Annotated in this window: 52 protein-coding genes and 1 pseudogene; 2 read left to right on the forward strand and 51 right to left on the reverse strand. The window is 31.8% G+C overall.

Features of this window, described 5'->3' with window-relative positions; genetic code table 11:
- From tnpA to T513_RS0104635, 15 genes are all read right to left on the reverse strand, one after another.
- Positions 1 to 322, reverse strand: a 322-nt coding sequence (gene tnpA, locus T513_RS0104560) for an IS200/IS605 family transposase (protein ID WP_031589146.1), incomplete at its 3' end; no start/stop codon positions are given.
- A 63-nt stretch (positions 323 to 385) separates the two neighbouring features.
- Entirely contained in the window at positions 386 to 811 is a 426-nt protein-coding gene (locus T513_RS0104565; RefSeq protein ID WP_031589147.1) for an Ig-like domain-containing protein, read from the reverse strand.
- A 253-nt stretch (positions 812 to 1,064) separates the two neighbouring features.
- A complete protein-coding gene (locus T513_RS0104570) occupies positions 1,065 to 2,786 on the reverse strand; it encodes a Cna B-type domain-containing protein (RefSeq protein ID WP_051654391.1) in 1,722 nt (573 codons plus the stop codon).
- Positions 2,787 to 2,972: 186 nt separating this feature from the next.
- Positions 2,973 to 3,344 (reverse strand): DUF1284 domain-containing protein, encoded by a 372-nt coding sequence (locus T513_RS0104575; RefSeq protein ID WP_031589149.1) that lies wholly within the window; start codon positions 3,342 to 3,344, stop codon positions 2,973 to 2,975.
- A gap of 50 nt (positions 3,345 to 3,394) precedes the next feature.
- On the reverse strand, positions 3,395 to 3,952 hold the full coding sequence (locus tag T513_RS0104580) for a flavin reductase family protein (RefSeq protein ID WP_031589150.1): 558 nt from the start codon (positions 3,950 to 3,952) through the stop codon (positions 3,395 to 3,397).
- 1 nt (position 3,953) lies between these two features.
- Entirely contained in the window at positions 3,954 to 5,117 is a 1,164-nt protein-coding gene (locus T513_RS0104585) for an iron-containing alcohol dehydrogenase (RefSeq protein ID WP_031589151.1), read from the reverse strand.
- A gap of 12 nt (positions 5,118 to 5,129) precedes the next feature.
- Positions 5,130 to 5,507 (reverse strand): MerR family transcriptional regulator, encoded by a 378-nt coding sequence (locus T513_RS0104590; protein ID WP_029071119.1) that lies wholly within the window; start codon positions 5,505 to 5,507, stop codon positions 5,130 to 5,132.
- A gap of 289 nt (positions 5,508 to 5,796) precedes the next feature.
- The gene (locus tag T513_RS11945; RefSeq protein WP_029071118.1) at positions 5,797 to 7,239 is read right to left on the reverse strand and encodes an ATP-binding protein; all 1,443 of its coding nucleotides are present in this window, start codon (positions 7,237 to 7,239) and stop codon (positions 5,797 to 5,799) included.
- Positions 7,240 to 7,365: 126 nt separating this feature from the next.
- Positions 7,366 to 8,043 (reverse strand): DUF2971 domain-containing protein, encoded by a 678-nt coding sequence (locus tag T513_RS0104605; RefSeq protein WP_031589153.1) that lies wholly within the window; start codon positions 8,041 to 8,043, stop codon positions 7,366 to 7,368.
- 77 nt (positions 8,044 to 8,120) lie between these two features.
- Positions 8,121 to 8,753 carry an ABC transporter permease gene (locus T513_RS0104610; RefSeq protein WP_031589154.1) on the reverse strand — a complete coding sequence of 211 codons (633 nt, stop codon included), beginning with the start codon at positions 8,751 to 8,753 and terminating at the stop codon, positions 8,121 to 8,123.
- Complete coding sequence (locus T513_RS0104615) at positions 8,746 to 9,474, reverse strand: ABC transporter ATP-binding protein (protein WP_031589155.1); 729 nt, start codon at positions 9,472 to 9,474, stop codon at positions 8,746 to 8,748. Before T513_RS0104615 ends, T513_RS0104610 begins: the two co-directional genes overlap by 8 nt.
- 2 nt (positions 9,475 to 9,476) lie before the next feature.
- Positions 9,477 to 10,097 (reverse strand): ABC transporter permease, encoded by a 621-nt coding sequence (locus T513_RS0104620; protein WP_031589156.1) that lies wholly within the window; start codon positions 10,095 to 10,097, stop codon positions 9,477 to 9,479.
- Between the two features lie 11 nt (positions 10,098 to 10,108).
- Entirely contained in the window at positions 10,109 to 10,984 is an 876-nt protein-coding gene (locus tag T513_RS0104625; protein WP_031589157.1) for a glycine betaine ABC transporter substrate-binding protein, read from the reverse strand.
- On the reverse strand, positions 10,971 to 11,939 hold the full coding sequence (locus T513_RS0104630; RefSeq protein WP_031589158.1) for a zinc-binding dehydrogenase: 969 nt from the start codon (positions 11,937 to 11,939) through the stop codon (positions 10,971 to 10,973). Before T513_RS0104630 ends, T513_RS0104625 begins: the two co-directional genes overlap by 14 nt.
- Before the next feature lie 13 nt (positions 11,940 to 11,952).
- Entirely contained in the window at positions 11,953 to 12,366 is a 414-nt protein-coding gene (locus tag T513_RS0104635; RefSeq protein WP_051654392.1) for a pyridoxamine 5'-phosphate oxidase family protein, read from the reverse strand.
- A 93-nt stretch (positions 12,367 to 12,459) separates the two neighbouring features.
- Between T513_RS0104635 and T513_RS0104640 the strand changes: the two genes are divergently transcribed.
- Positions 12,460 to 13,350 (forward strand): LysR family transcriptional regulator, encoded by an 891-nt coding sequence (locus tag T513_RS0104640; RefSeq protein WP_051654393.1) that lies wholly within the window; start codon positions 12,460 to 12,462, stop codon positions 13,348 to 13,350.
- A gap of 201 nt (positions 13,351 to 13,551) precedes the next feature.
- Here the strand turns inward: T513_RS0104640 and rfbC are convergent, their stop codons facing one another.
- The 36 genes from rfbC to T513_RS0104820 all read right to left on the reverse strand — a co-directional run bounded on the left by rfbC (position 13,552) and on the right by T513_RS0104820 (position 50,298).
- Positions 13,552 to 14,160 carry a dTDP-4-dehydrorhamnose 3,5-epimerase gene (rfbC, locus tag T513_RS0104645; protein WP_029072528.1) on the reverse strand — a complete coding sequence of 203 codons (609 nt, stop codon included), beginning with the start codon at positions 14,158 to 14,160 and terminating at the stop codon, positions 13,552 to 13,554.
- A gap of 1 nt (position 14,161) precedes the next feature.
- Complete coding sequence (gene rfbD / locus T513_RS0104650; RefSeq protein WP_031589161.1) at positions 14,162 to 15,085, reverse strand: dTDP-4-dehydrorhamnose reductase; 924 nt, start codon at positions 15,083 to 15,085, stop codon at positions 14,162 to 14,164.
- Entirely contained in the window at positions 15,085 to 16,116 is a 1,032-nt protein-coding gene (rfbB, locus tag T513_RS0104655) for a dTDP-glucose 4,6-dehydratase (RefSeq protein ID WP_031589162.1), read from the reverse strand. Before rfbB ends, rfbD begins: the two co-directional genes overlap by 1 nt.
- 12 nt (positions 16,117 to 16,128) lie before the next feature.
- Positions 16,129 to 17,007: a glucose-1-phosphate thymidylyltransferase RfbA gene (gene rfbA, locus T513_RS0104660; RefSeq protein WP_031589163.1), complete on the reverse strand. Its 879-nt coding sequence runs from the start codon at positions 17,005 to 17,007 to the stop codon at positions 16,129 to 16,131.
- 111 nt (positions 17,008 to 17,118) lie between these two features.
- The gene (locus tag T513_RS0104665) at positions 17,119 to 17,484 is read right to left on the reverse strand and encodes a DUF2513 domain-containing protein (RefSeq protein ID WP_031589164.1); all 366 of its coding nucleotides are present in this window, start codon (positions 17,482 to 17,484) and stop codon (positions 17,119 to 17,121) included.
- 309 nt (positions 17,485 to 17,793) lie between these two features.
- The gene (locus T513_RS11705) at positions 17,794 to 18,786 is read right to left on the reverse strand and encodes a glycosyltransferase family 2 protein (protein WP_051654394.1); all 993 of its coding nucleotides are present in this window, start codon (positions 18,784 to 18,786) and stop codon (positions 17,794 to 17,796) included.
- Positions 18,787 to 18,807: 21 nt separating this feature from the next.
- Positions 18,808 to 19,752 (reverse strand): glycosyltransferase family 2 protein, encoded by a 945-nt coding sequence (locus tag T513_RS0104675; protein ID WP_051654395.1) that lies wholly within the window; start codon positions 19,750 to 19,752, stop codon positions 18,808 to 18,810.
- 15 nt (positions 19,753 to 19,767) lie between these two features.
- On the reverse strand, positions 19,768 to 20,808 hold the full coding sequence (locus T513_RS0104680) for an NAD-dependent epimerase/dehydratase family protein (RefSeq protein WP_201783591.1): 1,041 nt from the start codon (positions 20,806 to 20,808) through the stop codon (positions 19,768 to 19,770).
- A gap of 10 nt (positions 20,809 to 20,818) precedes the next feature.
- Positions 20,819 to 21,544, reverse strand: a complete 726-nt coding sequence (locus T513_RS0104685; RefSeq protein WP_029072522.1) for an IspD/TarI family cytidylyltransferase — start codon at positions 21,542 to 21,544, stop codon at positions 20,819 to 20,821.
- A gap of 12 nt (positions 21,545 to 21,556) precedes the next feature.
- Entirely contained in the window at positions 21,557 to 21,934 is a 378-nt protein-coding gene (locus T513_RS0104690) for a hypothetical protein (RefSeq protein ID WP_031589169.1), read from the reverse strand.
- Between the two features lie 138 nt (positions 21,935 to 22,072).
- Positions 22,073 to 22,489, reverse strand: a complete 417-nt coding sequence (locus tag T513_RS11420) for a glycosyltransferase (protein WP_031589170.1) — start codon at positions 22,487 to 22,489, stop codon at positions 22,073 to 22,075.
- Between the two features lie 2 nt (positions 22,490 to 22,491).
- Positions 22,492 to 23,337, reverse strand: a complete 846-nt coding sequence (locus T513_RS0104700; RefSeq protein WP_031589171.1) for a LicD family protein — start codon at positions 23,335 to 23,337, stop codon at positions 22,492 to 22,494.
- 23 nt (positions 23,338 to 23,360) lie between these two features.
- A complete protein-coding gene (locus T513_RS0104705; protein WP_031589172.1) occupies positions 23,361 to 24,821 on the reverse strand; it encodes an oligosaccharide flippase family protein in 1,461 nt (486 codons plus the stop codon).
- Entirely contained in the window at positions 24,814 to 25,989 is a 1,176-nt protein-coding gene (locus T513_RS0104710) for a glycosyltransferase family protein (protein WP_051654396.1), read from the reverse strand. The genes T513_RS0104705 and T513_RS0104710 overlap by 8 nt, the downstream gene beginning before the upstream one ends.
- A gap of 25 nt (positions 25,990 to 26,014) precedes the next feature.
- Entirely contained in the window at positions 26,015 to 26,878 is an 864-nt protein-coding gene (locus T513_RS0104715) for a glycine betaine ABC transporter substrate-binding protein (RefSeq protein WP_031589174.1), read from the reverse strand.
- Between the two features lie 110 nt (positions 26,879 to 26,988).
- Positions 26,989 to 28,551 (reverse strand): DUF2142 domain-containing protein, encoded by a 1,563-nt coding sequence (locus T513_RS0104720; RefSeq protein WP_031589175.1) that lies wholly within the window; start codon positions 28,549 to 28,551, stop codon positions 26,989 to 26,991.
- Between the two features lie 4 nt (positions 28,552 to 28,555).
- Complete coding sequence (locus tag T513_RS0104725) at positions 28,556 to 29,275, reverse strand: hypothetical protein (protein ID WP_029072515.1); 720 nt, start codon at positions 29,273 to 29,275, stop codon at positions 28,556 to 28,558.
- A gap of 12 nt (positions 29,276 to 29,287) precedes the next feature.
- Positions 29,288 to 30,400 carry a glycosyltransferase family 4 protein gene (locus tag T513_RS0104730; RefSeq protein ID WP_031589176.1) on the reverse strand — a complete coding sequence of 371 codons (1,113 nt, stop codon included), beginning with the start codon at positions 30,398 to 30,400 and terminating at the stop codon, positions 29,288 to 29,290.
- 48 nt (positions 30,401 to 30,448) lie between these two features.
- A complete protein-coding gene (locus T513_RS0104735; protein ID WP_031589177.1) occupies positions 30,449 to 30,805 on the reverse strand; it encodes a DUF2304 domain-containing protein in 357 nt (118 codons plus the stop codon).
- A gap of 1 nt (position 30,806) precedes the next feature.
- Positions 30,807 to 31,514, reverse strand: coding sequence for a glycosyltransferase family 2 protein (locus tag T513_RS0104740; RefSeq protein ID WP_031589178.1), 708 nt, complete (start codon positions 31,512 to 31,514; stop codon positions 30,807 to 30,809).
- Positions 31,515 to 31,626: 112 nt separating this feature from the next.
- Positions 31,627 to 33,588 carry a DUF6077 domain-containing protein gene (locus T513_RS0104745; protein WP_155266068.1) on the reverse strand — a complete coding sequence of 654 codons (1,962 nt, stop codon included), beginning with the start codon at positions 33,586 to 33,588 and terminating at the stop codon, positions 31,627 to 31,629.
- Positions 33,589 to 33,843: 255 nt separating this feature from the next.
- Positions 33,844 to 35,148: an ArnT family glycosyltransferase gene (locus T513_RS0104750; protein ID WP_031589181.1), complete on the reverse strand. Its 1,305-nt coding sequence runs from the start codon at positions 35,146 to 35,148 to the stop codon at positions 33,844 to 33,846.
- 107 nt (positions 35,149 to 35,255) lie between these two features.
- On the reverse strand, positions 35,256 to 36,602 hold the full coding sequence (locus tag T513_RS11710; RefSeq protein ID WP_031589182.1) for an Ig-like domain-containing protein: 1,347 nt from the start codon (positions 36,600 to 36,602) through the stop codon (positions 35,256 to 35,258).
- Between the two features lie 32 nt (positions 36,603 to 36,634).
- Positions 36,635 to 37,678 (reverse strand): asparagine synthase-related protein, encoded by a 1,044-nt coding sequence (locus tag T513_RS0104760; RefSeq protein WP_029070976.1) that lies wholly within the window; start codon positions 37,676 to 37,678, stop codon positions 36,635 to 36,637.
- Entirely contained in the window at positions 37,678 to 38,112 is a 435-nt protein-coding gene (locus T513_RS0104765; RefSeq protein WP_029070977.1) for an FAD synthase family protein, read from the reverse strand. The genes T513_RS0104760 and T513_RS0104765 overlap by 1 nt, the downstream gene beginning before the upstream one ends.
- Positions 38,113 to 38,114: 2 nt before the next feature.
- Complete coding sequence (locus T513_RS0104770) at positions 38,115 to 39,068, reverse strand: LicD family protein (RefSeq protein ID WP_051551162.1); 954 nt, start codon at positions 39,066 to 39,068, stop codon at positions 38,115 to 38,117.
- A gap of 9 nt (positions 39,069 to 39,077) precedes the next feature.
- A complete protein-coding gene (locus T513_RS0104775) occupies positions 39,078 to 40,523 on the reverse strand; it encodes a flippase (protein WP_031589188.1) in 1,446 nt (481 codons plus the stop codon).
- A gap of 8 nt (positions 40,524 to 40,531) precedes the next feature.
- Positions 40,532 to 41,299: a transporter substrate-binding domain-containing protein gene (locus T513_RS0104780; protein ID WP_031589189.1), complete on the reverse strand. Its 768-nt coding sequence runs from the start codon at positions 41,297 to 41,299 to the stop codon at positions 40,532 to 40,534.
- Positions 41,300 to 41,309: 10 nt separating this feature from the next.
- A complete protein-coding gene (locus T513_RS0104785; protein WP_031589190.1) occupies positions 41,310 to 43,010 on the reverse strand; it encodes a hypothetical protein in 1,701 nt (566 codons plus the stop codon).
- On the reverse strand, positions 43,007 to 44,083 hold the full coding sequence (locus T513_RS0104790) for a glycosyltransferase (protein ID WP_029070981.1): 1,077 nt from the start codon (positions 44,081 to 44,083) through the stop codon (positions 43,007 to 43,009). Before T513_RS0104790 ends, T513_RS0104785 begins: the two co-directional genes overlap by 4 nt.
- Positions 44,084 to 44,093: 10 nt before the next feature.
- Complete coding sequence (locus T513_RS0104795; protein ID WP_031589192.1) at positions 44,094 to 45,164, reverse strand: glycosyltransferase; 1,071 nt, start codon at positions 45,162 to 45,164, stop codon at positions 44,094 to 44,096.
- Positions 45,164 to 45,988 (reverse strand): LicD family protein, encoded by an 825-nt coding sequence (locus tag T513_RS0104800; RefSeq protein ID WP_206538539.1) that lies wholly within the window; start codon positions 45,986 to 45,988, stop codon positions 45,164 to 45,166. The genes T513_RS0104795 and T513_RS0104800 overlap by 1 nt, the downstream gene beginning before the upstream one ends.
- Positions 45,972 to 46,922 (reverse strand): glycosyltransferase family 2 protein, encoded by a 951-nt coding sequence (locus T513_RS0104805; protein WP_031589193.1) that lies wholly within the window; start codon positions 46,920 to 46,922, stop codon positions 45,972 to 45,974. Before T513_RS0104805 ends, T513_RS0104800 begins: the two co-directional genes overlap by 17 nt.
- 94 nt (positions 46,923 to 47,016) lie before the next feature.
- Entirely contained in the window at positions 47,017 to 48,120 is a 1,104-nt protein-coding gene (glf, locus tag T513_RS0104810; RefSeq protein WP_031589194.1) for a UDP-galactopyranose mutase, read from the reverse strand.
- Positions 48,121 to 48,132: 12 nt separating this feature from the next.
- Positions 48,133 to 48,903 carry a DUF4422 domain-containing protein gene (locus tag T513_RS0104815; protein WP_031589195.1) on the reverse strand — a complete coding sequence of 257 codons (771 nt, stop codon included), beginning with the start codon at positions 48,901 to 48,903 and terminating at the stop codon, positions 48,133 to 48,135.
- 12 nt (positions 48,904 to 48,915) lie between these two features.
- Positions 48,916 to 50,298: an exopolysaccharide biosynthesis polyprenyl glycosylphosphotransferase gene (locus tag T513_RS0104820; RefSeq protein ID WP_029070987.1), complete on the reverse strand. Its 1,383-nt coding sequence runs from the start codon at positions 50,296 to 50,298 to the stop codon at positions 48,916 to 48,918.
- A 216-nt stretch (positions 50,299 to 50,514) separates the two neighbouring features.
- Here T513_RS0104820 and T513_RS12160 point away from each other — a divergent pair.
- Positions 50,515 to 50,748: pseudogene (locus T513_RS12160) on the forward strand (hypothetical protein); the annotation flags it as partial.

Here is a 50,748-nt window from a genome sequence, read left to right on the forward strand (position 1 = left end):
TTCTTGTCCATAAACCAGGCATTTTTGATAGTTCCACAAACTCTTCTCTAAGAATTTTACTTGTATATCCTTTTATTTGTCGCATAATGCCTGAAGGACTTAATGTTGGAGGACAATTCAAGAACATATAAGAATAGTCCTTATCACATTCGATTGCAATAATTTCAATTTCTAACTCCTTACATTTTATTTTGACCAGTTCTTTAAAGCGTCTTTCTACATTTGATATCAGAAAAATTTTACGCCTGTATCTTGGACAAAAGACAAAATGGTAGTTTATCAAAGATACCGTTGTGTTCGTATGTCTATACTTATTTTCCATACATATACTATATCATAATATGTATACGCTTCCGGTATATGCATACACTTTTTTTATTTTATTCTATCCATCTCGCACCAAAAGGAGTGGGCTTTTCGCACAGTCTTTTATAAAAGTCACTCTTACAGTTCCCCCACCACTTTCATTAGGATTCACATGAGCATTGGCAATCACTGCTGTGCCATCAGCCGCATAGATCTTAAAATCAGTGTGTGCAGAATCATCTGGGAACTCCATTTGATCAGGTAGTGTGATATCAAAATAATCTCCTTCTTGAAGATCTGTACCGGAAGAACTTGCATCCCAATCGATATCAAGATAAAAATCATCAGAATGATAAATTTTATTAGCTTCTACCTTATCCCTATTTAAAAAGCTAAACTTCGTTACGTTCGTATCAACCTGTTTAGGCGCTGCATAAACAGGTGCAATCAATCCTAGGGTCACTAAAAAACTCAAGATCATACTTACCAAATATTTCACTCTCATTACTAAATCCCCTTTTCTAAGATACATGATTATTTTTCACAAAATGAAAAACGCCGAATTATTCAACTCTTTTTTAATCATGTTACTAATAATATAAAGACTTAGAATATCTATATCAAGGTGAATTATTAAGAATTTCTTAATTTTTAATCCATAAGACCCGTTGTTTACGGAGATATGACAATTACAAAATATAATTTTTTATAGAATGAAAAAAAGCCATTAGAATGACCTTCTAATGACTTTTTTCATATTAGTTTTTAGTCTTACGATAAATAAATAATAGCACCCCAGCAGATACAATAAATAACATTTCAATAAATAAAATCTCAGTATGATCTCCAGTTTCTGCTACTGATTGACTCACTTTACCATGTTTAGCTTTTTTATTTGTTTCATTAGCAGTTGTGCCTTCTCCAGTATTGTTACCTGTTTCAGCTTTAGGACCATTTTCATTACCATTTTCAAAATTCTCAGTGTTAGTAATGACATAGCCTTCTTCTTGATCACCAGATATTTCTGTCGTATATCCTTCTACTGGTTCTTCTTCTACAGTATACTCAATCTTCTTTCCATTTTTATATTCTGGAATATCATCAAAAGTATAAGTCCACTTGTTTTCTTCATTAAGTGTAACAGACTTTACTTTTTCTCCATCAGCGAGAAGATTTACTGTAACACTATCTTTCTTTTCACCATTCCATTTCTTAGTGACTTTAACTGAAGTCTTAATCGCTTCATTGGTGATTGTCTTGATAACTGCAGAACCATCATTTAGGTTAACAGTAAGAACTTTATCATTCTTGATATAACCAGTTGGTGCTTTTGTTTCTTCGATAGTATACTCACCACTTACTAATTTTTGAGAGATTGCTTCGCCATCTTCATCAGTAGTAAGCTCATATGTTTTTCCTGTCTTTACATTTTTAATGACAAATGTAGCATCCTTTAATCTTGTTTCTCCATTATTTGCATCTACTTTGATAATCTTGATCTTATTAGTAAGATCTCCATCACCATTACCACCAGCATCAGAAGAACGATATCCTGCTTTATGAACCCAGATATCCTTTTCTGATTTTAATGTCGCTTTATTTTGCAACAAAGTAGAAGGTGTATATGTAGATTTATAAGTTAAATAATAAGATGTACCTTCCATTTTTCCTAGATGTAAAGTAAATGATGAACAATCCTCAGAGAAAGAGAGCTTATTTTCAGTAGTTACTGTCTTTCTAGAAACAATTCCACCTTTTGCATTAAACTCTACTTCATATAATTTGAAGCTATCTTTAATATATGCTTCTCCTGAATCACCAAGGGTATCTGTTAATGTAGCATCATCTAATGTACGTTTACAATGATTAATACGCATTGACCAATTTGCCCTTGTAGGATCCATATCTTTAGAACCCCATTTACATAATACTTCATTCTTTAATTCAGTAGGACCAGTAATCTTTATTGTCTTAGAAGAAACCTTCCCATTAACAGTAATTTCAAAAGTATTTTCTTCGCCTACCTTAATTTCTTTAGTATCAAAATGAGCAGCTAAATAAATATTACCTTTTACATTATATCTATCATTCACATAATCAGTAAAAGTCACTCTGACTTTTCCACCACCACTTGTGTATGGAGTCACATGTGCATTACCAATAATTGTCTTGCCATCATTCGCATAGAGATGAAAATCAGTATGTGATGAATCAGTTGGAAAGATCATTTGATCAGGTAATGTGATATCAAAATAATCGCCTTCATGAAGATTAGCACCATGAGCACTTGCATCCCAATCCATACTTAAATAAAAGATGTTAGTTTCATAAACCGCACTCGCTTCTTTCTTTGTCCAATTAAGAATACGAAACTGAGTGATATCTGTCTTTACTTCTTTTGAAGAAGCAGAGATAGGTGTAATGAATCCTAAAGCTACAAGAAAGCTTAGCATCATACTTAAAAAATATTTTTTCTTCATTATAATTTCCCATTTCCTTTCTAAACACAACTGTAAGGTAAATATCAATTTATTTACGATACAATTTAAAAACGTTTACTAGAAACTATAATGCCTATAAATATATTTATCAACCTTATTGCTTTTGAAGTTCCAAATATTTTACTTACATGTGACATATATGACTATTATTTGACAATTTTATGATTATCGTAACTCATTATATGTTTTACAACATAACTCATACCAGCCACAGTCCCCACATATCTTTTCAAACATTGGGGTCTCAAAAATAGTCTCTCTGACCTTCTTTGCGACCTCATTCCATCTCACATGTTCACCATAATGTAAATCACAGCACGATAAGACGCTCTCATCTAATCGTTTAACTTTCTCATAACTAACACATTGTCCTTTCTTATGAGGGCAATGTGTACAGATTTCATCACAGCCTTCTTGGATATTAATTTTATCTAATTTACTTACTACTTCATTCATATGCAATACAAACTTACAATCATATCCATGACCGGTATACATCTGCATGCACATCAAATGATGTGGTCTTATTTTTAACATCTAAATTTCCCCCTTGAACTCATTATAGCATACAAAAAGAGAACGCTTTTTTAACGTTCTCTTAGAGTTAAACCATCCTTAAAGGCATGACCTACTTCTTCTCCTACTCCATAGTATTTATTGTCAAAAGGATTGAAGCTGATTGGTTTTAGTTTTCTTATATCCAATTGTCCATCAGTTAATACACTTTCATCTGCGGATACATTGATGATTTCTCCAATAAGAATACCATCCTCAAAGCTTTTTACTTTACATTCTAAAGCTAATGGGAGTTCATCAATCAATGGAGCATCCACAAATTCACTCTTTGTAGCATGGAAGTTAGCCTGCTTGAATTTATCTGGATTCTTTCTTCCTGATACAACCCCTACAAAATCACAAGCTACGACCTGATCTTCTGTAGCCATACTTACTGAAAAAGCATTCTTTACTTTTAAATTATCAGTGGTCTTATGATCAGAAAGACTGATAGAAATCTCTTTAAAATCAGTCGTAATTCCCCAAGCCGCATTCATCGCATTAGGAACACCGTTCTCATCATAGGTTCCAATAATAAGAACTGGCTGAGGATACATGAGAGGCTTAGCACCAAAGTTTTTTCTGCTCATATTATAGAGACGCTCTAAAGATATCGCTGATATCTTTCTCTTGAAGTGGAACCCATGCTTCATCTAATCCTTCATTGATAGCTACATGATGAGCCATTTCATCAATTCTGCTTTCATCAATACCAACTTCTCTAAGGTGCATTGGAATATTGATTGATTCAAAGAACTTGTAAGTTTCTTCAATGGCCTTATTAGCAATATCCATCTTGTCTAATGATGGATCAATATTAAAGACATTTACACCATATTTCACAAAACGATCTACTGTTTTTTCACTTAAGACATGTTTCATCCATCTTGGTGTAATAATAGCTAAACCTTCACCATGAGTAATATCATAATAAGCAGATAAAGCATGTTCCATACCATGTAGTGGCCATCCAGATTGACTGTTTCCAAGTGAATAGATACCATTACATCCATATGTACAAGTAAGCATCATTTCTGCTCTTGCATTGTAGTCTTCTGGATTATCTAGACATTTCTTTGCATTGATCATAAGACTCTTCAATCCAGCTTCCATGAAACCATCATTAAGTAAAGTTGAATCTTCACAGAAATACTGTTCCATAATATGGTTCATAGCATCAGCACAGCCAGCAGCTGTCTGTTTCTTAGATACAGTAAATGTATAAGTAGGATCTAAGAATGAGACTGCAGGGAAAAGCAATGGATCCACATAGCCAATCTTATCATTTGTCTCTGTTCTTGAAATAACACCACCTGCATCATATTCACTTCCTGTAGCAGCTAAAGTAATAATATCTACAATAGGAAGCGCATCTTTGGCTTTTACTTGATAAGAAATAAGATCCCATGGATCACCATCATACTTAGCACCAGCCGCAATAGCTTTTGAACAGTCAAGGACACTTCCTCCACCTACTGCCAAGATGACATCCACATCATTTTCTTTACACATCTTTACTCCATCAAGTACACTTGGATCATACTTTGGATTTGGCTCTATTCCAGATAATTCATAAATATCAAAGTCTTTTAATAGTTCTTTTACTTTATCATAAAGACCAATCTTTTTAATACTTCCTCCTCCATAAGTCAATAGAATCTTTTTACCAAATTGATTCATGACTTCAGGTAATTCCTTAATGACATCTTTACCAAAAATAAGTCTTGTAGGTGTGTGATAATCAAAATTTTGCATTTTCTATTCCTCCTATTCTTCCCATGAAAGAACGCCAGTTTTTACGGCTTCTTCATAACGTGAAATCTTAAAATTAAGCTTGTTTAATGTTTCTACATATTGATCAATCTTATTTTGTACTTCAACTCGTGCTTCAATAAGAAGATCTCTTCTCGCTTCGAGAGTATTATCACCTTCCTGATAAAGTTTCACATACTCAATAAGCATCTCAACTGGAACACCAGCACTTCTCATACAAATTGCATTCTCTACCCAGCTGATATCTTCTTCTGAATAATCACGAATACCACCCTTAGTTCTTTTTACTTTAGGAATAACTCCTACTCGTTCATAGTATCTAAGAGTATCTGCACTAATATCAAATTGTTTACATACTTCCTTTATTGTCATGGCATTCCTCCTTATACAATAACTATACTCCTTAGAGTTAACTCCAAGTCAACAGATGAATTTATTTTTAAAAAAATACCAAATATCCAACAGATATTTGGTGTGAAATTCTTATATGCTATAATGTTCTTCATTTTAATTGAAGTACTTCAAAATCAACTTCAATATCACTTCAAAGTCAACTTCAATATCACTTCAAACAAACTTCAATTACTTCAAAGTCAACTTCAATGTCACTTCAAACAATCTTCGATTACTTCAAATAAAAAGAAGACCGTGATTGATCTTCTTAACTTAACATTATTAATTCTTGGTTAGCTTTATAGTAATTAGCTCTTGCGACTTTACTCTTTTCTAAGTAACCATTACTTACAAGGTTCTCTAAAACCTGTTTTCTTAAATATGATGAATCAGCCATTCCTAAATAATCCGCAATTTCAGATACTTTTCGTGCATGATAATAACAGAAAGATAATACTTTTTCATCATGTTCTGTTCCATTTTTGATTGGTGGAATAATTAAATCTGGATATTTATTATCAGTAACTCCTTCAATATAAGTTAAATCGGGAAGTACTAACGTAAAATGATCAGATGATGAATAAATATACGGCTTATGTGATTCGTTAGCATTTTCATATTCTTCTGTGATTTTATCAAAGCCAGTACCTGCAGATTCCATGACGTTACAAGCAACAAGGATACTAGATATTAACTCATTTCTTCTTTTTGAAATAATACCAGTTAAATCATATGTCTTCCCTATTTTCTCTCCTCTATAAAAAGAACCAGGAGAAGAAATTTCAAGTCGATCTTTAAACATATCCAATTGTATCTGTGTTCCATCAAGATAATAATCTCTATGCGCAATCGCATTGATTATACCTTCAAATAAAGCTCTTTCAGGATAAGCTTCAATATTAATTCTGCGATCACCTTTTTTTATTATTGAATAGTTCATTCTCTGTTTAACAAAATCCATAAGAGAATTGATGATATCTATAATATTTCCGGAATACTTTTTTAGAGTTACAATGCGTTCACTTCCCTTATTTGTACCTGCGAAAGCCAAACATTGTGAAGCAGTTTTTCTATCACTGTAATCATCCATAAACAATAAAGCTCCATTAAGTAAATAACCATTTTCATCCATAAACCCCATAGATTTCAAAGCTTTCTCTGATAATTCTTTACCTTTATTATGAGATTTATAAAATTCTTGTAACTTTGTAAATTTACTAGAATCATATTTTACATCTGATACTAAAAGATCATATTGTGTATTCTTACTTTGGATACTCATTTGAATAATCTCTTCATAAGTAGCTCCATTAGTATAACCATCTCTCCTCATAAAAATAGAGGGGATGGATTTATATCGCAAGATGACAGGTTTTACATTTGATTCTAATACATTTATTTTAATCACAAAACGTTCCTTATCTCTAACTGTATAAGGTATGAATTGTATTTGAAGTTGTGGTCTTGGGGTCAAATGCTCATTAACCATATTATTGAAATAATTACGTTCATTATCTGCATCTTTTTTATCAAAACCAATTAGTTTATTAGTTTTATCTTCAACACCAATATAAAATTGACCACCTTGGGCATTCGCAAAACCCGCAATACTTTTTAGCCATCCAACAACATCATCTCTATTTAACTTACCCTTACACTCAAATGTATTATCTTCAAGTCTTACTTCACCAATTACTTCTTCTAGAAACATAAAAATCCACCCTCTTTCTTCTAAATTAAGTTTACTTCAATATCACTTCAAAGTCAACTTCAATGTCACTTCAAACAAACTTCAATTACTTCAAATAAAAAGAAGACCGTGGTTGATCTTCTTATATTAAATAATTTTATATCTTCTTAATTCATCTTCAAAACTAAATTCATTATCTTGCTCAAAGGCATATTTAGAACTCTCTTTAATTTTAAATTTGCCAACTTTAATCTTTCTTGAATGATTTTGATTATAATCATAGATTACTTTTAATACTTGTTTATAGTTATCTTCTTTGAATGTCTCACATCCAAAGAAGATGCTTTGAACTTTTATTTTATAGAAAACCAGATTGTCTATTATTTCCCATTGATTAGAGTCATGTTCTTCTAAATCAAATACTGCTCTTATTTCATTTTCATACTGCCACTTTTTATCTTTATGATAAAGTCTTTCATAATCAGAAGAAATCTTGTCATAGCCAATCTTGTTTTCATAATTGACTTTTCTTAATAGATTAGATGATTCAAAAGTAGAATCATAATCTTCTGGTAATACAAAATGAATCATGCATCCTCTATGTCCATCCGCATAATGTCCCCACATAAGTTTTGAGTTTCTACTGAAGGAAAAACAGGCAATACGATATCTTCCTTTCCCATGTTCATCTATTCTTTCCCATTCAAATGGATCATTTAGTAGTTCACAAGGACAAGCATATACACCATGATCAAGGATGCATTTGAAGTTATTGATATTTTTCAAATTTGTATACTTATAAATTGATGATCTTTTACTAGCCATAGTGCTCCTTTCTAATTTCAATATAATATTAATATGAATTAATAAAGAGAGTCAAATTAAAAAAGCTAAATCTCAATTTAGCTTTTTAATCCAAAATTCTTCTTGAGATTATTTTCAATAATCTCAAAGATACGACCAATACTTATTGATAAAATAATAACCAAGATAGTTCCACCTACAACTTTTGCCTGGTTCATTTGTCTTAATCCTTCAAATAGTAGTCTGCCAAGACCACCAGCTCCAATTCCTGCCGCAATGGTACCGATACTTATTGTGGAGATAGTGGCTAAACGTATTCCACCAAAGATAATAGGTAAAGCCAAAGGGAACTGCACTTTATAGAGTATCTGAAAATCTGTCATGCCCATTCCTTTTGCGGCTTCAATAATATGAGAATCAACTTGATCTAATCCAGCGATATTGGTACGTACAAGAATATACTGATTATATATCACAAGTACAATAACCGCTGTTTCTAATCCTAGACCAGTAAAAGGAATAAGCATCGCAAACAATGCTAAACTTGGAATAGAATACAGTCCACTAAATATTCCATTAACGATAATCTGAACTCGTTTGTATTTTCTTATTAATAATGTAATAAGCAATGAAATAATAATAGAAATGAATACTGTAATAACAGTAAGCTGAAGATGTTCTACTAATCCCACCATGAACTTATCATAATGTTCTATCCAATATTTAATCATAAGCTACTCCTAATAGTTTTTTTACAAAAGGAGTAGCAGGATGTGCTTTTATATGATCTGGTGTATCAAATTGCTCAACTCTTCCTTTATCCATAATTATCACTTTATCTCCAAGCTTAAATGCTTCATTGAGATCATGAGTTACAAATATAAATATTTTATTTCCATTTTTATGGATTCTTATCAATTCATCTTGAAGATGTTCTCTTGTAATAGCATCAATTGCGCCAAAAGGTTCATCAAGCAATACAATATGAGGATCAGCAGCCAAGGCTCTTACAAGACCAACTCTTTGTTGCTGGCCACCAGAAAGTTCTCTTGGGTATCTGTTTTTATATTCTTTAGGAAGATCTATCATTTCTAAAAGCTCATCTACTCGCTTATTGATTCTATCCTTTTCCCACTTTAACAATTCAGGAATTGTCGCAATATTTTCAGCAATGGTCATATGAGGAAAGAGTCCTACTTGTTGAATAACATAACCAATGGTACGACGAAGTGCGACACCATCTACATCATTGATGTTCTTATGATCAATAATTATTTCTCCTGAATCAATATCATGCAGCTTATTAATTGCCTTAATAAGCGTTGTCTTGCCACATCCTGATGTACCTAGAACAGTAATAAGTTCTCCATCATTGATTGTTAAATTAATATGGTCCAATGCCGGATAAGAGCTATTTTCATATTTTTTATAAACATCTTTTATTTCAATCATGTCTATACCTCATACTTTCTTAGAAATCTTCTTATCCCCGTCAGCATTAACATGGCCATAAGGGATATTGCAGAAACACTTAATCCACCAATCCAAAGATAATCAAATCTCATTAATCCTACTCCTGACATGATCAGTTCACCTAGACCTCCTGCCCCAATGTAGGCAGCTAAGGTAGTGCTGGCAATGACTTCAGTTGTCGTAATCTGTATCCCATTAAAGATTACTGGTAAAGCCAAAGGAAAAACAATCTTTCTAAATAACGTACGCTTATCATATCCCATACCTAAAGCCGCCTCCACAACATATTCTGGAACATTATTGATCCCTTTGATTGTATTAAGAAGCACCGGTGGTATTCCTAATAATACCAGTGCAACAAGAGTTGGCATTAGCCCCGTTCCAAGGTAGGGAACCAAGAAAATAAGCACAGCCAATGAAGGAATAATTCGTAAATTGGAAGCAAGAAAAAGCAATATTTTTTCAGTTTTATTAAATCTTGTCGCAACAATGCCAAGTACGATTCCAATAATAATAGATACGATAATCGCAAGAAGACTAATTTGAAGATGCTCAATCACTAAACGAATATATTCACCTCCATACTGCGTAAAATATTCCATAGTACCATCTCCTATTTTAATGATTCATAATATTCTTTTGCGACATCCTGATAATCCTGTTTATCAATATCAACTTTTTTATTGAGAGTCTGTAGATCCTTTGTCGTTAATTTCTTATTGATAGGATCTAATATAGACGCAATCTTAGGATATTTTTTTAAGATATCACTTCTTACAATCGGTGCAACATTATAATCTGGCCAGAAATGCTTATCATCTTCTAGTAGTACATATTTAGAACTTGTAAGCTGTCCTTCTGATGTATATGCTGGAATGACATCACCTTTATCTTCATCAAGAAGAGAATACTTTAATGCATTGTCATAAACCTTGATTGATTTAAATTTAAATTCTCCATACACCTTAGTTAATCCAGGAATTCCATCTGCTCTTTTATCAAATTCTCCTTGAGAAATAACTCTTAGTTTTGATGCATGTTTCTGTAAATCACTAATTGTCTTAATACCATATTTCTTACTTACCTTACTTGAAACCGCAAGCCCATTGCTGTCTTGTGCAGGTGACTTGGTAAGCCATTCTAATTTATATTTTTTCTTATATTCTTCTTTTACAATCTTGTAAATTTCATCCCCAGATACTGTTTCGGTATACCCCAATATTGAAATATATGCGGTTCCTGTATATCCAGGATAGAGATCAATCTTATTATTGACAATGGATGTGTGTACAGCACTTGATGAAATATCAAATTGACGATTCACCTTAAATCCAGCATCTTCCAATGCTAAAGAATAGATTTCTGCCAATACTTCATTTTCTGTAAAGTTCTTACTGCCAACTCTGATGACTGGCTTATTAGATGAAGAACATCCTACCAGTAACGTTATTGATAAAACTGTAAGCATTAATGTCTTAATTATTTTCATATTCATTTCCTCCCATGACCACAACTTTTCCAAAACTATTTGATGATTCCAAATACCTATGTGCTTCTACAATCGTATCAAGTGTAAAGATCTTTTCTGGCTTCACATTGATATGATTGTTTTCAATATAAGCAAATAGATCATTCATCTCTTTCTCATTACGATCAGCACTTAATGCGGTCGTAAGATATACTGATCCGGGCATATCTACCAATGGTTCAAAATCAAATGACCATTGATTTCCAAGCAATCCAGTTACACAGATAATTCCTGATTTATTTATATGCTTGAATGTATTCTTGAGTGCAGCTGGTCCGACAAGATCAAGAATCTTATCATATTTCTTGCTTGTCTGAAGTTCATTTTGATAATCGATGATAACCTCATCAAATCCTGATTCAAGCAATAATTCCATCTTCTCAATATTTCTGGTTGTTCCAGTTACATGAATGTGCGGATACTTCCCTTTAAGCAACTTGAGAAATGCAAAACCTACACCGCTTGTTGCGGCTCTCACAAGTACACTATCTACTTCATTGATTTTCAAATTCATCAAAGAAAGATAAGCCGTATAGTACGTTTCAGGTACAGCAGCAATCTCTTCCCAGGAAAGATTGCTTTCAATAGGATAAATCTGTTCATTAGGAAGAAGACAGTATTCAGCATAGCTGCCATCAAATGCTCTTCCCATTTCGCCCATAAGTGATACAACTTTTTGTCCCTTCACAAGTGTAGGGGATGTAGATTCCTCTACAACGCCTACACATTCAATACCTAATATTCTTGGAAACTTTACACTTGGTGATTCTCCTTTTCTTGTAAAGATTTCCGAATGATTGATGCCACGTCCTATTACTTTAATAAGTGACCACCCCTCTTTTACATCAGGACGGGCTACTTCCTGAATCAACAACTTCTCAGGTCCCCCTGCTTCATAGATGACTGCTGCTTTCATATCTATCCTCCTGTTATAAATCAAAACTTACATTATTTTGATCATTGAGATTGCTAATACTGACATGAACATCATCTAAAGTAAATGGCATCACAAGTTCTCGTATATGATCATACTTCTGCGATAATATTTCACTATGATCAAATAATTTATCCCTTAAATACACTTCATTCACAAATCTCACTTTGCCGCTTATTCGAATCCATTCTAGATCTTTTCTTGATGCGACAGTTATTTCACAATAGGGATTAACACTTAATTCCTTATAAGTTTCACTTCCCCTGATAACATCAAAATAAAGCTTTCCATTTTCTTCAAACTTAAATTCAAAAGCCTTTACTTTTGGTTTTCCATCTAGTCCAATAACACCCAAGTACTGCATAGGATATTTCTTTAACATCTGAACTGTTCTTTTTAATTTATCCATATTCTTTCTCTCTTTCATTTACATGATATTTCAATTTTCCTTCATTGAGAAATGAATATATGTTATCTTTAATAACAGAAAGGAATAAATAAAATGAATACAAATCAACTGGAATGTTTTATCACTCTATCTTCTACATTAAACTATGCAAGATGTGCGGAAGAATTACATCTTACTCAACCTGCTGTTTCTAAGCAGATTAAATCTCTTGAAAAAGAACTTGGCTGTGAGTTGTTCTATAGAACTACGCGTTCTGTAGAACTTAGTGAAATAGGTAATCAATTTCTTCCTGAAGCAAAAAGTATGCTTGATACTTATTACCATTCTAAAGAATGGATCAATAATTATAAGATCAATGAATATCATTCATTCAAGATTGGATATACTGATCCCCAATCTATAAAGATGATTACTCAAGCTCTTTCAGATATGTATATTGGAGATGCTACTCTTTCTCCTAAGCTTGTCTATAATCAGACTAATACAAATTTACAGGCCTTAAGCAATCATTTTTTAGATGTTGTAGTATGCATGAAAGATGCATTATTCAAAGATTCTCATATTAGTTTTGAACCTATTCATCATGATGGATTTGTTTTTATCATTTCAAAAGAGCATGATGCTTATCATACTTTTAAAGATTTAAAGGCAGTACATACATCTGATTTATTTCCTATTGAACAAGTTATCGCTCTTCCACCATATCTACTGAAATCTTATTTTTCTAGAGGAAGGACTTTATTGCCCGTTAACAATAAGTTAAATAATATCATCTGTGAAAATGTCAATGAGGCATATGGACTTGTCAAAGCGGGATATGGCTTTGCCCTTGTTCCTGAATCTCAAGTCGTTGAAGACGAAGGAATCTTAACTCTTCCTTGGCTGGAAACACCAAGAAATGATTTTGGTATTTACTATTTTAATGGGGCAGATTTATCTCTTACTAAAGAGTTCATTAAAGCTGTAAAAGATTATTATAAATAATATTTACCTATATTAACACAATAACAAAATTTGTAAGTAATTCCTACTAAACTGCTCATATAAAAAGTGGAAAGCAAAGGTATCATACCGGCTCTATAATAAAAGTGGGGGTAAATGATTTTTGAAATCATTTATCCCCACTCTTGAAATTGAGCCCATAAAAATAGAGATACGTTAAAACGCATCTCTATTTTATACTACTTAAAACTTAAATGTCTCTTTCAATGGTAACCAAAGCTTATCTTTGTCAGAGAAGTTAAGTGGTGTACCGTCTTCTAAAGTATAACCTTCAGGATCAGCTGTTCCCTTATATTCTCCTTTAAGATGAGGCCATTCAATACCGATTTCAGGATCATTCCATGCAAGTCCACCTTCATCACCTGGATGATAGAAATCAGTAACCTTATAACAGAATTTAGCTTCATCAGATAATACTAAGAATCCATGTGCAAATCCTTCTGAGATATAGAACTGTTTATGATTATCTTCAGTTAATTCTACACCATACCATTTACCATATGTCTTAGAATCTGCTCTTAAGTCTACTGCTACATCATAAACAGCACCCTTGATGACTCTTACTAGTTTACCTTGTGGGAACTGTTTCTGGAAATGTAACCCTCTTAGTACACCTTTTGTACTTGATGATTCATTATCCTGTACAAAGACCATATCTAATCCTGCTTCATGCATATCTCTCTGATTATATGTTTCAGTGAAATATCCTCTGTTATCTCCATGTACTGCTGGTGTGATAATATGTAAACCTTCAATGCCACCAACATTCTTTTCTACTTGAATCTGTCCCATCTTATAGTTCCTCCATGTTTAGTTCTTTAAGGTATCTTGATAAAGCATTCTGCCATGTTGGCAATGGAGTAAATCCATTCTTTACTAGTTTAGATTTATCTAATCTAGAATTGAATGGTCTTGCTGCTTTAGAAATACCATATTCTTCTGTTGTCACAGGTAGAACTTTAGTAGAGTATCCTGCCTGTCTATAGATTTCTTTTGTAAATTCATACCATGAAATGAATCCACCTTCATTTGTAGCGTGATAGTAACCATACTTATCAGTTTCAATCATATCTACTAGTAATCTTGATAGATCCAATGTGTATGTAGGTGTACCAATCTGATCACTTACGACAGTAACCTGATCATGTGTTTTTCCTACTCTTAACATTGTCTTAATGAAGTTGTTTCCATTTAATCCAAAGACCCATGCAATACGCACGATAAAGTATTTATCTAACGTATTAGAGACAGCTTGTTCACCACCAAGCTTTGTTTCACCATATACTGATAATGGTGCATAATCTTTACAATCAGGATCCCAAGGTGTTTCACCTTGTCCATTGAATACATAATCAGTAGAAATGTACACCATTTTTGCATCAATCTTCTTTGCGACATTTGCAATATTCTGTGTCCCTTCCACATTGATCTTATGAACAAGCCCCTTCTTATCCTCATCCTCAGCCGCATCGACAGCAGTCCATGCTGCACAGTGAACAATCACATCAGGTTTCACCTTTGTGATTGTTTCTTCTACCGCTTTAGCGTCAGTAATATCTAAAGACACATAAGGCATTGTGGTTACAGGACTTCCGTCCTGTACACCACTGTATGTTTCTTTAAGGTCTGTACCGATTCCTTCGTAGCCTCTTTTAGCGAGTTCGTTCATGACATCATGTCCGAGCTGTCCAGCTACGCCTGTAACGAATACTTTCATTACTTAACCTCTTTTCTATCGCCGTACATTTTATCGTAATAGTTCTGGTAGTCACCTGAAATAATGTCTTCCCACCATTTCTTGTTTTCTAGATACCATTTGATTGTCTTCTTGATACCATCTTCAAACTTAGTTTCAGGAAGCCATCCTAATTCGTTATGAATCTTAGTAGGATCAATTGCGTATCTCATGTCGTGACCTTTTCTATCTTCTACATGAGTAATTAATGATTCAGGTTTACCTAATTCTTTACAGATGATCTTAACAATTTCAATATTGCTCTTTTCATTATGACCACCTACGTTGTAGACTTCTCCAACTTTACCTTCATGAATAATTAAATCAATTGCTTTACAATGATCCTCTACATAAAGCCAGTCTCTTACGTTTAATCCTTCTCCATAAACTGGTAAAGGCTTATCATTAAGGGCATTGGCAATCATTAATGGGATAAGCTTTTCAGGGAAATGATATGGTCCATAGTTGTTACTGCAACGAGAAATAGTAACAGGTAAACCATAAGTTCTATGATAAGCTAATACCAATAAATCAGCACCAGCCTTAGAAGAAGAATAAGGTGAAGAAGTATGAATAGGTGTATCTTCAGTAAAGAATAAATCAGGTCTATCTAAAGGAAGATCACCATATACTTCATCAGTTGAAACCTGATGATATCTCTTAATACCATACTTTCTACATGCATCCATTAATGTAGATGTACCAATAATATTTGTCTGTAAGAAAATCTCTGGATTTTCAATTGATCTATCTACATGAGATTCAGCCGCAAAGTTAACTACTACATCAGGATGTTCTTCTTCAAATAACTTATAGACACCTTCTCTATCAGTAATATCAAGCTTTACAAATCTAAAGTTTGGATTATCCATAACAGGTTCCAAAGTTGATAAGTTTCCTGCATATGTTAATGCATCAACACAGATAATTCTATAATCTGGATACTTCTTTAACATATGAAAAACAAAGTTTGAGCCAATAAACCCAGCTCCGCCAGTAACGATAATATTCATTTTAATCTCCTTTTAATCCATGTATTTTCCATCAATAACATCTTTTAAGTAAGCACCATACTGGTTCTTCTTTAAAAGTTCATATCTCTCAATTAATTCATCTTTTGAGATCCAGCCATTATTATAAGCAATCTCTTCAAGACAAGCAATCTTTCTATGCTGGTGTGTTTCAACAGTCTTTACAAAGTTAGTTGCATCAACTAGTGATTCATGTGTACCTGTATCTAACCAAGTGAATCCTTGTCCTAATAGTTCTACATTAAGCTTACCTTTTTCAAGATAAATCTTATTTAAATCAGTAATCTCTAATTCACCTCTAGCGCTAGGCTTAATAGTTTTAGCATACTCTACGACATTCTTGTCATAGAAGTATAAACCTGTAACCGCATAGTTTGATTTAGGCTGAGCTGGTTTTTCTTCAATAGAAACAGCTTTACCTTCATCGTTGAATTCTACAATACCAAAACGTTCAGGATCATCTACATAATAACCAAAGACTGTAGCTCCTTCATCTCTAGAAGCAGCAGCTTTTAATCTTTTTACTAGACCATGTCCATGGAAAATATTATCTCCTAAAATCATGGCACATGAATCTCCGTCAATGAAGTCTTCACCTAATAAGAATGCCTGAGCAAGTCCATCAGGACTAGGCTGTACTTTATACTGTAATGAGATTCCAAACTGATGCCCATCTCCTAATAACTCTTCAAAACGAGGTGTATCATTTGGAGTTGAGATAATAAGGATATCCTTAATACCTGCCTGCATCATAATGCTTAATGGATAATAAATCATTGGTTTATCATAGATAGGCAATAACTGCTTACTAGTAACCATTGTTAATGGGTAGAGTCTTGTTCCACTCCCCCCTGCGAGAATAATACCTTTCATATAACTTCTCTCCTTTATTTTGAACTATATAAAAAGTAAACCATGACGTTACGTCATGGTCAATGGTTATTCTAAATCTTAGTTAATTTTTTGTTTTTATCATTTGCAAGTTTAAAGCGCCTTTATCGAAGCCGCCAACAATTCCGAGGCTATGGTTTTAACAACTTCCAATGTAAAAGGCAGAGCTTTGTCTTTAATTTTCTTCTTGACTTTATTCCATGTAGTATCTTCTCTAATTTTATCTAAGAAATCATGTCCTTCCCAAGTTAATGAACCAACTGAAAAAAGGTATAATGTGTTGTCAGCATAATGAGCATTATAGGAATCAATCAATCCAGCTTCATATAAAATTTTACAATGATACGCAATTTGTAAATTATCATAGTTTTCTAGTTGAAGATTTAATAATGCCGTATCAATATACAGTTCTTCGATTTTAAATAAAATTTTTCTGCATAAATCCATATCTCTTTTCAAATTGAGTACCTCCTCAAAGGTAAATTATATTTGAAATCGCTAATCTATCAATGAATACAATAGGAATAAGTGATTATTCCAAAAAAGGAGATCTACTAAAATATCCCAATCGTATATGAATACGGATGATATTCCAAACTGTGGGAAATCATCTTTCTGTTACTTTCAGCGAGATACTGGAAATTATTTTCAGGACACGCCCTTTTTTTGATTTACGGGAAATAAATAATAAACAAGAATAATATTTCTTAAATATCTGCTCATTAATAATGAATAACTCTTTCAAAATTATTTATTCTAAACTAAGACTTATCTATATAAAATCTTACACAAAACAAATAACACTAAATATAGTCGAAGTTTTAACAATGTAAATACAACTTTTGATTTAAAATCCAAATCACTTTTTCTTGTTTTCGTGTTTTTAATAATTTTACGTGCCCTTTTACATATTTTCTTAAACTGTGAAAAAGTACACGTATTTCCATATGCAAAACCGGCAATAATAGACTCTGCACAATAATTCATTATACGTCTAGAATAAACATCGAAATAAGTAGATCTAACACCTTTTTCAGTCATAAGATCATTTTCAACTTTTAATGCCTTATATATTCCATCTAATCTATTTTGATTTAATTTTGCAGAAGAGCTATGTTCATATCGTCTCATCCAAACATAGTAACTATGTGGATTCATTGCAATAGTTTTAGCATCTTTATACGCAGAAAGATTAAATAATGTATCTTCATGTCCATGTCTTAATGTTTCATCAAAACGAATATTATGTTCATCCAAGAAAGACTTTCTATACATTCCAGTCCATACACCATTACTCTCTCTAATTTCTTCATAATGATTATAAATATCATCATCATAATAAGCGATTTCTTTCTTTGGTTGATAAACATCTCTATGTATTGTTTTATCATGATCTAAGACTAAATATTCTCGTCCAAATCTAACAACATCAGCGTCATATTTTTTTGCAATTTTATAGTTTTCACCAACAAACCCTTCATGACAAATATCATCATTATCCATAAAAGTAATATATTCACCCTTAGCATGTTGCAACGCAAAATTTCTTGCAGAACACATTCCACCATTTGGTTTATGATATGTAACAATTTTAGAATACTCTTTTTGAAGCTCATCACAAATTTTACCACTTGAATCAGTTGAACCATCATCAATAAGCATGATTTCAAAATCATCTAGAGGATCTTTTAAGATACTTTCAACTGCAGTTCTAACATACTTTTCTGAATTATAAACTGGTATAATTACACTTACTTTCATTTTATTCTCCTCATCAATGCATCACATCCAAATTTTTTCCCAAATAATGTTTGAAGAAAATGGATACAAATCATATTTTGAATAGATTTTAATTCTTTTCATTTTAGAAAATGAATTCAAACAAGATAATTCTTTAATAAAATTATAGTTTTTATCTTCTTTATCTATATACTTTAATAATTCTTTAGCGAAATTTACACGTCTATTTCTAATAGATTTTTTAATATCAATAGATTTTTTAAAATGAATGATTTCTCTCAATAATTTACGATAACCAACTTTCAATGAACTTCCTGACGCATTATTTCCATGCTGACGATATTTTAATGTACAATTAGGCAATACACCCAAAACACCGCATTGTGATGCAATTAATGCGAACCACCAATCATGCATGTAAATATTGCTTAAATCGACTTTTTCTAAAGATAATTCTTTTAATCGATTGTTAATCATACTAGTACAACCAATCACAAAATTTCGTTTTAATAAATGCCTTACTGATGTATCAGCATAATCAATTTTTTTATACTTGAAATATGAATCAAATAATATCCCTAATTTATGATCAACAAGCTCTACATCACTACATATGAGAACAGGAATATCTTTGCTAGTTTCACGATGTAACATTGCTTCATACGTTTTTTCAATCTTAAAATTATACCAATAATCATCTTGATCACAAAACATATAATAATTTGAATTAACATTAGAAAGAAGATACATAAAATTATTTACAGGACCTCCAGTAGAATTAGATCCTATAAATTCAAATAAATCTGGGTATCTTCCAACATACTTGTTAATAATACTAACAGTATTGTCTTTAGAACCATCATCATGAATATATACCTTAAAATCATGTGATGTTTGACTAACAAGACTATCTAATTGCGTTTCAAGATATTTTTCACCATTATAGGTTGCTAATAATACTGCAATTTGTTTCTTATTGTTTATCATTTGTATTCCAACTTTCTATTCGTTCTTCATATACATAGATAGATTATCAAACATTTGTTTTAAGTCTTTTTCTGGTTTCCATCCTAAAGATTGAATCTTAGTAGTATCTAAATTCATCTTTAATGTGTTGGCATAACCAAATTTAGATAAGTCTTCTTCTACTTCAACTTTCACTTTGATATTGCCTTTGGCAATATCATTAGCTACAAGTTCAGCCATTTCAAAGATAGAACAGTAAGTTGCTTCGTTTGCAACATTATATGCCTGTCCTGCTTCACCTTTTGTTAAAGCAATTAAGATAGATGCAACAGCGTCTGCTACATAGAGATAGTTACGTTTAGTTTCACCTTTTGTGTGAAGTACAATATCTCTTCCTTCAATTGCACATCTTGCAAACTCCGCAAATACGCGACCATCATTATATAAAACACCAGGTCCAAATGTCTGAGTCAAACGCAATACCTTCACTGGTACATCATATTCTTTCGCATATGATGTACATAAGTTTTCAGCCATACGTTTACTGATTGGATAACAGTTTCTAACTACAGTAGTATCTAAATTTGTAGGATGATCTTCTCTGATTTTTTCATCAGTAGAAGGTGTCCCGTATACTTCCATAGTAGATAAGAAAATCATGCCTTTTACGGCTTTTTCTTTTGCAATAGAAAGAATATTTTGTGTACCTTTTAATGTTGTATTGATAGTCTCAACTGGCTTTTCTACAAATAGTTTACTTGAAGTCTGACTTGCAGTATGGATGATGTAATCTACATCAAAATCAAAAGTATCAAACTTCATGATGTCCATAATGACAAACTGTAGTTTGTCATTATCTAGGAAGTCATTGAAGATTTTTTTAGCTTTTTCTTCATTTCTAATAGCCGCATATACTTTTATATCACGTGCTAATAAAGCTTTAACAACTAAAGTACCAATTAGTCCTGTTGCTCCAGTAACTAATACTGATTTATTGACAAACTGATTCCAATCAATAGCTTCATTGTTTACAATCTGTTCAATATCTGCATTTACATATTTATTTGAATCAAACATTATGATACCTCTAATCTAACCCATAAATTTGAGCATTTTCTTTTGCTTCAATGATTGCTCTCATTGTGTAGTAATCATCTGGAGTTGTAATCTTGATATTTTCGTATGGTCCATTAACGATATGAAGATCTTCTCCATAATGCTGCATCATTGTACAAGAATCAATGAATGTAGTAATACCTTCAGATAAAGCTTTTTCATGTTTACTTAAGATATCATCTAACCAGAAGCTCTGTGGAGCTTTTGCAACACGTGAGTGTGCACGATCTGGTACAGTTGTAATCTTGTTTTCATCATCAATGACAATGATTGTTTCTTTAACAATACCAACAGTAATCGCATTGCCATTTTCTCTTACACAATTGATATTATCAGTCAATAACTGTGAATTGATAAGTGGTCTTACACCATCATGAATAAGAACAACACTTTCTTCATCTCCTGCTACTTCTTTAGCAGCACGTAATCCATTATAGATTGATAGCTGTCCTGTAGATCCTCCAGGAACAACTTTCTTTACTTTTGTGATATTGAATCTCTTGATTAGATCTTTTAAGTAATCTAACCATTCTTCTACACATGCAATAACAATGGCATCAATGTCATCATTATGTTCAAAATATTCTAATGTATAAATAATAATTGGTTTATTATATACTTCTAAAAACTGCTTTGGTTTTTCTTTGGTGTGCATTCTTGAACCGATACCACCTGCAAATATAACGCCTATGTTCATGTTATAACCCCCTTAAAGCCAATTCATCAAGACATTAATAAATAATATCAATCGATTAGTGTGTGCTTCTTTTCGTATTCTCTTATTTGATAACAATTTAAATTTAGTAGAGATACTTGTGTCATACTTAGCGATAACAGATAAAACATCATGATCCTCTTTATTCATATTCGGGAATCTTTTTAATAATTCTTTTGCTGTAGTAGATCTATTTTTTTCTTCTTTCTTTTTCTTGTATGACTTTTTAAATTGTTTCAATTTACTTAAAAATGAATCATTAGATAATCCGACCGTATTATTTTGATGAATACGGTAATCAATATATGAATTATTATCATATATAACTTCTATATAACTTCTCCAAATAAATTCGCCGTTAACATAATCCAAGTGTCATGCATTCGCAATGTTTGAGAAGAAGGACGAGATTCCTGTTTTATGATAATATCTCTTAATTGCTTATTCATTACCATGGTACAACCAGAAATATAATTGTGCATAACAACGCACAGTAAATTATGTTGCGGTTCATGATTGAATCGCATATTTGTTTCTTGTCCATCTACATAAAGCGTCTGATTCGAACAATATAAAATAAGGCTTTTTACATCCTTTTTCTTCAATTTGTCTGACTGCTTCAATTACTTTGTTTTCTTTCCAGATGTCATCTTGATCACAGAAAGCGTAATAATCATGATTTGGAGTATTATAAATTAATTCCATAAAGCTACCGGCAGGACCAAGATTTTTGTTATCTTGAATAAAATGAATACAAGGATATTTTTTCATATATTCCTGAATAATAGATTTTGTCTTATCTTTTGAGCCATCATCTCTTACATAGATTTCAATATTTATACCCTTTTGATTAAGCAATGAATCAATTTGCTGAGATACATATTTTTCACCATTATAAGTGCTCATTAAAATACCAACTGTATTCATCTTTAATCCTCATCCTTAAACTTAACAATTTCAGGCGCATGATTATATCTTTTCTCTACCGGTGGGAGCTGCATATAATCCCCATAAAGATTAGTTAATACCTCTCTCATATTGTTTGGCATATACATTTTTCTACCATTGAATTCAACTTCTTCTAATGGATCTAAATCAGAACGTGCATGAATTGTAGTAAACGGCTGTGTTCCACAGAAGAATCCAATTCTTTTTGTTTCTACATCATCATACATACGTAGATACTTCATTGCTTTCTGATAACATTTTTCAGGAGTAAATCCCAAAATTTTTAAACCAAAGTGGGCAATATAAGATACCGCTGTTATTAAAGCATTCTTTACTTTTCCAAAATGAAGAACAGGTTTTGGATTTAAACTCATAATCATAAGTTTTTGCCATGTCCATGCTCTTTTTCCTTGTTTATGCATTGCTTTATCATCATCAGCAATATTATCAAATGGGAAAATATCTAAAAATATTCCTGTTGGATAAGTAACATTCAGTGCATTTCTATCACGAAAAGCAGTTCCTTTTTTACTCCAATGTGCATTAAAAATAGTACAATCTGGATACATTCCTGCAGTAACAATATCATATTTATCTGCATATTCTTTGTTTGCAATTTCTACAAACTTTTCATAATCTTTTCTAAGCATTCCTACATCAATATCATCATCCCAAGGAATCATACCTTTATGACGAATAGCACCTAAACCAGTGCCACTAACAGTAAAATATTTAAGATTATTTTCTTCGCATATCTTAATAAAATCATCTAAAATGGATAATTCTACTTCTTGTACTTTTTTTAATACATCATCTGTATATTTCATTTCATTCACCTATTTTCTATCATCTAATGACTAACCTTTAATTTATCTAATACCACATTTAACATTGCCATAAACATTTCATTTTTTAGAACTAATAATATTAATCCATACGAAATAGCACCAAGAACTATTTCTAGGAACAATACAACAAACATTCCTTTAAAGAAAGTAGAGATGATATAACCAACAATAAAAATTGATATGCATCCCAAAAGAATACTTGTAATAAATCTTTTTGACAAGTTGAATTTAATATACCTTTTAGCATAGTAATATTCAATAATAAACATCAAAAATTCTGCAATGAGCGTTGTTACAGCTGCACCATTTTGTTGGAAATATTTTAAAATAAAAAGGTTGATTACTATATTAACAATTGCTGAAATAGCAGAAGCTACTAAATTAACTTTTTCTAATTTATATGGTAATAAAACAACATTTGTAAAATAGATTGCCAATGTTGCAAAAATCAAACTTAAACTTAATATCTGTAAAGATAAACTTGCATCAGCATATTTAATTCCACCAATCAATACAACTACATGAGGAGCAGTTACTATAATTCCGCATACAATCGGAAATAACAAAAGAATAGTGACTTTGAGAAGTTTATCAGAAAGCATATGATACTCCTCAGCATCGCCTCTTGCAATAAATGAAGTCATACGAGGCAAGGCAACTAAAATAACAGCAGCCAAAGTATTCTTTAGAATAGTATAAACATTAACTGCAATACTATAAAGTCCTACATAATAATCACCATTAATTAAACCAATTAGAGTTTTATCCGAATTAACATAAATAGTTGCTGTAATTGTTGTTAAGAACAATATCATAATTGGTTTGATATGATAATTTAGATTCAAATGTAACGTAAATCGAATCTTCACATATTTTCTAGCATGAAAGAAGCTAAAGAAGTTTGCTCCTGCATTAGCAATGACAGTAGTAGCAGCATAGAAAAGATAATCATCTTTATTTCTAACAAAAACAAACATAAGAATAATTGCTAAGATATAAACAATTAATGTTCTTACTGTGATATAAAGATAATCTTCAACAATTGAAAAGAGCCAGTTTACACCAACTAGATTACCTATAATCATTATACTTTGAATAAGAATTAAATCTGAATATGTGTTAATTCTTTTAAAGAATACAACAAATAATGCAAGTAGAATCAAAGCTAAAATTGTAGAAATAACATTAATAGAAAATACTTCACTTGAAAATCGTGATAACTTCTCATCATCATTTCTAAAATAAGCACCCTCTCTAACTGCATATGTTGCAATACCTAATCCTGCAATTAAAACAAAATAACTGACTATGGAGTTAGAAAAATCTACTTTCCCAATATTTGCAGCTCCTAATAGACGAGCAGCGTATGGATAGGTAATCAACGGGAATATAATTGTTAATATAGTTTTAAAGCCATTTAAAATAGCATTTAATTGAATTGATTTACTTTTATATTTATCCATTTAATTTTGATCCTGAAGTAATAATTTTATAGAATTCCTCACAAGTCTTTTCCCAAGATAATTCTTTTAGTTGATTCATTGCTTTGCTATTCATATCAATTAGCTGTTGTGGGTTATTAATGACCTCAAGAATTCTATTAGTTAATTCATTTGGATCAAATCCAATTAACATTGCGGTATCATTACCTAAGAATGCAGAATATGATCCATCTTTAAATTCAAATGTAGGAAGACCTGTTGCTAACATTTCATAAGGAACTAAAGAGATATTAGTCATTGATGCAACCATACCAAAATCAACTTTTTTATAAAGTTCAAATAATTGCTTCTTTGTCAATAAACCTAAATTTGTTCCACTTAATACCTTCACATCTTTTTTTAAACCATAATAATAAACATTTAATTCAATGCCATGTTCTTTAAGTTTACTTTCAGTTTCTTTTAATAGATATTGAATAATAGCAGGAATTCGTCTTCCAGACTCTTTAATATAAACAGCCATATTAAATTTATTTTTAGTCCTATAAGACATATAATCTCTATCAACCATTTTATATTCTTTTGGTTCATATGGGAAAGTTATGTAGTCAGATTTACTGTGAACATCTTGTACGTTATTTTCAATTTGTTTAAGATTCCATGGTCCCAAACTAATATGATGAAAACCAAAAGTATATGTTTTTTTAGCTAACATATACTCATCACCAACATCATAGAAAAAAGGTTCAAAGTCTTGGATAAAATAAGTTTTATATCCATTTAACTGTTTACAATAATAAACACTTAACCAGTTTGTAGCCATACAAATATCGTAGTGATCATCATGTTCCTCAAACAATTTAAAAGTGCCTTTATAATCAGGAATACTAATGCTTGCATTCTTCTTCAAAGTTTTAATATCTTCATGTGTTTTATGTCCCTGGACAAGATAAGTTAATTCAACACCTTTGCTAGCAACATATGTTCCTATTCTAAGAATGGAACTTCCTCCACCTGATGACATGGTTAAAACTGGTATAACAATTGCCATTGTTTTAACTTCTTTAGGCATTTCAGGATTGCTAATAGGATCAAAACTACTATCTTCAAGAAGATGACATAATCTTTCAATGCGTCTCAATTCTTTAATATCCATCAATTTATCATGTAACTTATTAATAATTTTCATAAATATTCTTCCTTTCATACAAAGGTTAATCATTTTTATTTAAATAATCTAAACTCATATCTTCGATAGACAAACCAGTAGAATTCATTTTATTATTCAATTCACTTAATTTCTTATCAGTAATATCCTTTCTCAAAGTATTCCAATATTTCAAAATCTCATTATGTTTTTTTATATACTCATTATTTGATAACATAACACAAGGATTTGAACTAATAAGATTTTTATCATCTTTTAAAACAACGTATCTACTTGTTTTAATAGGAGACTCATTAGAACTTCCTAATACAATATCTAATTTATTTTCTAAAAGTTTTCTATAACGTTTTTTATATGAAACTATAGATTCATTATCCCATTTTCTAATATCGTACACTTTACAAATTTCATTAAATTTATCTAAATTAATAGAATCACAACCAACATTTAATTTAATGGAAACTTTTTTTAAATCACTTAATTTACTAACATTAAATTTTTTTGCATTCTTTTTCACCATAACAAATGAAATTTTTCTATTTGCTTTAGTAAAAGAATTAAGATTAATCTTATAGCTTTTATTTATCTTTTTTTGATTTAATTCATATAAAGAATTAATATCTGATGCATTACTACTCACATTTAATTCTTTTGAGATATTTTCTAAACCATTAATAGCGATATTAATCTCATTATTATTTATTTTATTTATAATTTCTCTACTTGATAAACCATAGATTCTTTCAACATTATAGCCCACTTTTTCAAGTTGATCAGATAACAATTGAGCAACTAGTGCATCATCATTTGAAGTTGCACCTATAACAATGTTTCCTTTATGTTGATTTTTGATTGAAGATGTGCAACCTATTAAACAAAAACATAAAAGTATAATACTTATTTTTCTCATCTTATTACATCTTGTAGTCTATTTCTCTTAACTCAACTACTATTACCCTTTCTGTTAATTTTAAATCAAATTAACAAAACTTGCATAAAACAAAATATTCAAACTTGTGATTAAAAAGCTAAATACAATAAATCAAGTGATTCAATAATAGCTAATAACAAGAAAGCTAATTTTAAATATGATCCTTCAATCTTACTTGTGTTATTTTTTGAAGTGCTAATAAGCATAAATAACGGTAAAATCAATGGTAAAAAATAACGTCCTTGCACACCTAAAATATGATTAGCTCCAAGTGGTGTCCATGAAAGAAGTAAACCAACTAAAACAAGAGCAGTAACTCCCATAATTAATAACAAATATAGAATTCTCTGAAATTTGCTAAAATTATACTCTAAATCTTTTTCAAAAGAGGACGCAAGCATAAATACAAATATCCATATATAATTTAATGCAGTAGATAACTGAATATTAAGCCATCCTAACAAAGAGAATGCTGATCTAAAATAGAATCCAAAATGAACTCTAATATCATTTAACAAAATATATGGTAATCTCAATGGATGATTTATAAAGTAATTAACAGAATACATAAATTGTGTCTTTGGATTATTCCAAGGCAACATTGAATATAATGAATTAGTAAAAGTTACTGGTTTATAAGTAAACATAGTAGCCAAAACACGAATGGCAATTAGTCCTACTATAAAAGAAATAACAAATCCCACTTGTTTATAATTGATATTTTTTATATCTCTTTTAGTCATTAATATAAGTGGTGATAACAATAAAAGTGAGTAGATTCCACTTTTAACAAATATAAGAACTACAGCCGTAAGAAAATATAAGAAGTAATTCTTTTTATTTCTACTTTGTTCAGGCGTAATCACAAATCCTAAACCAAGAGAAACTGCTAAAAATGAGCATGAATTTAACATCAAGTCATAAGAAATTGACATTCCTTGTTGTAATACAACAGGCATTAATAAAATACCAAAGAATAAATTCTTTTTAATTGGCATTTTCTTTAATGCGTAATAAGTTAATGCAAGATAAACAAACATTCCAAAAAATCTAGCAAAAAAGAATGAAATAATTGCATTCAAGCCAAAAATTCTTCCAAAAGTTAATCCCAATACTGCAGGAAGATAGTAGATGATACTATATTTAGCAGATGATACTTTATCTAGTGCTACGAAAGATTTATTAGTTTTTACTCTTAAATTAGATAAAACATATTTTCTAACATCTTTAATGTTTAATCTAGTTGCTTCATCCCAATGATTATCATAAATCATTCGATACTCATCATATGTCAATGTAGCCTTATGATTAATTTCAACACCTAGTAGTTGAGAAGATAATGAAGCAATGTTCTTTAAATGAGTATTTTCATCCGGAACCATTCCAGGTGGCAATAAGAAACTAAATACTATTAATAGAGGAATAGCAATTTTTAAATAAAGATAATGAATTTGATCTTTTTTATATAAAACACTCCTTATCCCTACTATACCCGTAGTTATAATTGATACACATAATAGTGAGTATAAAGCAGTAATTTTAAGACCACGACCAATAATCTTTTCGCTATAGACAGCAAATATTAAACATGCAATAACTATCAAAAACTTATGGATTGTTTTTTCATTATTTTTAACAACTGAATTATTCACTTTATTATCTCACCAAGCTCTTTCTTGATTTTCTTATCAGTATCGCAAAAAGTACGACATAACTTAATAAAACGATTACTACTTTTGTAGAAAATACATTTAATTTATTTTCTACTTTATAAGATAAATCATAATTTACTTTATATTTTAGCGTAACATCTTCATTTGGCTTTACCCCGTTTTTCTTTAACTCTTTTTTACCTTCTCTAAGATATGCTTCATTTTCTTCATTTAAATGTGTTAAAGATGTTTTAAGAGGTATTTCACTTTTCTCAGATAATAAAGTAACAAGTAATCCTACTGCTTTTCCTTTTTCACTATCAGTTGTAACTTTAATTCTATATTTCTTACCTTTACTATTTTTTTGTGATTTAAAAGTGAAATCATGATGTCCATTGATATTTAGATTTTCTGCATCTAAAACTGTATTATAAACCACGTTATTACTGTCTAATTCAATTAATTGAACATTAACACTTCCTACATTATCCCTAGAATATTCATAAAAATATAATGAAAACTGATAAAGATTATTAAAGCGTGCTTTAAAATCTTGATATATGTATTCACCTTTAGTGATCTCACCAGAATTTACTTTTGTTTTAGTTAATCCGTCAATATATCTTATACGATTATTTAATGTATTATTTCTATTCCCTATAGTAAAAATTATTGCCCAAAAAACACTAAGAATTAGTGTCGCAATTACGAATTTTCTCTTCAAGTCCACTCCTCCTTAATGTTTCTTTAAAGCTTCTTTTATTGTCTCTACTGTATGAACCCAAGTAAAGTTATGAATAACATTATCATAAATGTTATTCTGCATTTTTTCTCTTAACTCTTTATCTGAAATAACTAGATTTAGCTTATCAGCTAAATCTTCAGCATTCTCTTCAACGATGAATCCATAATCATCGTTCAAAATTACTTCTTTAGTACCACCTCTATCAGTAGCTAATACTGCACATTTCATTAAACCTGCTTCAAGAATTGAAGTTGGTAAACCTTCTGGATACATTGATGGATAAACAAAAATATCAGATTCACTGCATAATTTCATGATTTCATCATGCGGTTGTTTTCCTAAATAATGAATTTTCTCAGATGAATATTTAGATTTAAGTTCTTCTAAAATTGGTCCATCACCTGCAACAGTAAGCTCGATATTATCATATTTTTTTTCAACTTTATTAAATGCTTCTAATAAATTAACAATACCTTTTTCCGCAATAATTCTACCTGTAAACAAAACCTTAATTTTCTTTTCATCTCTATTTGGCTCAATATAAGCCCCATCATCGATAGCATTATAAAAAACGCCTTCTGCATTAATACCAAAATATTTTAACCATTCATTTGTACGTTTAGCCACACCATAAAATCTTGGGTTATACTTTTTAATTTTTCTTGTCAAATGATCTTCATATTTAGCTCCAAGAAAATCAAGTATTGAATTACCAACTTGAATATGACTACTTGAATGATCGATTAAGAAAAGTTCAGCATTTTTTTGTTTTGCAACTTCACAACCCAATAAAGTTGTTTGAAAATAACGCGTATTACAAATAACATAGTCAATATCTAGATCAAGTATTTTCTTTAATAAAGCTTTATATTTTTTATTCTTCTTCAAGATTGGATATCTAGCTTTAAAAATATTATAAATTGGTAAATGAATAAGATGAATACCATCTAATTCTTCATAATCTGGATATCCTTCTTCATTTGAAGCAACGATATATACGTTATAATCCTTTTTTAACAACTGCGCTATATTTTTTGTATACTGCTCTACCCCACCTAAATGTGGAAGATAATAGGCATGAAAAATCACGATTGTTTTTTTCATATTTTTCCTCCAAGAAAACCTCAGAATAATAAGTCACTGAATAACAGTCTATTCTTTTCTCTCAAGATGATCTTCTAATTCACTTTTCAATAAAGAAAACTCTTGAATTAATAATTTGATTTGTTTTTTTTGTGTAGTAACAATGATAGTTAATATCAAAGTAATAGTCATCAACAATGTAATCAAAAATGCAATAATCAAGTTTGACATTGCCTTAAATCCAAAGAAATTAGTAATCATTGTCATGAAGCCAGGAAGAACACTTACAAAGAATATTGCTAATGCGGCACCAAACCAAACTATACCGTATTTGATTGCAATTTTTCCTTTTTTAACAAAATTCCAAACTATTCCAAACCAAACAATTGAATATATTAATAATGCAATGACAAGCGAGTGACTCATATTATTTGCTTCCTTTCAATGATAAAATTGATAATATAACATTAATCATATAATATGCACTTTTTAATGACTGTATAGAAGAAGTTCCACCCTGTCTCTCATTCATTTCTACAGGAACTTCTGTAACATTTAATCCTGATAACAACACATTAACTGTAGATATAGGTTCTGGATATTCAACAGGATAATCTCTCACAAACATCTTAATAACTTTTTTATCCACCGCTCTAAATCCAGAAGTCGTATCTTTAATTCTCTTCTTTGTCTTAAACTTAATTACATTTGAAATAAGTTTAATACCCATTCTTCTTGCTCCTGTAGTCTGGAACTTACTTTTATGTCCATCCACAAATCTTGAACCAATAACCATATTGTAACCTTCATTAATAATTGGTTCTACAATTTTAGAAACATAGGCAATATCATGTTGGCCATCACCATCATATTGAACAGCTACATCATAATTATTTTGATAAGCATAAATGTAACCAGCTTGAACAGCTCCCCCTATACCTAAATTATGAACGAGTTCTACATGATTTAAATTATTCTCTCTTAAGATTGTTTCAGTCTTATCAGTTGATCCATCGTTGATAACAACATAATCATAATTTACATTGTGTTCTTCATTATATTTCTTTATCTTATTTACTGCATTTAAGATAGTTTCTTCTTCATTATATGCAGGAATAATAATAAGTATCGACATGCTCTTTCTCCCATCTCTTTTAACCATTGTATGGTATCATATTTATAGGTCAAATTCAATCTCACAAAGTAAGTATTATCAAATGAAACTTCATATGATAATACTTACTTTTTTATTTCTTATAGTAAATATAGAAGTCTTTATATACCCCATCTATTTTTTTATAACATTTATATCCCATTTTTTCGATATATGGATTGCAAGCTGGTTTAAAAGTAATTACTGTATTAACAGGCCATTTCAAGAATTCTTTTCTAAATGCTTTATATGTTTCTTCTGTTGGATTCCAGAAGAACTTAACATAAGCTTTTTCTGCCTTACCATTATATTTTTCAAATCGAGGATCGTCTGTTCCTCCAAATCTCCAGTAAGGAACTAATGAAATGATATTAGGCGCAAACTGTCTTACTGCTCCTGCAACTTGCATATCTAATAAATAATTACGATGTTTGCCAACCACAATTCTTGTATCCATTGATGTTGGTAATCTTTCAGGAACAAATGCAATGATTTCTCCTTTTTCCTTATTCATCACATTTAATGCTTCACCTAATTCTTTAACTTCTGTCGTTACAAAGTATCTATTGTGATAGAAAGTTCTCATTTCTCTTTTTATATTATGAAGTGAACCTTCTTTCGCATAAATGGATGTACAACTTAATATCACTGCAATAAATGCAAATAAAACTGGTCTAAATCTAACTACTGAATGTTTTCTATTCGCATATTCAAAACCTAACAAAGTACTTCCATAAGCAACAATAAGCATTGTAAGAGATGCATTAGTTCTTCCTACCACAAATGAATAATTAGAAACAAGCTCAAAAATATTATTAAATGGATCTAATCCACATAATACAAAGAATCCTAAGAACATCATTGATAATTCCTTAATAAACTTTATGTTTCTATATTTATAAGTTAACCAAATTATTGAACAAATAAACGGTACAATAACAATAGATGCCATATTATCCGCAAAATAATCCCATGTTCCACCCTCTGATTCAAATTTAGGAAGGAATCTAGCACCGTCATTTTTCACAAACACTCCAATGAACATAATTATAAACAACGCTATCATAAAGTATTTCTTATCTTTAAAATACAATTCTTTCAATCCATAGCTCATTAATACAACTGCCGCAATTGGCAACACTGTTGTAGACTTATTCACTAATGCAAATAAGATTAAACCAAATTGTATAGCTTTCATTAAATATGAACGCTTTTCATTTAATAACGGCAATAACAGCCAAATAAATCCGCACGTTTTTACTACCAATGAACCAAAGAACATACCTGTATGAATCATCCATCCATCTCTTAATTCTAAAATGCCGTGTGTAGCTAAAACATTAGTATCGAAACAATACATTACAAGTACAACTCCAATGTACTGTAACGTATTTTTATTTACGCTCTTTCCTGCCTTTTCAAAAATCTTCTCTGCAAATGTATAGAGTGTACAAACAAGAATAAAATAATGATTGAATGACAAGAAACATCTTGCAAATAATGTTGGAATCATCTTAAACAAGTAACAATATACAGATGATTCTAATTCAAACGTGTTGAAAATTCTCATTCCAAACATTGATGAAGTAGCATGTAAACCTGTTCTCACATTAATATTGAATGAATCAGTTTCATAAGGTAATGTCGCAATCTTATTTAAATAATATGAATCATCTGATTCATTATTACTCCATAATTGTGCATTTTGGAATGTCACCATTGTAATTGCAATAACAGAAACAAAGATTAAGAACCAATATCTCTTAATAAAAGTCTTGAATGATCCTTCAAATAAATCTTTCTTTTTCTTGATGATGATATATACACTAGAAACAATAAGAAAGATATCTAAAATAATCACGAACCAATAATAGATTTTCCAATCAAACTTAAACATTTGGGTTATTACCCCAAAAAAACCTGTTATTATCGTATATAATATATATCCTGAAACTGTACGTGAAGGTGCACTTTTCTGTTTAGTAAACGCTGTCCCCACTAAAAATGGAATAATTAGATAAATAATAACGTATATTATGCCTTTTATATATTCCATACTAACTCCTCCATCATTATGTCTAATCGTATTTATTCTACTCTATCTTAAGTTAAATATAAAGAAAACTTTTAGAGAACTTCAACTTCAAAAATATATTCTATTGAAAAATACTAAATCAGAATAATCTTTTTTAAATTTCTTAATCATTTGTTTAGAAAGATAAAGATAAATGACTATCTAAAAGAAGTAGTATAGGATCTATTGAATAAATTGACATGATATTTAAAAAGGATGTCTCTCGACATCCATAAATTAAAAACCATATACAAATTCAGGGTTTATATAATGACCATAAATCACATAATAAAGAGTATAAAGCGATATTAAAATTACCAAACAGCTTAAATGTTTGACAAGTGCACCATTATCTTTCTTTGTATGTGCTTCAAATCCTTTAGTAATTAGTAACATCAAAGGGATTAACATTGGCATACAGTATCTTCCTTGAGGTTGAAAATCATTAAAGAAAGAATAATACATATTAAGACAAGTTGTAATTATGCACATAATAAACATTAAAAAATAGAACATATCAAATTTCTTGTTCTTATCTTTAACAAGATACAATATTAGAGATAAGATCGGAATCATAAAAAACAACCATGATACTGCATGTTCCATAAATACATTCATATACCCAAAAGTACCCACAAAACTATATAGGGTTATATGTATCCATCTTCTATCAAATAACATATAACTCAACGTAGGATTTTCACTATTAATAATTCCACGATTATCCGGCAAATACATTGGTATAGCGTATTTTTTTGCATACATGTTAGATGTTTTCAATCCTAAAAAATCTCCATTGTAAATTATTCCATTTCTAATAAACCACCATCCAGCAACTAAGAAAGAAACACCTGCCACAATTGAAGCTTTCTTTAATAAGAATTGAGGTTTGTTTTCAATTTCTTTACATGTAATAACATCCCATACACAATAAATAATGGCACATATTATTATTCCATATGAATTAAAATAAGATAAAGCAGTTATCCCTAAGGACAATCCCAATAAAATACAGCTCTTAATATCCCACATGTTTTCTTTTCCAATTATCAATTGATAAATTACCCATGTAACACACATAACTGCGAACGCATCTAAGTTAATGTAACAAGAGATAAATTGAAACATCGGTAAAAAGGACACAAGTATAACAAAAAACCACTTGCCTCTTTTACTAAATAAACGATCTCCTATTTTCATTGTTAAGTAGACCGTAATAACTGAATAGATAACTGTAGCCATTCTTCCCCATAGATATAAATTTTCTTTCGCTACTTTAAATATCATTCCTATTTTCATAAAGAAAGCAGGTAGAAAATATCCTAGAATAGGTTGAAAAGCGTAGGAGAATCCCCATTTATCAATTCGTACCTCTGGATCTCCACCAAAAGGTAATTGTAAATGTTTAGCTAGGTAAAGTGGAACTTTCATTCGTGCTAACTCATCTGGTCCTTGATCATAGGGAACAATAAACATCCATAATAACAAAATAATAAATATGAACACTAGAAAAAAGCGTTCTTTCCATTTTTCTTTTAACATAAAATCTCCCTAATTATTCCAAATTCACTTTTCTATTATAACTGCTTTTTGACATTTTTCCATATTAAAAAAGAGACTGTAGTGAAATAGTAACTTCATTACAGTCCCTAAATCGTCAACTCATAAAGCTGAATCTTATCCCTAATATTAAATCTAAGATAAAGCTTATTATTATAGATATCAATTGATTCAGGTTCATATGGTAAACCGATATCATTTAAATAAAGATACTTTTCCTGTTTCATACTATTAATGGATATAATTCTTAACATTGGTGGTGTTCCATATAACCCACCACTTACAATATAAATCTTTCCATCTTTATAACAGTTATCTTGAATATAAGGAAAATAAGGTAAATCTTTAACTGATAATAAGTCTTCTTTATTTAAGTCCACATCATCATTTTCTGTTGGTTCATCAAAAACAAAGAAACGAGTGACATGATGCTTGTCATTCAAGTTATAGACATACAGTTTTCCTAGATCCCTATTCACCACAAAATTGCCATAAGCAAGAGGATTGCCTTCCTCTTTCCATAGCTTCTGATCAGTAAAGCCAATCCTAATTGTAGAAACAAGAGTGGATGTCAATCCATCTTCTGTTTCAGTTAATCGATAGACAAAGCATGTCCCTTCAGGACTCACCTTACTATTATAAGCATTCACATAAAGAAGAGGATAAGGATCATTTTCATCATACTTTCTACCAAAACATACGCTATTACAATGAATTTCATGTTTTTCACTTTGATCTAAAACAAAATGCTTAGTCACTTCATTTTGATTAAAGTCATACACAATCACATCTGCCTTAGATGAAACAAAAAAGTATTCTGAACCCCATATGGCACCACCTTGAGCGTATCCTTTCCCATGTAGAAGAGGTGTACTGATACTTCTTACCTTAACTGTATTAGGATGAATATATGATCCCTGTTCACTTGGATCATTATCCACCTTCACCTTACAAGTTAAAGTATACTTATCTGCCTTAGCAGTAATAATTGTATCACCCTGTCTTATTCCTCTTAGCTCACCTTTTTGACTGATAGTCGCTATATCATTATTCGCACTTGTCCATTTTATCTTTTTCGCATAATTTACTATCAATAAATGCTTTTCATACCTATTGATGGTAATCTGCTTTTCTTTTAGAGAGGGAGCTTTAACAGTCACTTTACACTTTAAAGATTTTCTACCTATCTTCGCAGTAATAGTCACTTTCCCCTTCTTCTTCGTTTTAACATAGCCTTTTTTAGATACAGTCGCAATTTTCTTATTGGATGTTTTCCACTTCACTTTCTTGCGACTGTATTTAACACGTAAACGATATCCTACATTAATACCTAAGGTAAGCTTATTTTTATTTAATTTTGCTTTTCTTGCATTACTTTCTTGCACAGAAGTTGCCAATAGACAAACTACAAGCACAAATCCTAATAATCTCTTCATAATTATTCCTTCTTAAAAGAAGAGTAGAAAAACTACTCTTCATCTAAAATATTCAAGAATGTCTCTAATGACCATAACAGCCATTTCTGATTACCAGTCATTGCCTTCTGGCAATGAGGAATAAATTCTTTTCTTTTTGGTCCTTCCCAATTCTCAAACCATTCATTAACTGGTCGAGGCATAGGTGTCTTAGGAGGAACTACAAATCCTGGATATAGACTTTCAAATACTTCTCTAATAAGATATTTGTTTTCTCCTTTACGTACACGTTCAAGATCTAAGTCTACTGCCATTTCTGTCATCGCATATGGCATATAGCATTCTACTCCAGCTGCAGTTCCAGCATTGATATATGATCCAATGCTTTCAGGGAAGAAGATATGAGATAAGAAGCCATGTACATCGACATAACCATCTTTTGTATATTGTTTAAATGGTTCTAGTTCCCACTGTGGATTCATTAATGCATGATGTGGAAGGACATTTGAGAAACGATCAATGAATTCTCCCATTGTCCAATCTCTGCTTAAAAGCATACTTAATCCACCGTATAATGAATCAGCACTTTCTCCAAATAATAATGTATCAAAGCCATCAGCTTTTGCCTGCATAGCTGCTTTATAGATCTGTACTTCAATAGAATGAATAGGAGCACCTTTCTGCTTCATCAATAATGGTGCATATTTCTCCATATCTTCCCAGTAGATCTTTACAACCTTATGATTAAGTCCACACTCTTTTGCATACTTTTGTGCAGCTGGTACTTCATTAGTAACTTCTTTACCAGGCACAATACACTGAAATGTATAAGCTGTAGAACCTTTTGGCATAAACTTTGCAAGTACAGCTGAATCAATGCCCCCAGATAAAGCAAGAGCAACCTTGTGATTTTTGCATAGTTCTTCTACTTGATTTTTAAGAGTTTTATAAAGTTCATCACTATTATGAACCTGTACTCTGTTCTCCGGAATCTTTGTATAACGTGGAGGATACTTTAATGAAAAGCATTTTGTCTGATCAATGACTGTTCTATAAGTCAGAAAAGAGCTCATGCAATAATCTCTATCTTCAATCATTATTTAACATCCTCCAATGTATCTTTTCTAATATAGTTCAACGCTTTTCTGATCTGAGTTGAACTTGTACCCTTAGTATATGGGAAATAAACTATCTTGATGCCTGCTTCTTCAAATTCTTTTTCATAGGCTTTCCATTTATCAGTACCATACCAGTCATCACCTACAAATAGAATCTGGGCATTCAATTTTTTGCATGCTTCTAGCTTATCCATATTATACTGTGGGACAGCTGCATCCACATATTTAATTGAACGTACAATTTCAATACGATCTTCAAAAGGAATCATTGCCTTCTTGCCCTTATAGCTTACAAGTTCATCCACTGTAACACCAACGACAAGCTTGTCACACATTCCCTTAGCGTTCTTTAATAAATTCAAATGTCCGATATGAAATAAATCATAGACACCAGCAGTATAACCAATGACCATGCTTAACCCCTCCTTCTATCGACCTTTTTTATAAATCTATCATACCTATCTTCATGCACATATTCAAGGTAGGATTTCTCTGGATCAAAGAAAACACCACCATGAGCGCCTCCTCCTATCACAAATTCCTTCCAGTTGCCATAGAACTGATTTAAGAAGTCTTCATAGCCATTAGGAAGAGGAATCTCCAGCATTTCAAACTTATGATATGTGACATCACTAAACCATGCTTTCTTTAAGACAAGTTTTTCTCTGTATCTAAACATCACTTTACCAAATAATGGTGTATTGGTATTTTGATATTTCACACATTTCTTCTTAAAATCTTCATAGATAGGATTCTTGAAATCATAGACATGTCTTAATGTCGTAATAATATTCTTTACAAAACCTTTAAGACCAGTTCTTCTATACATATTTTCCCAGAAGTAAGTGTATTCTCTTGCATCAAGCAAGGTCTTAAAACAATCGCTCATATAATGAGCACGTTCTTCTTGTTCTTCAGGTAAATCATCAAGTGGGAAAATATCTAAGAAGATTCCCTGATTATAGAGTACATGTCGCTTATCTTCCATCTTTAACATTCCAGTTGTAGAAGAATTTCTTAGCTGCGCATGACCACGCATGCTGCCGCGATCCGTTTCTTCAGTCTGGAAGAAGTAAGGCGCTTTAAAAGCTGCTGGCGCAATCTCACATAGTTTTTCATAATCTTCTCTATACATGCATACATCGATATCATCATCCCAAGGAATCATCCCATTATGTCTGATAGCCCCAAGAATTGTACCGCCATCTGCGAACCATCTGATATCATGTTCTTTACATACACGCATAAATTCATTTAATAAATCTAATTCAACAGCCCAGATCTTCTTCATTTCTGCACTGACAAGATAGCCATCACGTTCTTCTTCTTCAAGAAAACCTTCAGGCAATTCCAATTTGATATTTAACATGAGTTCCTCCTAATGTCTTAATTTAGCAAGAAGCTGATTCTTTGCAAAATCTATGACAAAGTCATCTTTCAAGATAACTAACATAAGACAGTATACACTAAATCCTACACCAACCTGAACAATGAGTGCAATAAATCCAACGTTCATATATTGATTGATAAACAAGATCACCGCAAGCATAAGTGCTCCCGCAATAAGCTTGCGCCATAAATGTGAAAGAATAACACCCCAAGTCAGATAACGATTGCAGTGTCCAACATATAAAATAGTGATCGCACTCTCCGCAATAACAGTCGCAATCGCCGCACCTGCACTCATCAGATGAGGAATAAACAGACAGTTCAATACAAAGTTGATGACTGATCCAGCAATAATATAATTAGCAGACTGCTTTCTTTTCCCTGAAGGAGTATAATACTGTGCCCCTAGACAGTTAGATAAGCCAATAATTACGACAACTGGACTCATAATCTCTAATAGCACAATTGTACGATCATATCCTGGTCCAAAGAACCAAGGTACAAATGTTCTCGCAATCCCCATCATACCAAAGAGAATCCCTATTCCCATAAAGAGAACATAGTTCACAGACGTATGGATTCTTCTTTTGATTTCATCATATTTCTTTTGTTCAAAAAGATAAGAAATACGTGACTGCATAACCATATTCAAGGCTACAAAAGTCAATGTTTTCATCATATCAAGAATCTTATTAGCCTGTTCATAATAACCATTTTCAGCCTTATTATGAGTAATAAGCTGAATCAATGTTTTATCTAGAACATTATAGACTGAAGTCGCAATCGTTGGAATAAAGTATACCAGTGTTTCATGAAAATGATGCTTCAATTTAATCGTCTTAAAGTCAATCTTACAGATAAACTTAGAAAGACCAGTCCACATTCCCACATTACCTGCAAAGTTCTGGAAAGCCACAATAAATATATAAATAAACAAATCACTAGGCTTCTTCACAAATAAGAACATGGCAATAACACTTAATACTCTAAAGATTGAATTCCATACGATCGTGAATTCAAAATGTTCAATACCGGCATAGAACCATGAAATATCAAACATGACGGCCAACAAGTTAAAACTTAATACCGCATAATAAATCGCATCACTCTTATTAAAGAATGTGAAAATGCCCCAGAAAACAAGTGCTGCAGACGTTGTCAGCACTGTTAAGATCTCAATCTCCCAGAACAGCTGACTACGTCTTTCTTTATCATTTCTCACACGTGCAATTTCACGTGTCCCATAAGTTACAGTCCCTAAAGCTGCAAATAAAGTGAAATACATGGAATAAGAATTCGTATAACTGTAAATACCGATATTCTTAGCTCCCAGTACTCTTGAAATATAAGGGGCGGTCAATAATGGCATAATGATCTTTAATATCTGATACATCATGCTCAATATGAAATTCTTTTTTAAGCTAGGCTGTTTCATCGTCTTGATTACCTCTTATTCTTAGAAATATCTTCTTCAAAATACTTCTTAGAAATCTTACTCATAGTCCCATCACGATCCATCTTCATAATAATGCGACTTACTTTATTGTTAAGAGAAGTCTGATCCAATCTCATCAAGAAAGAGAAATCATAGATAAGACTTGTCATTAATGCAATCTTCACATCACTTTGAGGATGTCTTCTCTTATAATCATTATATGTCATAAGGTCAGTAACACTGGCCACAACTTTCTTATTAGAAACAAGATTAAGTGCTTCTTCACTATTTTCAACAGGTGTCATAAGTCCCCCATTGAAGTGATCTAGATATTCCCAATAAGTACCTTTCACACCACTTGTCTTCCTATTTCTAATATCCTGGAAAAGCTTGATATTGTTTTCCCCTTTGTTTGTGACAATGACCCCATAATCACATTTATACATTGTCGAATAAAGATATCTGACTTCCTTATCCGTCTCGCGATCAGGTTCCACCTGATTTGCGAGCATGTCTATTTTCTTATTGTCTAAATCTTTTAACAACTGATCCGCTGTCTTTGTCACAAACTCCACCTTATAGCCAAGTCTTGACGCAATCTCTTTGGCGATATCCACGTCGTATCCGACGTACTTATTGCCATCACTGTAAGAGAAAGGACGATAGTCCTTCTCGATACCGATTCTTATAATCCCACTTGTCTTCTTTCCTGAATGACATCCGCAAAGCAATGCGCAGGCAAGGAAGGCAGTGAGTATTTTTTTGATTGTATTCATGTTTGCCCTCCTACAAGTAGATATTATGTTCAACAGGATCCAATACTTTTAAGTTACCTGTCTCATAATAGATATAAGTCATATACGTATCAGGAATCATTTTTGAAACATCAAGGGATGCCTCAAATCCACTATATTTATAGGACTGTGGATTCTGAATACGTTTCTGATAGTAATCATTGACATCATCACGCTTAGATAATGTCGTATCCATCTTATAATAAAGATTAGATTTCTTTGCACGAAGAACAACGGTCATCTTCGTCTTAGGAGTACTTCCATGACGATCAAGGACATACCATCCTTTACAATAAAGCATGCCATCCTTGACATAATACTCTTCCATCCCAAAGCTATGTTTAAGATTGATTGTATATTCATCAGGATGAATAATCATCACATTGCGATTCATGCGATGATATTCAATTGTAGATACCACCATCATAATGACAACACATCCTAACACAATACAGCTGCCAATCTTTTGAGCACCCTTAAGCAAAGGTTTGCCTCTAAATGCTCTTAAAGATGACAACGTAAAGACAAGTACCAATGACGCATTGCTCATTAATCCTGAAGTAATGCACGACAACATGAGAATCATAAACATCACAAAGATCTCATGATGCTTTTCTCTCTTATAAAAAGCAATCAGACCAGCACTAATTAAAATAAGCATCAAAATAGAAATGATAATTCCTCTTTCTACAATAAGCTGCATATAGCCACTATCAATGAAGTTAGAACCAAACACTTCTGAAACATTATAATGAAGTGCATCATAGCCATATGTCTTCATATGATTACCAAAAAGATGAATACCATTATTGACAATATTTCCATAGACAAAAGACAATCTTCTAGAAAGAATATCATTCAATCTAAAGAAGATACCACCAAGTCTATAACATAATGTCATAAGCAATGTTCCTACCGGAACCAAGGCAAAAAGAAAGACAAATGCTTTCTCACCCCATAATAGTATTGGTCTTACCCATTCCATAAATGGTGTCTTCTTTATTACAACTAAAACAAGAAGTAACTGTACCATCAAGAAGTATGTACGGGTATCCGTAATAAAATAAGTAGCTAAACTTGCCATCTCTATAATCATAAGATCTTTCCAAGAAAGATCCATCTTCTTGATATAGACATAATACAAAGAGGCAAATCCAACAATTGAAGATACTGTTGCAGAATAGCCAAAGCCAACCGCAAAACGTGTTACTCCACTATCCGCATCTCTAAAAGTAAGATAATTATCAATCAGTCCAAAAGAACTTAATAGTGGTATAAATAATCCAACACCTAAAAGAATACCAGCTGTAACACCCGCAACATGCTTTAAAGGATAGCGTGATAAGACTATAGCCAATAGAACCATCATCACAAACTGATAGCCACCAGTAACCTTATAGTTAATAAGACTCGCCATCACTAAAGCAATAAGCAGTACTGAAAAAATAATATCCTGTATGCTAAATTGTTTCTCTTTTCTTTCTTTATAGAAATCATAGAGAAGATAAAGAGATTCAATAATAAAGAAGGCAAAACATGCCAAACGATTAATCTTTAATATCACGGGCATAAAGCCAAAACGATTAACCAAGGATGTTCCATTAATAAGCAATGTCAAATAATAAAAGCCATAGATTCCTAAAACAAGCTTCTCCTGTTCTAGGAATCTTTCTACCATATTCTTCTCTCTCATAGGCAGGCCTCGATGGCTTTTTTAGTAAAGTAGCCTTCTCTTAATTTTTGTGAAAGCATCTTTGTGCTATCAAGCATTGACTGATACTCTTCATCAGACAATGAAGATAAAGTATCATGAATATCTTTCACATCATCAACGACAATACCACAATGATGCTTCAACACAAAGTCAGCTAAAGCTGCCTGTTTCCATATCACTACCGGTATACCGCTAGATAGATAGAACGATGTTTTATGAGGATTATTGATCTTCAAGTATTCTCCAAATACACCAGTACATGTCTTAGATGTCAAGCCATCCCATACAAGACCAAAGCTTCCCTTAACAGCGTAAGGCAATGCTTCTGGTTCAAATGAACCATGATAGCGAATAAGATCTGTTTCATTGCCAGTGTAATTGATGCCATAAAGATTGAAAGACTGATTATCTGGAAGATCATAGACATATCCTGCTTTTTCTTTAATAAGATTAGCCGCAATAATGATAGGCTGATCTTTTCTTAAATGTTTTCTGACTTCATCATAATGGAAATCATCTACAAGATAATCAAAGATTTCTAGATCTACCATATGATCATCATCAATATCGATAAGCTCCTTAAGTGTCTCTCTCATATGACTATTATGAACAATCACCTTATGAGCAATCTTTAAGATATCTGTTTCTTCTCTTTGAATTCTAAAACGTTTCTTGCGATCCGCATTCTCTCTCTTCATTGCTCTAAAGAGTTCAATATCATGAATAAGAAGATTGATCTTAACACCTTTCTTTTGTGCTTTCTTAAAGACACCTGCTAAAAGTAAAGAGTGTTCGACAATCGGGAACTGGATAAAGAGATCATCTCCTTTATTTAATGAAGAAAGAGCATCTTCCCAGTTCTTCTTAATAATGAAATGACATTTCAATTTATTAAATACATTCAGATTCTTGCGATCTTCAACACTCGTAGTGACAAGCAGTCTCTTGATGCCAAAACGTTCACAGAATGCTTCAAAGTCATCTCTAGCCTTATAGCCAGCTGTTCTTGCAAGATCTTCTCCCTGTTTTGTTTCTTTTACATAATATTTCATACCGATCTCCTTAAAGACATGCCTGAATTGCTTTTCTTGTATAATATCCATTTGTCAGTTTCTGACTCATTTCTTTGGTATGAAGAAGAATATCCTGATAATCTTCTTCACTCATTTGATCTACAACAGACTTGATATCATCCAATGAATCTACGACAATACCACAATGATGCGCCTTTACAAAATCTGCTAAAGCCGCATGGGACCAGATGACAACTGGAAGTCCAACTGATAAGTAGAACGATGTCTTATGGGGATTATTAATACGTAAATAATCACCATAAGTACCTGTACAAGTATCCTTGCTTTCACCATCCCATACAAGACCATAGCCACCTTCAATTGCATAAGGCAAATCATTTGGTGGGAATGAACCAAAGTATGAAATCATATCATTGGTTTTTCCTTCATATTCAATACCATAAAGATGGAAAGGATAATTTTCAGGTAAATCATAAGCATAGGCTGCTTTTCTTTTTCTTAGATTACCAGCAATAATGACAGCACCATCTTTACTGTATTTCTTCTGATTATCTTCTACATTAAAATCACTTAATAGATAATCAAAGATTTCAAGTACAACTAATTTATTTACATCTACAAGATCACTCATATAATCTTTCATCTTTTCATTATGAACAATGATATGATCTGCGTAATCTAAAATAGAATATTCTTCAAACTTTAATCTTTTTCTTTCTTTTAAAGATACATCTTCTCTCTTTGACCATCTCAGCATTTCTAAATCATGAACAAGAAGAACGATCTTTACCTGTCTTTTCTTTAATGACTTAAAGACTTTATATAAAAATAATGAATGATCTACGATTGGGAACTGTACAAATAATGTATCTCCATCATGAAGAGCACTTAATCTCTTTGCCCAGTTTACTTTAATTTTATGATGAGCCATCAGCTTAGTGAAGGCATTCCCTTTTTCTCGATCTTCTATTACACTTTGAATTGGAAAAGGCTTAATGCCCATATCTTCAAAGATGCTTTCTACATCATCTCTAGCCTTAAAGCCAGCAGTACGTGAAAGGTCATCTCCATACTTGATTTCTTTAATATAATAATTCATTATTCATCCTCCAGTGTCACATGCATTTCATGTGTCTGTCTTTTTTCAATTGGTGGTAATTCCATGTAGTTACCATAGATTCCCGTAAGATATTCATCCCAACAGCTCATTGCCTTAAATGTATATCCTTCAAATAAGACATCATCACTCTTCAGGAATTTCTCTTTATCCATGGCTTCCCCTTTACCATATAATCCCCAAGTTACTACACCTGCTTTATTAGCTTTATCAAAAGGAACCTTGTATGCTTGTTCTAATATCTTCTTATTACATTTATCAATCCCATAGATTTTCGCAAAAGGAATCACAAAACGTTTTAACATTCTCTTTAATCTTGTCTTTCCTTCATTGGGATTAGCCCAGTTAAGCTTTAATAGTTTTCTATAGAAATTAGTCTTCTTGTAGATCTTTTCAATCTCTTCTTCCTTATCAGGAAGGCCATCCACAGGTAAAATATCAACCCATAATGAAGAGGAAGCATCCTCTTGCATATACTTCTCTTTCACTTTAGTACGTGTATCAATAAGTTTCATAAATGGATATGAATCAGTACCATTTTCATAACAGACAAGTTTTAAATGTTTTGAGAATTCATCTTCAAGATGAATAAGCTTCATATAATCAGGACGAGGCATACAAACATCAATATCATCATCCCAAGGAATAAATCCCTTATGTCTGATTGCCCCAAGAAGACTTCCTCCCGCAAGATAAAGTCTTAATCCGTGTGCATCGCACACCTTCTGCAATTCTAAAAGAATATCTAATTCAGTCTTTTTTATTTCATCTAAGTTTAATTTTCTCATATTACTTTTTTCTCGCATTCTGCTTTACTCTTAATACATAAATCAATCCTGCTAAGGAATGTAAATGGCATTTCATCAATAAGAAAGGTAAATAACGTGGCTTCAATGAAGTTTTCAAAGAAAGATCCTGATAAGCTTCCTTAAAAATAGGAACATTAAGCACACGCTTCATATTTTCTACTTTTTCCTTATAGCTTGATTGATTCGATAAAGCATAATTCTCTCGTACCATTATAACATTAAAATGCATCAAGACATATGATGAAAACGCCTTCCTGATAGACAAGGATGCATCATTGATCGCATTCTTGCTTTCATTCATTGCTTCAATGTAGCCCTCTGTCTTTCTTCCATCATAGCTTCTCATAACTGAAGTATCATCTAGTGAATAATGATAGACATTACGTGAAGAAAAATAGATGCTTTTACAATGAAGAACATAACGCAAAGTAAAATCTCCATCTTCAGCTACACGTAAATGCGACGCAAAACGCAATTGATATCTTTCAATGATATCTCTCCTCATAAGAAGACCCCATACAGCCATACATTTAGTAGGATTCTCTAACATCATGATTGTAGCACTTTCTATATCAGTATTATTTTCTTGCCACAATCCTAGATCGACACGATGAGATCCAACTTCATAGCTCATGACAATCAGATCTTCATCTCTTTCCTCATAGCTGTTTAATACATAATCATCCGCATCCACAAAAGCAATCCATTCACCTCTCGCATGATCCAATCCCATATTTCTCGCATTGGATACACCCTTTTCTGACTGAAAGACGCGAACCTTATCCAATGAATTTGCCAATTCGTAAGTCTGATCTGTAGATCCATTTTCTACAATGATAATTTCATAGTTTTCATGGTGTGAACGAATACTTTCCACACATCTCTTTAGACTCTTTTCTGCATTATAGGCAGGAATAATAAAAGATATCATGATAGGACCTCCTTATCTCACATATATTACTTGAAATATGTATGTATTTCAAGATTTACAAATAAAGGGAAATGAATACACATTTCCCTTATTCCTAGTCTAATTCTTTTTTCACACAGTTAAGTGCAACTGCAATTGTATCATCCATATCGAAGTACTTGTACATACCAAGTCTACCACCAAAGATGACATGTCCTTCTTCATCAGCCAATGCTTTATATTTAGCATAAAGACTATTGTTTTTCTCATTGTTCATAGCGTAGTAAGGTTCATCCCCTCTAGACCATGATGCAGGATATTCTCTAGTGATAACTGTACGTGGCTGTGTACCGTATTCAAAATGTTTATGTTCAATGATTCTTGTATAAGGTACTTCATATTCAGTGTAGTTTACAACCGCATTACCCTGATAGTTTTCTTCATCCAATACTTCAGTTTCAAAACGTAATGAACGATATTCCAATTCACCAAACTTGTAGTCGTAATACTGATCAATCATACCTGTATAGATAATCTTATCTGCAATGTTTTCTAATTCTTCACGATTTTCTAAGAAGTCTGTATTTAATCTGACTTCAATGCCTTCTAGCATCTTTTCGATAATCTGTGTATATCCACCTTTAGGGATTCCCTGATAATCATCATTGAAGTAGTTGTTGTCGTAAGTTAATCTTACTGGAAGTCTCTTAATGATAAATGAAGGAAGTTCTGTACAAAGCTTACCCCATTGTTTTTGAGTATAGCCTTTAATTAATTTTTCATAAATATCTGTACCAATTAAGCTGATTGCCTGTTCTTCAAGGTTCTTTGGTTCAGTGATGCCGGCTTCTTTCTTCTGTTCTTCAATCTTAGCCATAGCTTCTTTTGGTGTTCTGATTCCCCAAAGCTTGCTGAAGGTATTCATGTTGAATGGAAGATTGTAGACTTCATCCTTGTAGAATGCCACTGGGGAATTTGTATATCTATTGAATTCCGCAAACTGCTGAATATAATCCCATACTTCCTTGTTGCTTGTATGGAAGATATGTGCACCATATTTATGAACATTGATGCCTTCTACATTTTCTGTATAGATGTTTCCTGCTACATGATCTCTTTTATCAATAACAAGAACCTTCTTGCCTCTCTTGTTTGCTTCATAAGCAAAGATGGAACCAAATAGACCTGTTCCTACTACCAAATAATCATACTGTGCCATATTATTTCTCCTTTAAAAACTTTCTCCGTATTTTTTATGAAAGAACTTTGCTTTCAAGAAATCAGTTCCTTTTTTGATCTTATTGATCTTTTCCATATAGACAAAAGGAACTTCCTTATAACTATATTGATTCTTTTCAATCCACACATCCAATAATAATTCCGAGATTCTTCCTGGGAATCTTGCATGGAAGCTGTTGTATTCTTCATCTTGGAATGCATCATATAATTCAAAAAGAATATCAAAGAGCCATGTGCAATAAGCATCATACTTCTCTTTGCTCATGATGAACATATTAAATGCATGCATACCCTTTTCTTTCATATGATGATCAAATGACTGCAAGTACTGCGGATACTTTCTCGCAATAATCTTTCTTGTCTCATCCAATGGTTCTGGATAGAGCGTATGGACATAGTGATCATAGATTGTTTCAATATAATAGTTTCTTTTTTTTGTCACTAATATATCTGTATCTTTTAGATAGTCTTCAGCTTCTTTTTGTGTAAGTACACAATCAAATGGATCTTTTGTTTTCTTTTCTCCTCTAAAATGACGACGATAGTGTGCTAATCCCTTATAAGATGCATCACAGTTTTTCCATCCCCAGTAGAGTCCAGTCAATTCACAGAAAGCATAATTGAGATAGGAAATATTGTCTCCTTCATCATCTCTTTGAAAACCGATGCTTTCTTTGCCACTAGCGCCTACATGAAGAGGAAGATACATCTCATCATTTGGCATTCTATAGCGCTTATGTGTCGCTACGAAAACCTTTATCATAAACAGCCCTCCTTACATGGCTCCTGTTCCATGAATAATACTACGAACGGTCTTATAGACAATGACAATATCAAGCCACAATGACCAGTTCTTATAATAATAGACATCTAATTTGCATCTTCCTTCAAAAGAAAGATTGCTGCGGCCATTGGCCTGCCACATACCAGTAATACCTGGCTTAACTTCAATAATATTGGAATAATAATATCCCATATCCTGCTTTTCACGAGGAAGGTATGGTCTTGGTCCTACCAATGCCATATCTCCAAGCAGAACATTAAAGAACTGTGGAAATTCATCAAGTGATGATTTTCTAAGAAAATGTCCTACCTTAGTAATACGAGGATCATTTTCTAGTTTCTTATTCTTTAAATATTCCTCTCTGATTTTAGGATCATCTCTCATAAGTTCTTCTAGCTTCTCTTCCGCATTAGGAATCATGCTTCTAAACTTATAGATTGTAATCTCTTTGCCATGATGACCAATTCTTGTCTGCTTAAAGAAAATAGAATCATGATCACCATTCTTTAGACAGATGATCTTCACAAAAATAGCTAAAAAGACAGTTAATATTGATCCAATTAATCCAAAGATAATATCAAAGAAACGTTTAAGGATTGTATCAAACACACTCATCTTATCTCTAGAAGTAGAAATAAGCAGAATCCCATCGAAATCCTGAACCTGTGAAGAGAAATTCATTGTATTATTATCTCTTGGCATATATTTAACAGATTCTACAAGATCTCCTACTGTAGACATGATTGTATCATATCCTTCTTCTGTAATGCTGTTTTCTACAATTACAACCTGTTGGATATCATTGTCCTTAATGACATCTATAACATCCTTATACTTAAAGACCTTAAAACGATCTTTTGGTATTCTTTCTTCTTCAATAACATTAGGGAAAGCCTGCTTAAATACATCTGGATCATTAAGATCCACGAAACCTAGCACTTCAGTAATCGCAAAGCGGTTATTATTGGCAATTCTCGCATAACGCAATGAATCACTGCTTGTTCCCATAACCAATGTCTTTGTCTTAAGCTGATGTCTTAAAACAATACGCAATGTTCTAGACAAGAAGATACATGCGACAAACATAACCATTGCCAGAAAGACAATGTAACGTCTTTTATCCTGATGAATCCCCTGAGGAATAACAACGATAAAAGTTAAGATGTAAACAAGACATGCCTTAAACACATTCTTGATTTCTTCCCACACCAATGTATCTTCAATAGAATAATGTCCAAAGATGAACATATATACTATAAATAATCCTAATGTCTGTCTAAATAGTCCGACATTGATATCAAATAAGTTAAAGAAGAAATAATAGATTAATATTTCGAATACAATTAATAATAACGAAAGTATTTTTCTACTCATATGATTTTCCTTTCAAAAAAGCCGAGACTTCACATTCCCACACATTATAACATAAAAGAGTTTATATGAATATAAAACCTTCATCTTACAGGCTTGAAAATCCTCTATATCTTTTATCATAAATAAAAAAGAGGCTGTAACGAAATAAAATACAGTAAAAAAAGTGGCGTACTCACTATTTAGTGAGTGCAGCCACTTTTTTGGTATAATTAGGTTATGAGTTACAAGAATATAAAAGAACCTAATTACAGTAATTATTATAACCTATATCAGATGTGTTTGCCACTTAATCTTGAATATGTTCTTGATGAAGATGATGAACTGTTCTCGTTCCTGAAAGCGATAGGAGGAATTGATTTTTCAAGGTACATGAAAAAGAACGAGACCAGAGGACGTAAAGGACATGATAACTTCAGGATGCTTAAGGCTATTCTTTTTGCCTACATGCAG

This window comes from Kandleria vitulina DSM 20405 (genome assembly GCF_000702065.1).
In the GTDB taxonomy this organism is placed as follows: Bacteria; Bacillota_I; Bacilli_A; order Erysipelotrichales; family Coprobacillaceae; genus Kandleria; species Kandleria vitulina.

What these genes read in the sequence shown, in the direction of transcription:
- T513_RS0104565 (WP_031589147.1), bottom strand. Translation starts at nt 811, where the DNA reads ATGAGAGTGAAATATTTGGTAAGTATGATCTTGAGTTTTTTAGTGACC.
- T513_RS0104570 (WP_051654391.1), bottom strand. Translation starts at nt 2,786, where the DNA reads ATGAAGAAAAAATATTTTTTAAGTATGATGCTAAGCTTTCTTGTAGCT.
- T513_RS0104575 (WP_031589149.1), bottom strand. Translation starts at nt 3,344, where the DNA reads ATGTTAAAAATAAGACCACATCATTTGATGTGCATGCAGATGTATACC.
- T513_RS0104580 (WP_031589150.1), bottom strand. Translation starts at nt 3,952, where the DNA reads ATGAGCAGAAAAAACTTTGGTGCTAAGCCTCTCATGTATCCTCAGCCA.
- T513_RS0104585 (WP_031589151.1), bottom strand. Translation starts at nt 5,117, where the DNA reads ATGCAAAATTTTGATTATCACACACCTACAAGACTTATTTTTGGTAAA.
- T513_RS0104590 (WP_029071119.1), bottom strand. Translation starts at nt 5,507, where the DNA reads ATGACAATAAAGGAAGTATGTAAACAATTTGATATTAGTGCAGATACT.
- T513_RS11945 (WP_029071118.1), bottom strand. Translation starts at nt 7,239, where the DNA reads ATGTTTCTAGAAGAAGTAATTGGTGAAGTAAGACTTGAAGATAATACA.
- T513_RS0104605 (WP_031589153.1), bottom strand. Translation starts at nt 8,043, where the DNA reads ATGGCTAGTAAAAGATCATCAATTTATAAGTATACAAATTTGAAAAAT.
- T513_RS0104610 (WP_031589154.1), bottom strand. Translation starts at nt 8,753, where the DNA reads ATGATTAAATATTGGATAGAACATTATGATAAGTTCATGGTGGGATTA.
- T513_RS0104615 (WP_031589155.1), bottom strand. Translation starts at nt 9,474, where the DNA reads ATGATTGAAATAAAAGATGTTTATAAAAAATATGAAAATAGCTCTTAT.
- T513_RS0104620 (WP_031589156.1), bottom strand. Translation starts at nt 10,097, where the DNA reads ATGGAATATTTTACGCAGTATGGAGGTGAATATATTCGTTTAGTGATT.
- T513_RS0104625 (WP_031589157.1), bottom strand. Translation starts at nt 10,984, where the DNA reads ATGAAAATAATTAAGACATTAATGCTTACAGTTTTATCAATAACGTTA.
- T513_RS0104630 (WP_031589158.1), bottom strand. Translation starts at nt 11,939, where the DNA reads ATGAAAGCAGCAGTCATCTATGAAGCAGGGGGACCTGAGAAGTTGTTG.
- T513_RS0104635 (WP_051654392.1), bottom strand. Translation starts at nt 12,366, where the DNA reads ATGGATAAATTAAAAAGAACAGTTCAGATGTTAAAGAAATATCCTATG.
- T513_RS0104640 (WP_051654393.1), top strand. Translation starts at nt 12,460, where the DNA reads ATGAATACAAATCAACTGGAATGTTTTATCACTCTATCTTCTACATTA.
- rfbC (WP_029072528.1), bottom strand. Translation starts at nt 14,160, where the DNA reads ATGGGACAGATTCAAGTAGAAAAGAATGTTGGTGGCATTGAAGGTTTA.
- rfbD (WP_031589161.1), bottom strand. Translation starts at nt 15,085, where the DNA reads ATGAAAGTATTCGTTACAGGCGTAGCTGGACAGCTCGGACATGATGTC.
- rfbB (WP_031589162.1), bottom strand. Translation starts at nt 16,116, where the DNA reads ATGAATATTATCGTTACTGGCGGAGCTGGGTTTATTGGCTCAAACTTT.
- rfbA (WP_031589163.1), bottom strand. Translation starts at nt 17,007, where the DNA reads ATGAAAGGTATTATTCTCGCAGGGGGGAGTGGAACAAGACTCTACCCA.
- T513_RS11705 (WP_051654394.1), bottom strand. Translation starts at nt 18,786, where the DNA reads ATGAAAGTAAGTGTAATTATACCAGTTTATAATTCAGAAAAGTATGTT.
- T513_RS0104675 (WP_051654395.1), bottom strand. Translation starts at nt 19,752, where the DNA reads ATGATAAACAATAAGAAACAAATTGCAGTATTATTAGCAACCTATAAT.
- T513_RS0104680 (WP_201783591.1), bottom strand. Translation starts at nt 20,808, where the DNA reads ATGTTTGATTCAAATAAATATGTAAATGCAGATATTGAACAGATTGTA.
- T513_RS0104685 (WP_029072522.1), bottom strand. Translation starts at nt 21,544, where the DNA reads ATGAACATAGGCGTTATATTTGCAGGTGGTATCGGTTCAAGAATGCAC.
- T513_RS11420 (WP_031589170.1), bottom strand. Translation starts at nt 22,489, where the DNA reads ATGAATACAGTTGGTATTTTAATGAGCACTTATAATGGTGAAAAATAT.
- T513_RS0104700 (WP_031589171.1), bottom strand. Translation starts at nt 23,337, where the DNA reads ATGAAATATACAGATGATGTATTAAAAAAAGTACAAGAAGTAGAATTA.
- T513_RS0104705 (WP_031589172.1), bottom strand. Translation starts at nt 24,821, where the DNA reads ATGGATAAATATAAAAGTAAATCAATTCAATTAAATGCTATTTTAAAT.
- T513_RS0104710 (WP_051654396.1), bottom strand. Translation starts at nt 25,989, where the DNA reads ATGAAAATTATTAATAAGTTACATGATAAATTGATGGATATTAAAGAA.
- T513_RS0104715 (WP_031589174.1), bottom strand. Translation starts at nt 26,878, where the DNA reads ATGAGAAAAATAAGTATTATACTTTTATGTTTTTGTTTAATAGGTTGC.
- T513_RS0104730 (WP_031589176.1), bottom strand. Translation starts at nt 30,400, where the DNA reads ATGAAAAAAACAATCGTGATTTTTCATGCCTATTATCTTCCACATTTA.
- T513_RS0104735 (WP_031589177.1), bottom strand. Translation starts at nt 30,805, where the DNA reads ATGAGTCACTCGCTTGTCATTGCATTATTAATATATTCAATTGTTTGG.
- T513_RS0104740 (WP_031589178.1), bottom strand. Translation starts at nt 31,514, where the DNA reads ATGTCGATACTTATTATTATTCCTGCATATAATGAAGAAGAAACTATC.
- T513_RS0104745 (WP_155266068.1), bottom strand. Translation starts at nt 33,588, where the DNA reads ATGGAATATATAAAAGGCATAATATACGTTATTATTTATCTAATTATT.
- T513_RS0104750 (WP_031589181.1), bottom strand. Translation starts at nt 35,148, where the DNA reads ATGTTAAAAGAAAAATGGAAAGAACGCTTTTTTCTAGTGTTCATATTT.
- T513_RS11710 (WP_031589182.1), bottom strand. Translation starts at nt 36,602, where the DNA reads ATGAAGAGATTATTAGGATTTGTGCTTGTAGTTTGTCTATTGGCAACT.
- T513_RS0104760 (WP_029070976.1), bottom strand. Translation starts at nt 37,678, where the DNA reads ATGATTGAAGATAGAGATTATTGCATGAGCTCTTTTCTGACTTATAGA.
- T513_RS0104765 (WP_029070977.1), bottom strand. Translation starts at nt 38,112, where the DNA reads ATGGTCATTGGTTATACTGCTGGTGTCTATGATTTATTTCATATCGGA.
- T513_RS0104770 (WP_051551162.1), bottom strand. Translation starts at nt 39,068, where the DNA reads ATGTTAAATATCAAATTGGAATTGCCTGAAGGTTTTCTTGAAGAAGAA.
- T513_RS0104775 (WP_031589188.1), bottom strand. Translation starts at nt 40,523, where the DNA reads ATGAAACAGCCTAGCTTAAAAAAGAATTTCATATTGAGCATGATGTAT.
- T513_RS0104780 (WP_031589189.1), bottom strand. Translation starts at nt 41,299, where the DNA reads ATGAATACAATCAAAAAAATACTCACTGCCTTCCTTGCCTGCGCATTG.
- T513_RS0104785 (WP_031589190.1), bottom strand. Translation starts at nt 43,010, where the DNA reads ATGAGAGAGAAGAATATGGTAGAAAGATTCCTAGAACAGGAGAAGCTT.
- T513_RS0104790 (WP_029070981.1), bottom strand. Translation starts at nt 44,083, where the DNA reads ATGAAATATTATGTAAAAGAAACAAAACAGGGAGAAGATCTTGCAAGA.
- T513_RS0104795 (WP_031589192.1), bottom strand. Translation starts at nt 45,164, where the DNA reads ATGAATTATTATATTAAAGAAATCAAGTATGGAGATGACCTTTCACGT.
- T513_RS0104800 (WP_206538539.1), bottom strand. Translation starts at nt 45,988, where the DNA reads ATGCGAGAAAAAAGTAATATGAGAAAATTAAACTTAGATGAAATAAAA.
- T513_RS0104805 (WP_031589193.1), bottom strand. Translation starts at nt 46,922, where the DNA reads ATGATATCTTTTATTATTCCTGCCTATAATGCAGAAAAGAGTCTAAAG.
- glf (WP_031589194.1), bottom strand. Translation starts at nt 48,120, where the DNA reads ATGGCACAGTATGATTATTTGGTAGTAGGAACAGGTCTATTTGGTTCC.
- T513_RS0104815 (WP_031589195.1), bottom strand. Translation starts at nt 48,903, where the DNA reads ATGATAAAGGTTTTCGTAGCGACACATAAGCGCTATAGAATGCCAAAT.
- T513_RS0104820 (WP_029070987.1), bottom strand. Translation starts at nt 50,298, where the DNA reads ATGAGTAGAAAAATACTTTCGTTATTATTAATTGTATTCGAAATATTA.